This window comes from Alcanivorax sp. (genome assembly GCF_051117345.1).
Taxonomy (GTDB): domain Bacteria; phylum Pseudomonadota; class Gammaproteobacteria; order Pseudomonadales; family Alcanivoracaceae; genus Alcanivorax.
Map to the genome: position 1 here is coordinate 1 of NZ_JBNPEC010000082.1, position 50,616 is coordinate 50,616.

General features: G+C 58.0%; 52 protein-coding genes and 1 pseudogene. 35 read left to right on the forward strand and 18 right to left on the reverse strand.

The window, feature by feature from the left end:
- From ACFE0K_RS05310 to ACFE0K_RS05340, 7 genes are all read left to right on the forward strand, one after another.
- The coding region (locus tag ACFE0K_RS05310) for an esterase/lipase family protein (RefSeq protein WP_434535070.1) at window positions 1-792 on the forward strand (792 nt) is incomplete at its 5' end.
- An 87-nt stretch (window positions 793-879) separates the two neighbouring features.
- Complete coding sequence (locus ACFE0K_RS05315) at window positions 880-1,332, forward strand: OsmC family protein (protein ID WP_434535071.1); 453 nt, start codon at window positions 880-882, stop codon at window positions 1,330-1,332.
- A 322-nt stretch (window positions 1,333-1,654) separates the two neighbouring features.
- A complete protein-coding gene (locus tag ACFE0K_RS05320; RefSeq protein WP_434535072.1) occupies window positions 1,655-2,794 on the forward strand; it encodes an acyl-CoA dehydrogenase family protein in 1,140 nt (379 codons plus the stop codon).
- Window positions 2,795-3,613: 819 nt separating this feature from the next.
- A complete protein-coding gene (locus ACFE0K_RS05325) occupies window positions 3,614-3,997 on the forward strand; it encodes a WapI family immunity protein (protein ID WP_434535073.1) in 384 nt (127 codons plus the stop codon).
- 93 nt (window positions 3,998-4,090) lie between these two features.
- Window positions 4,091-4,639 carry a hypothetical protein gene (locus ACFE0K_RS05330; protein ID WP_434535074.1) on the forward strand — a complete coding sequence of 183 codons (549 nt, stop codon included), beginning with the start codon at window positions 4,091-4,093 and terminating at the stop codon, window positions 4,637-4,639.
- Between the two features lie 63 nt (window positions 4,640-4,702).
- Window positions 4,703-5,197 (forward strand): hypothetical protein, encoded by a 495-nt coding sequence (locus ACFE0K_RS05335; RefSeq protein ID WP_434535075.1) that lies wholly within the window; start codon window positions 4,703-4,705, stop codon window positions 5,195-5,197.
- Window positions 5,198-5,400: 203 nt separating this feature from the next.
- Window positions 5,401-5,826, forward strand: coding sequence for a hypothetical protein (locus ACFE0K_RS05340; RefSeq protein ID WP_434535076.1), 426 nt, complete (start codon window positions 5,401-5,403; stop codon window positions 5,824-5,826).
- 172 nt (window positions 5,827-5,998) lie between these two features.
- Here ACFE0K_RS05340 and ACFE0K_RS05345 read toward each other — a convergent pair whose 3' ends face one another.
- The 4 genes from ACFE0K_RS05345 to ACFE0K_RS05360 form a co-directional block, all read right to left on the reverse strand.
- A complete protein-coding gene (locus tag ACFE0K_RS05345) occupies window positions 5,999-6,517 on the reverse strand; it encodes a metal-dependent hydrolase (RefSeq protein ID WP_434535077.1) in 519 nt (172 codons plus the stop codon).
- A 12-nt stretch (window positions 6,518-6,529) separates the two neighbouring features.
- Window positions 6,530-7,120: a class GN sortase gene (locus ACFE0K_RS05350; RefSeq protein WP_434535078.1), complete on the reverse strand. Its 591-nt coding sequence runs from the start codon at window positions 7,118-7,120 to the stop codon at window positions 6,530-6,532.
- Window positions 7,107-9,071, reverse strand: a complete 1,965-nt coding sequence (locus ACFE0K_RS05355; protein ID WP_434535079.1) for a marine proteobacterial sortase target protein — start codon at window positions 9,069-9,071, stop codon at window positions 7,107-7,109. The genes ACFE0K_RS05350 and ACFE0K_RS05355 overlap by 14 nt, the downstream gene beginning before the upstream one ends.
- Before the next feature lie 235 nt (window positions 9,072-9,306).
- Window positions 9,307-9,975 (reverse strand): GntR family transcriptional regulator, encoded by a 669-nt coding sequence (locus ACFE0K_RS05360; protein WP_434535080.1) that lies wholly within the window; start codon window positions 9,973-9,975, stop codon window positions 9,307-9,309.
- 152 nt (window positions 9,976-10,127) lie between these two features.
- Between ACFE0K_RS05360 and ACFE0K_RS05365 the strand changes: the two genes are divergently transcribed.
- Window positions 10,128-11,276: an alkane 1-monooxygenase gene (locus ACFE0K_RS05365; RefSeq protein ID WP_434535081.1), complete on the forward strand. Its 1,149-nt coding sequence runs from the start codon at window positions 10,128-10,130 to the stop codon at window positions 11,274-11,276.
- Window positions 11,277-11,380: 104 nt separating this feature from the next.
- On the opposite strand, the gene ACFE0K_RS05370 is transcribed toward ACFE0K_RS05365, so the two are convergent.
- Window positions 11,381-11,764 (reverse strand): hypothetical protein, encoded by a 384-nt coding sequence (locus ACFE0K_RS05370; protein WP_434535082.1) that lies wholly within the window; start codon window positions 11,762-11,764, stop codon window positions 11,381-11,383.
- A gap of 139 nt (window positions 11,765-11,903) precedes the next feature.
- Here ACFE0K_RS05370 and ACFE0K_RS05375 point away from each other — a divergent pair, with 139 nt between their 5' ends.
- Window positions 11,904-12,251 (forward strand): helix-turn-helix domain-containing protein, encoded by a 348-nt coding sequence (locus tag ACFE0K_RS05375; RefSeq protein WP_434535083.1) that lies wholly within the window; start codon window positions 11,904-11,906, stop codon window positions 12,249-12,251.
- A gap of 350 nt (window positions 12,252-12,601) precedes the next feature.
- On the opposite strand, the gene ACFE0K_RS05380 is transcribed toward ACFE0K_RS05375, so the two are convergent.
- The 5 genes from ACFE0K_RS05380 to def all read right to left on the reverse strand — a co-directional run bounded on the left by ACFE0K_RS05380 (window position 12,602) and on the right by def (window position 18,431).
- Window positions 12,602-14,053, reverse strand: a complete 1,452-nt coding sequence (locus ACFE0K_RS05380; RefSeq protein WP_434535084.1) for a TrkH family potassium uptake protein — start codon at window positions 14,051-14,053, stop codon at window positions 12,602-12,604.
- A 21-nt stretch (window positions 14,054-14,074) separates the two neighbouring features.
- Window positions 14,075-15,451, reverse strand: a complete 1,377-nt coding sequence (gene trkA / locus ACFE0K_RS05385) for a Trk system potassium transporter TrkA (RefSeq protein WP_434535085.1) — start codon at window positions 15,449-15,451, stop codon at window positions 14,075-14,077.
- Between the two features lie 3 nt (window positions 15,452-15,454).
- Window positions 15,455-16,771, reverse strand: coding sequence for a 16S rRNA (cytosine(967)-C(5))-methyltransferase RsmB (rsmB, locus tag ACFE0K_RS05390; RefSeq protein ID WP_434535086.1), 1,317 nt, complete (start codon window positions 16,769-16,771; stop codon window positions 15,455-15,457).
- Complete coding sequence (gene fmt / locus ACFE0K_RS05395) at window positions 16,749-17,717, reverse strand: methionyl-tRNA formyltransferase (protein ID WP_434535087.1); 969 nt, start codon at window positions 17,715-17,717, stop codon at window positions 16,749-16,751. Before fmt ends, rsmB begins: the two co-directional genes overlap by 23 nt.
- A gap of 207 nt (window positions 17,718-17,924) precedes the next feature.
- Window positions 17,925-18,431 carry a peptide deformylase gene (def, locus tag ACFE0K_RS05400; RefSeq protein WP_035249793.1) on the reverse strand — a complete coding sequence of 169 codons (507 nt, stop codon included), beginning with the start codon at window positions 18,429-18,431 and terminating at the stop codon, window positions 17,925-17,927.
- A 145-nt stretch (window positions 18,432-18,576) separates the two neighbouring features.
- On the opposite strand from def, the gene ACFE0K_RS05405 reads away from it, so the two are divergent.
- From ACFE0K_RS05405 to ACFE0K_RS05440, 8 genes are all read left to right on the forward strand, one after another.
- Window positions 18,577-19,650 (forward strand): LysM peptidoglycan-binding domain-containing protein, encoded by a 1,074-nt coding sequence (locus tag ACFE0K_RS05405; RefSeq protein WP_434535088.1) that lies wholly within the window; start codon window positions 18,577-18,579, stop codon window positions 19,648-19,650.
- 78 nt (window positions 19,651-19,728) lie between these two features.
- Entirely contained in the window at window positions 19,729-20,790 is a 1,062-nt protein-coding gene (gene dprA / locus ACFE0K_RS05410) for a DNA-processing protein DprA (protein WP_434535089.1), read from the forward strand.
- 123 nt (window positions 20,791-20,913) lie between these two features.
- Window positions 20,914-21,132 carry a hypothetical protein gene (locus ACFE0K_RS05415; RefSeq protein WP_434535090.1) on the forward strand — a complete coding sequence of 73 codons (219 nt, stop codon included), beginning with the start codon at window positions 20,914-20,916 and terminating at the stop codon, window positions 21,130-21,132.
- Between the two features lie 23 nt (window positions 21,133-21,155).
- The gene (locus ACFE0K_RS05420; protein ID WP_434535091.1) at window positions 21,156-21,761 is read left to right on the forward strand and encodes an L-threonylcarbamoyladenylate synthase; all 606 of its coding nucleotides are present in this window, start codon (window positions 21,156-21,158) and stop codon (window positions 21,759-21,761) included.
- A gap of 38 nt (window positions 21,762-21,799) precedes the next feature.
- A complete protein-coding gene (gene hemF / locus ACFE0K_RS05425) occupies window positions 21,800-22,708 on the forward strand; it encodes an oxygen-dependent coproporphyrinogen oxidase (RefSeq protein WP_434535092.1) in 909 nt (302 codons plus the stop codon).
- Window positions 22,705-23,517: a shikimate dehydrogenase gene (gene aroE, locus ACFE0K_RS05430; protein ID WP_434535093.1), complete on the forward strand. Its 813-nt coding sequence runs from the start codon at window positions 22,705-22,707 to the stop codon at window positions 23,515-23,517. Before hemF ends, aroE begins: the two co-directional genes overlap by 4 nt.
- A 22-nt stretch (window positions 23,518-23,539) precedes the next feature.
- Window positions 23,540-23,968: an ion channel gene (locus ACFE0K_RS05435; RefSeq protein WP_434535094.1), complete on the forward strand. Its 429-nt coding sequence runs from the start codon at window positions 23,540-23,542 to the stop codon at window positions 23,966-23,968.
- Between the two features lie 43 nt (window positions 23,969-24,011).
- On the forward strand, window positions 24,012-24,989 hold the full coding sequence (locus ACFE0K_RS05440) for a lipid A deacylase LpxR family protein (RefSeq protein WP_434535095.1): 978 nt from the start codon (window positions 24,012-24,014) through the stop codon (window positions 24,987-24,989).
- Window positions 24,990-25,065: 76 nt separating this feature from the next.
- Here ACFE0K_RS05440 and ACFE0K_RS05445 read toward each other — a convergent pair whose 3' ends face one another.
- Window positions 25,066-25,614: a gamma carbonic anhydrase family protein gene (locus tag ACFE0K_RS05445; protein ID WP_434535117.1), complete on the reverse strand. Its 549-nt coding sequence runs from the start codon at window positions 25,612-25,614 to the stop codon at window positions 25,066-25,068.
- A 43-nt stretch (window positions 25,615-25,657) separates the two neighbouring features.
- Between ACFE0K_RS05445 and ACFE0K_RS05450 the strand changes: the two genes are divergently transcribed.
- The 7 genes from ACFE0K_RS05450 to ACFE0K_RS05480 all read left to right on the forward strand — a co-directional run bounded on the left by ACFE0K_RS05450 (window position 25,658) and on the right by ACFE0K_RS05480 (window position 33,629).
- Entirely contained in the window at window positions 25,658-25,837 is a 180-nt protein-coding gene (locus ACFE0K_RS05450) for a hypothetical protein (RefSeq protein WP_434535096.1), read from the forward strand.
- Entirely contained in the window at window positions 25,815-27,848 is a 2,034-nt protein-coding gene (gene prlC / locus ACFE0K_RS05455; RefSeq protein ID WP_434535097.1) for an oligopeptidase A, read from the forward strand. The genes ACFE0K_RS05450 and prlC overlap by 23 nt, the downstream gene beginning before the upstream one ends.
- A 70-nt stretch (window positions 27,849-27,918) precedes the next feature.
- Window positions 27,919-28,113 (forward strand): YheV family putative metal-binding protein, encoded by a 195-nt coding sequence (locus ACFE0K_RS05460; protein WP_434535098.1) that lies wholly within the window; start codon window positions 27,919-27,921, stop codon window positions 28,111-28,113.
- Window positions 28,114-28,733: 620 nt separating this feature from the next.
- A complete protein-coding gene (locus tag ACFE0K_RS05465; RefSeq protein ID WP_434535099.1) occupies window positions 28,734-29,279 on the forward strand; it encodes a fimbrial protein in 546 nt (181 codons plus the stop codon).
- 7 nt (window positions 29,280-29,286) lie between these two features.
- The gene (locus ACFE0K_RS05470; RefSeq protein ID WP_434535100.1) at window positions 29,287-30,066 is read left to right on the forward strand and encodes a fimbrial biogenesis chaperone; all 780 of its coding nucleotides are present in this window, start codon (window positions 29,287-29,289) and stop codon (window positions 30,064-30,066) included.
- A 34-nt stretch (window positions 30,067-30,100) separates the two neighbouring features.
- The gene (locus tag ACFE0K_RS05475; protein ID WP_434535101.1) at window positions 30,101-32,611 is read left to right on the forward strand and encodes a fimbria/pilus outer membrane usher protein; all 2,511 of its coding nucleotides are present in this window, start codon (window positions 30,101-30,103) and stop codon (window positions 32,609-32,611) included.
- A gap of 115 nt (window positions 32,612-32,726) precedes the next feature.
- Window positions 32,727-33,629, forward strand: a complete 903-nt coding sequence (locus ACFE0K_RS05480) for a fimbrial protein (protein WP_434535102.1) — start codon at window positions 32,727-32,729, stop codon at window positions 33,627-33,629.
- Here ACFE0K_RS05480 and ACFE0K_RS05485 read toward each other — a convergent pair.
- The 3 genes from ACFE0K_RS05485 to ACFE0K_RS05495 form a co-directional block, all read right to left on the reverse strand.
- Window positions 33,626-33,967: a hypothetical protein gene (locus ACFE0K_RS05485; RefSeq protein ID WP_434535103.1), complete on the reverse strand. Its 342-nt coding sequence runs from the start codon at window positions 33,965-33,967 to the stop codon at window positions 33,626-33,628. The two genes, ACFE0K_RS05480 and ACFE0K_RS05485, sit on opposite strands and share 4 nt — an antisense overlap.
- Window positions 33,968-34,122: 155 nt before the next feature.
- Window positions 34,123-35,322, reverse strand: coding sequence for an FAD-dependent oxidoreductase (locus ACFE0K_RS05490; RefSeq protein ID WP_434535104.1), 1,200 nt, complete (start codon window positions 35,320-35,322; stop codon window positions 34,123-34,125).
- Window positions 35,323-35,455: 133 nt separating this feature from the next.
- Window positions 35,456-36,232: a ferredoxin--NADP reductase gene (locus ACFE0K_RS05495; protein WP_272962814.1), complete on the reverse strand. Its 777-nt coding sequence runs from the start codon at window positions 36,230-36,232 to the stop codon at window positions 35,456-35,458.
- A gap of 145 nt (window positions 36,233-36,377) precedes the next feature.
- Here ACFE0K_RS05495 and ACFE0K_RS05500 point away from each other — a divergent pair, with 145 nt between their 5' ends.
- Genes ACFE0K_RS05500 through cobS form a run of 3 tightly spaced genes read left to right on the forward strand, consistent with a single transcriptional unit; the run spans window position 36,378 to window position 38,531 of the window.
- The gene (locus ACFE0K_RS05500; protein ID WP_434535105.1) at window positions 36,378-37,262 is read left to right on the forward strand and encodes a LysR family transcriptional regulator; all 885 of its coding nucleotides are present in this window, start codon (window positions 36,378-36,380) and stop codon (window positions 37,260-37,262) included.
- A complete protein-coding gene (locus ACFE0K_RS05505) occupies window positions 37,241-37,765 on the forward strand; it encodes a M23 family metallopeptidase (protein ID WP_434535106.1) in 525 nt (174 codons plus the stop codon). Before ACFE0K_RS05500 ends, ACFE0K_RS05505 begins: the two co-directional genes overlap by 22 nt.
- Window positions 37,766-37,796: 31 nt before the next feature.
- A complete protein-coding gene (gene cobS / locus ACFE0K_RS05510) occupies window positions 37,797-38,531 on the forward strand; it encodes an adenosylcobinamide-GDP ribazoletransferase (protein ID WP_434535107.1) in 735 nt (244 codons plus the stop codon).
- Window positions 38,532-38,639: 108 nt separating this feature from the next.
- On the opposite strand, the gene ACFE0K_RS05515 is transcribed toward cobS, so the two are convergent.
- The gene (locus ACFE0K_RS05515) at window positions 38,640-39,449 is read right to left on the reverse strand and encodes a DUF3298 domain-containing protein (protein WP_434535108.1); all 810 of its coding nucleotides are present in this window, start codon (window positions 39,447-39,449) and stop codon (window positions 38,640-38,642) included.
- 118 nt (window positions 39,450-39,567) lie between these two features.
- Between ACFE0K_RS05515 and ACFE0K_RS05520 the strand changes: the two genes are divergently transcribed.
- The 4 genes from ACFE0K_RS05520 to ACFE0K_RS05535 all read left to right on the forward strand — a co-directional run bounded on the left by ACFE0K_RS05520 (window position 39,568) and on the right by ACFE0K_RS05535 (window position 42,714).
- A complete protein-coding gene (locus ACFE0K_RS05520) occupies window positions 39,568-40,014 on the forward strand; it encodes a YtoQ family protein (protein ID WP_434535109.1) in 447 nt (148 codons plus the stop codon).
- Window positions 40,015-40,156: 142 nt separating this feature from the next.
- A complete protein-coding gene (locus tag ACFE0K_RS05525) occupies window positions 40,157-40,639 on the forward strand; it encodes a hypothetical protein (RefSeq protein WP_434535110.1) in 483 nt (160 codons plus the stop codon).
- Window positions 40,640-40,668: 29 nt separating this feature from the next.
- Window positions 40,669-41,031 (forward strand): STAS/SEC14 domain-containing protein, encoded by a 363-nt coding sequence (locus ACFE0K_RS05530; RefSeq protein ID WP_434535111.1) that lies wholly within the window; start codon window positions 40,669-40,671, stop codon window positions 41,029-41,031.
- A gap of 570 nt (window positions 41,032-41,601) precedes the next feature.
- Window positions 41,602-42,714, forward strand: coding sequence for a hypothetical protein (locus ACFE0K_RS05535; RefSeq protein WP_434535112.1), 1,113 nt, complete (start codon window positions 41,602-41,604; stop codon window positions 42,712-42,714).
- 41 nt (window positions 42,715-42,755) lie between these two features.
- On the opposite strand, the gene ACFE0K_RS05540 is transcribed toward ACFE0K_RS05535, so the two are convergent.
- Complete coding sequence (locus ACFE0K_RS05540; RefSeq protein WP_434535113.1) at window positions 42,756-43,745, reverse strand: helix-turn-helix domain-containing protein; 990 nt, start codon at window positions 43,743-43,745, stop codon at window positions 42,756-42,758.
- Window positions 43,746-43,767: 22 nt separating this feature from the next.
- On the opposite strand from ACFE0K_RS05540, the gene ACFE0K_RS05545 reads away from it, so the two are divergent.
- Window positions 43,768-45,447 carry a cellulase family glycosylhydrolase gene (locus ACFE0K_RS05545; RefSeq protein ID WP_434535114.1) on the forward strand — a complete coding sequence of 560 codons (1,680 nt, stop codon included), beginning with the start codon at window positions 43,768-43,770 and terminating at the stop codon, window positions 45,445-45,447.
- A gap of 15 nt (window positions 45,448-45,462) precedes the next feature.
- Here ACFE0K_RS05545 and recG read toward each other — a convergent pair whose 3' ends face one another.
- A complete protein-coding gene (gene recG, locus ACFE0K_RS05550) occupies window positions 45,463-47,550 on the reverse strand; it encodes an ATP-dependent DNA helicase RecG (RefSeq protein ID WP_434535118.1) in 2,088 nt (695 codons plus the stop codon).
- A 161-nt stretch (window positions 47,551-47,711) separates the two neighbouring features.
- Window positions 47,712-48,614: a hydrogen peroxide-inducible genes activator gene (locus ACFE0K_RS05555; protein WP_434535115.1), complete on the reverse strand. Its 903-nt coding sequence runs from the start codon at window positions 48,612-48,614 to the stop codon at window positions 47,712-47,714.
- A 183-nt stretch (window positions 48,615-48,797) separates the two neighbouring features.
- Between ACFE0K_RS05555 and ACFE0K_RS05560 the strand changes: the two genes are divergently transcribed.
- From ACFE0K_RS05560 to ACFE0K_RS05570, 3 genes and pseudogenes are all read left to right on the forward strand, one after another.
- Window positions 48,798-49,634, forward strand: a complete 837-nt coding sequence (locus ACFE0K_RS05560; RefSeq protein WP_434535116.1) for an NAD-dependent epimerase/dehydratase family protein — start codon at window positions 48,798-48,800, stop codon at window positions 49,632-49,634.
- Between the two features lie 241 nt (window positions 49,635-49,875).
- A complete protein-coding gene (gene purE, locus ACFE0K_RS05565; RefSeq protein ID WP_035249853.1) occupies window positions 49,876-50,367 on the forward strand; it encodes a 5-(carboxyamino)imidazole ribonucleotide mutase in 492 nt (163 codons plus the stop codon).
- Window positions 50,367-50,616, forward strand: a pseudogene (locus ACFE0K_RS05570) (phosphoribosylaminoimidazole carboxylase); the annotation flags it as partial. The gene purE and the pseudogene ACFE0K_RS05570, both read left to right, overlap by 1 nt.

Here is a 50,616-nt window from a genome sequence, read left to right on the forward strand (position 1 = left end):
GTCTACCTGTGCTGGGTCTACAGCCGTCTCAGTTTCCCCGTGCAGGCGCAGCTGCCCGGTGAGCAACCGTTGCGTCTGTTGTCCTCCGTGGCAGGGATCATCAAGGAAGCCGCCAGCCTTACCGTGCTGGTGTTCAGCTACCCGTTGCGGCTGATCCACGATGCCTCCCCGGTGCGCAGCCGCCACCACGGGGAAACCCCGGTGATCCTGGTGCACGGTTACGGCGGCAACAGTGCCAACTTCCTGTTCATGCAGTGGCGGCTGAAATGGCGTGGCTGGGGTAATGTGTACTCAGTGAGTTACACCCCGCCGCACATCAACGCCCGCAAACTGGCCCAGCAGGTCAACGACCACGTGGAGCGCATCCTCGCCACCACCGGTGCGGAGAAAGCCCATATCGTCTGCCACTCCATGGGTGGTCCGCTGACCCGCTACGCCCTGAAAAACCTGGGCCTGGCCGGCAAGATCGACCGGGTGATCACCCTGGGCAGCCCCCATTACGGCTCGCGCATCGCCGGGCTGTTCCCGGCCCAGGGCTCTGCGGCGCAAATGCGCTACCAGAGCCCCTTCCTGCAGGAGCTGGCAGAAGGCGGCGGTTGCCCCGGCGGGGCCCGCTTCTTCTCCATCTACTCCAATCTGGACAACTTTGTACTGCCGGTATCCACCGCGGTGCTGGACGGTGCGGAAGCCAACATCAACGTCCCCTATCTGGGGCACTGTGCCCTGCTGTACAGCAACCGCGTGCTGGATCAGGTGGAGCGCTGCCTGCTGGCACCGCTACCGGAACATTGATCTGAAACAGTGTTGCGATTCCCTGTGACGTGGATCATGGTTAATACAGGAGAACAGAAAATCGTGATGCAACAGAGGGAGCGAATCATGAGTGAATACGGTGCAACGGTTGCCTGGCATCTCAAGCCGGGCGCGTCGTTCGATTACGAACACTTCAACCGGGAACACGAGTGGACCTTCGCTGGTGGCGAAGTCGTGCAGGCCTCGGCCGCATCGGAATACTTCGGCAGCGGCAACCGGGTCAACCCGGACGAGGCGGTGATCGCCGCCACCTCCAGTTGCCACATGTTGGCCTTCCTGTCGATCGCCGCCAAGCAGGGCCACAAGGTGCTCAGCTACATCGACCAGCCTGCGGGCACCGTGGAAAAGGCCGGTGACGGCCACATGGCCATCACCCGCATCGTGCTGCGCCCGCGGGTGGTGTTCGATGATGGCCAGGAACCGGATGCCACTGCGATGGACGAGCTTCACGCCAGTGCCCACCGCAACTGTTTTGTGGCCAATTCCCTCAAGGCCGAGATCAGCATCGAGCCGATCTGACCTGGTCCATCGTTCCTGCGGCGGAAACCCCGCCGTAGGAGCGAAGCGAATAACGCTTTTTCCAAGTGAACACCATTAGAAGCGAGTCACGAGAAGCGAGTTTCGAAACCCCGTAGGCAAGCCCGGGGTTTGCCTTTCGTTACTCGCGTCTCGTGGCTCGCTCCTTATCACGCCAGTTGGTGCTCCGGGATTGCGGTATACAGCGGACCGGACAGTCACTCGCGGATGATGTTGCCTTCACACCGTGCCGCTAGAATGTTGGCCATAGTTTCGCTGGCTCCCTGCCCGGGGGCGGCGCCGTTGACCAACAGGATTGTCTGAAATGCTTGATCAAAACGAAATCGAACTGTTCCGCGACAACGTCAAAAAATTCCTCGAAAACGAAGTGGCCCCTCACTACGATCAGTGGGAAAAAGCCGAAATGTTCCCCCGTGAGCTGTGGAACAAGCTGGGCGAGAATGGCCTGCTGTGCGTGGACGTACCGGAAGAGTACGGCGGCTTCGGCGCCAACTTCCGCTTGTCTGCGGTGATCGTGGAAGAAGCCTCCCGCGCCGGTTACGGTGCTCTGGCCTCCAACATCTCCGTGCACTCCGATATCGTTGCCCCCTACATCCTGCACCTGGGCAGTGAAGAGCAGAAACAGACCTGGTTGCCGAAAATGGTCAGCGGTGAAGCCGTGGGCGCCATCGGCATGACCGAGCCCGGCGCCGGTTCCGATCTGCAGGGCATGAAAACCCGTGCCGACAAGGATGGCGACGTCTACAAGATCAGCGGCCAGAAAACCTTCATCACCAATGGCCAGCACTGCGACGTCATCGTGCTCGCCACCAAGACCGACCCCAACGCCGGCTCCAAAGGCATGACCCTGTTTACCGTGGACTGTGCGCTGCCGGGCTTCGCCCGTGGTCGTAACCTGGAAAAAATGGGCCACCACGCCGCCGACACCTCCGAGCTGTTCTTCGAAGATGTGAAAGTGGGCGCCGACCAGATTCTCGGCGGTGAAGGCAAAGGCTTCGCCAACCTGATGAACGAACTGCCCCGCGAACGCCTGATCCTGGCCCTGGGTGCCATCGCCGCCTGCGAAGGCATGATCGAGCGCACCATCGAATACACCAAAGAGCGCATGGCGTTCGGTAAGCCCATCTCCAGCCTGCAGAACACCCGCTTTGTGCTGGCGGACCTGCATGCCCAGGTCGTGGTTAACCGCGCCTACGGTGAGCAGTGCATCGAGCAATACGACCGCAATGAGCTCACCGCCACCAACGCCTCCATCGCCAAGCTCACCACCACCGAGCTGCAAGGCGTGGTCGCCGACAAATGTCTGCAACTGTTCGGTGGTTACGGCTACATGCAGGAGTACCCCATCTCCCGCGACTACGTGGATGCCCGCATCCAGCGCATCTACGGCGGCACCAGCGAAATCATGAAGGAAATCATCTCCCGGGAAATTATCGGGCGATAAATCCTCAGGATTTCAGCACCAAAAAACGCGGCTCCGGCCGCGTTTTTTTATGCCTCCCCTTTTCTGTAGGAGCACCTCTTGAGGTGCGAACCTAATGCAGCCAAACCCTGACTGCCCCCGTGCTCAACAGATGGGCCTTTCTGGCTTGTAGGATATGGCTTACAGAAAATGCTAACTGGTTGATATAAAGTGAATTTGTAGAGGGGGAGTACTTTGTCAAAAAGCACGCTCGTACTGGCATTATGTCGAACGTTCGTGATTTGTCAGTTGGGCTAGGTTCTCAACTTGGCTGTAAGTTGCTGCCCAATATCAAATTATTCGTGGCTGATCTTGTAAGCCAAAAATAATTATGTCGAATTGGGTTAAGTCGATTCGTTCGTCTTAATATGCTGTTAGGGTCAAGAGATGTTTGAGCTCATTATCCAGCTTTGAGCGGTGGTTTTCTCCTGCATAGTTCTGTTGCATATATATTCGGCAGTCCGATTTTGCCGCATTGTTGAGAAGGAGAAGCCTGAGTGGCTGGAAGCTCAATCGTCACTAAGTTTTTTCTATACGGGTTTGCCGCGATATGGAGATCCTAATGTCCAAATTAAGCTCATAAAGATTATTTATAGCTCCAAGATTGAAGAGTTGAGCTCGCCAATGGCTGTCACATATGCGAAAAGGGTAAGGGTGCTTCTGCCTGTGGGGGCGTTATTGTTCGTCATGTATCTTTTGGTGGTCTTAATAACTGCTCCCTAACAAGAAGCTGCAGCGGATCAAATTTCGCTGCACTCAATTAGTCCGCTGAGTTTGGCGTTAGATGGCATTGAAATGGTTGTGATTACTGATCGTAAGAGTGTTCTTGGTATCGACTTAATCTCTTGGGATGGAGATGCTTACTTGGGTGTAACGCTAGAGTCGCATGGGTTTTCCGGTCGCAATGACTTACATGTCGAGGGTAGGGATTTCCGGAATTTCTGTAGAGATCTAGTAAAACTGCAAAGTACGTTGAGCGGAAAAGCGGTTCTAAGATCTGTTGATCCCGGAGAGCTTGAGATAACCTTTGAACCATATGGTTCGTTTGGCCACATCTCTGTTAAAGGGCGTCTTGGATACCATGTGGATACAGGTCGCGCCCTAAATTGGCATGCGGTTGAATTTGGTTTTGAAGTGGATCCGCAGATTATCGATGAGGCGGTTCGCAGTGAATGGTTGAGTTAGCATGCAATCTAACAAGCGGCGCCAGGCAGACCAAATTTCCGCTCCTGCGTCGCTCCAATTTGCCTGCTGCGCCGGGCGTTATGCGGGGAAAAAATGAATCATATTATACTGACGCTGATCATGGCCGTGATGCTGTCTGGTTGTGTGAATTTGTCAAAAAGAAGCCACATGATGATTCCTGATGGAGGAACTGATTATTCTGATTCCTTTTGCGGATATTCCTCTGTTGAATGGGCTCGGTTTGGTGACGAAAACAAAGCTTCATTTAAAGATGAAAATATTCATATCTCTATCTGCGCAAAAAACTTTCATACGAAGAGTGTTGCTTTCGGTTTTGTTGTTCCATTATTTCCTGTTAATGGTGGCAAGCATGATGCAGATGAAAAAAGGTGGATAAAGATTTCTAATTTGAATGAAGAGGGTGGGGTGTTGATTGAGTCAAAACTTCAGGTTTGTGAAAGTAAATACCCCTCTGAAAACTGTGGGATGAATGGCAGTGTCTGGATTGAACAAGGAGGTTATCGGTGGGTGGCGCTTCCTGATTTGGATGAATACGAGTTGAAAGTGAAGAGTTCGGACAAGCTCTATTTGCTGAGATTTGTAAGGCAGTCAGCATATTCGTGGTGGATGGTGACTGTATAGTTCCGCATAACAAGGCGCTTCTACCGACAAGCGGCAGAGCGCGGCGTTATGACTGAGAGAGACATGCCAATTCCTCATGTACTTAAAGAGGCTCTTTCTTTGGATCGGGGATCGCTGCCTGGGTTTTATTTTGAAGGCCTAAGTTCATCCGAGATTATGAGTATCTACGATTACATTTGTGCGCATAGCGGGAAGGTTTCGGATGAGAAAACAGTGTGGAGTAATATTGAGAACAAAGATGTTCCTCTGAGTCGCATTGATGAGGTTGCTAAAAAGGTTATCTCAGGTGAAATTACCCCTGTATGCCATTCCATAGCTAACTTTAGGGACGGGAAGGCCGTTACTAATTGTGCAGCGGTGTATGTGTTCCCGGATTCAGTTGAGGTTTTTTATGATCCTAGAGAATTAGTAAATGAATCCGAAATGGTTGGGTTTCTTGAGCTTGTGAAGCAGGTGATGCGTCATGGCAGGGTTCATTGCCCATTTCTAGGTGATGAGACTGGCAACCCAAGAGAGTCGGAATATCAGAATGCTTTACAGAGCTATGTTGGGTCATAGCAAGCGGCGGCAGTCGGGCGTGATTCTCACCCTTTTTAACGGACGCCAATATCTAAAAGAAGATGAGGTGTCCCATGCCTCCATACATCACCTCAAGAAAGACCTAGCAGTATTCAGATGAATTCAATGCCTGGTATCAAAATTGAACCGCGGCGGTAGCCTCTCTGGCCAAGTCCGTGGTGAAAAAGAGAGTATGCCCTGAAATGATGAAGCCTGTTTTCCTCATCCTTATCCTCTTTGTTTTCGTCGGCTGCACAAATGTGACGGGTGATGCCCCCAGGGCTATTTCTTCGTTTCCAGATGAGCGCCTAAGCACAGCGCATCTGTTTGCTACAGCGGATACATTTTTCTCTGAAGCGGGCTATGCCTGCAGCACTGATTCAGAAGCTGGCCAGTTTCGTTGTTCCAGAGCGCTTCGGGATCTTTATATTCATCAGACAACCGCTGAGGTGAACATTTACCCCGGTGATGAGGGTGACAAGGCCTACAGGATCATCGCGACCCGCTGGGATGAGGGGTTGATTCCCAGTGAGCTAATTTCCAATACCTATGCCAACGATGACGTTGAGGCATTCTGTGCGTATCTTGCTAGCGAGACGATTGCGCTATGCAGTGATTATAAAGGCTAAGGCCCAACAGGCACTTACGTCATTTTGGCCTTGCTGTCTCATTGCCTGATGGAGCCTGCTGCAAATGCCGTTCGAGTCATGATCTCATGACCCGCTCTTCTTCTTGGATTCAATTAGTTCATCTTCTCAAACCGCCCCATCGCTTCTTTCCTTTCCGCAGATAGTCTGTAACTCAGAGGCTCAATAGGCGTTGCCGCCGGTGTGATGCCTGCCAGTGAATTCTTGCTGCCCAGACGATGATCAGTAGCTCAATCACAAACGACCAGTGCAGCACAAAGTTGAGCCACCAGGGCTGGAAGCGGGCGGGGACGGTGAACAGGGCGTAGGGCTGGTCAACGATTGGGGCCAGCCACCAGATGTCGCCCACCACGCTATCCAGCAGCATGTGTAGCAGGCCGCCCAGGGAAAAGATCATGGCGAGAACGGGGAGCGGCTGCCTTTTTATCAGACCCATTGCCAGTGCAGAGGCACACAGCAGGCCGATCCACAGGATGGGCCAGTGGCTGAAGTATTTGTGATGGTGGGTCTGGCCGTTGTCGATGACATAAAAGTAGAGCATGTCCAGATCCGGGGCGATGGCGCCGGCCATGGCGGTGAGAGTGAGCGCTTTGGGGGAGACCGGGAGGGTGCTGATTTTTTTCACAAGGTGGTGGGCCAGGAGATAGCCGGCGGGGAGGTGGGCGATGAACATGATGGCTTCCTTTTATCCTTCAGAGGTTATTTCTTGAGGTGCTAAGGCGTTGGCTTGGGCGGTGACCACGTAGCGAAGGGGGCCGCCGGGGGTGATGGCGTCGAAGGGGTAGCAGGTAATCAGCAGTAGTTCTTGAGTGTCCCCGGGGATATGAAGGGGCTGTTTCTGGCTGTCGATGACTTGTTGGGCTGTGACTTGAAAGTGCTGTTGCGAGCCGTCGGTAAATTCCACGATGAGTGGGTCGCCGCTGTTCAGGGTTTCCAGAAAGGCGAAGTGGGTGTCGCGGTGGCCGGCCAGGGTGAGGGCCTGGTCGCTGCCGATGCCGCCGGCCAGTCGGCCGGGGCCGAAGGCCAGGGCTTCGCCGCTGGTGCTTTCCAGTACATAGAGGGTTTGCCCGTCGGGTGTCGTGAGCTGTGCCACGGGCCAGGTGTCGGCCCAGGGCCAGGGGCGCTGGGGGGCGCCCTGGTCCAGGGTGGTGTGCCAGGCGTGTGCGATCAGGTGCTGGGCCAGCCAGGCCTTACCATCCAGCCAGCTGGCCCAGCCTGCCAGCCCCAGCAGGGTTGCCAGACTCAAGGCCAGCAGGCCACGCTCATACCGTGCCATGGGCCTGTCTCCGCTGACGCAGCCAGAGCAGGAGGGTGACGATCAGCAGCACGCCGGCCAGTCGCCACAACAGGGGCGCCGGTGTGGCGGTGCCGGGCCAGGCGGTATTGTGTTGAGTGCCGTGGGGTGCCTGGTTGCGGATGGTGTCGTGCAGCAGCGGTTGATGGGCCGGGCGGGAGACGGTTTCTTCCACGGCGATAAAGCTGGTGTAGCGGCTGACCAGTTGATGGCGCAGGGCTACCTGGGTGATCTGCGGGGCGATGTCGGTTTCCGGGGCGCCCAGGGTGATGCGGTCCATCAGGTCGGCGATCTTGCGCCGGGCCCAGAGGCTGGCGGTGCCCGGGTGGTTGCTGTTGGTGGGCAGGGTGACCGGTTGTTGCCAGTGCCGCTCACGGTAGCCGCTGACGGTGATCTGGTCCGTTGGGGCGGATAGTTTCATGGCCACCAGCAGGGGCTCACCGGCGTACAGGTCCGGCAGTTTTTGCGGCCAGCGTTCGGCGACAATGCCGTCCGGGAGTTTCACCTGCAGGTTGCGCATCAGCGGCGATTCCAGGCGGCGGAACAGGGTGTCCATGCCCTGCTGTACCTGGCTCTGGTCGTTGATGTAGGTGAAGCTGCCGCGCCCGAACTGGGCGGCGCGGGTCATGAAGTGGCTGTTGGGGGCGGAGCCGATGCCCACGGTGAACAGGCGCGCTTCGCCGAGCTGTTCGTGCAGGGCACGGAAGATGCCGTTCTCGTTGCCCACAGCGCCGTCGGTGATAAAGATCACCTGGCGCAGGAAGCCGTCGTTGGTGGGTTGGCTCAGGGTGGCGCTGAGGGCGGGCAGCATGTGGGTGCCGCCGCTGGCTTGCAGGCTGTTAACGAAGCCTTGCGCCTGTTGGCGGCTGGCGTCGGTGACCGTGGCCGGCGCTTCAAACAGCAGGGTGTGCTGGTTGTCGAAGTCGGTGATGTTGAAGCGATCGCCGGGCTTCAGGCGTTGCAGGGCCAGTTGCAGGCTGGCCTTGGCCTGGCGCATGGGGGCACCGCCCATGGAGCCGGAGCTGTCGATGATGAACAGGGTTTCCCGTGGCAGCGCTGCCTCCTGTCCGGTTTCCGGCGGGACCACCATCAGCAGGGCATAGTGCTCGCCATCAATCTCTTGGTGGAAGCTGGTGACCAGTGGTTCGCCGTTGTCTTCCAGTTCCCAGTTGAGCAGCAGGTCCCGGTCCATGGCGATGGGGCCGGCTTTCGGGGTGATGGTGTAGCGCCGCCCGTGGCGTTGTGAGTGGATAGCGTGGCTGGGGCTGCCAAGCGTTGCCAGGCGGTTGCCGGCGTCCAGATCGATGAGGATCGACGCGGTGCCGGCCTCGGCCGGGCCGCCGGGGTTCGCCACGGTATTGCGCAGCAGGGAATCCAGCGGATGCGGCGCTTCCGTGGCTGGGGTGAAGCGGGGTGTCAGGGTCAGCGGCAGGCGTAATTGAAAGCGACGCCCGTCCATGTTCAGGGTCTGCTGGTAATGCAGCTCTACCTGCACGGTTTCGCCGGGGGCGATATTGGCGACGGCGGTGGTGAACAGGTTGGGGCGCTGCTGGCTGACCAGGCTGGCTTTCTTGCCGCTGGCGCGGGCCTGACGATAGCCCTCTTCCGCCTCGGCCTTTTTGTCGATGCGGCCGACGATGCGTCTGTCGCCAATGGTCAGCACCATGCCGTCCACGGCTGCGTTCTCTAGCAGAGGAAACAGGTAGCGGCCCTCACGAAACTGCTGGCTGGGGTTGTGAAAGCGTTGCGTCAAGGTGACCCGCGCCAGCGGACCGCTGACGGTGATGTGAGCGTCAGTATCGAGCAGGGTGGCGGCGGTGATTTCCCCTTGGTCATCCGTCAGCAGCAAGGCGCCGGTGGCGGCCTCGTCCTGCCAGTCCGCTCGGGCGGTGAGTGTCAGTAGCAGTAGCGAGAAGAAAAGCGTCAGTTTCATGGTGGCCTCCTTGTGATGGGGGCCAGCATGGCAAGGGAACAAGGAGGCTTTGTGGGGATTGCGTGGGGAGAAGCAGTGAACAGTTAATAGTGAAAAGCTAACAGCGCGCGACAGGTGTTGTGTCTGGTTTTAAAGGTGGAAAGCCGCGCTCAGGGGCTTGGGCGCGGCTTTCTATGCAGGCAGTTGGCGGTGAAGTCAGTTCGCGAACTATTAACTTTTCACTATTAACTGCCTTTTACGCTGCATTGCGGCGTTTGGCGATGGCGCGGAGGACGATCTGGCACTGGTTTTCACCGTATTCGCGAATATCCGCTTCGGCGTCGGCCTGGTTGCGACCTACGACATTGATCAGCAGGCGCTTGAACAGCTGCAGGGAAACGTCGAACTCGGAGGTGTCTTCCTGCAGGGCGATAAAGGTGTAGCGCTTGAGCAGGGGGATCAGGTCGATAATGTCATCGGCCAGGTAGCGGTTGTTGGCAAAACGTTCCGTGGCCAGTTCCACAAAGCGGAAGGCCAGCTGGTGGGCGGCGGGCAGGTCGTTGCCCTGATAGTGCTGCTCCAGTTGCGGCAGCATTTCCACCATGTCCTCGATCTGGCCGGGCATCCAGTTGCTGGCGGCCTGGCCGGCCAGCCGCGACAGCAGCATGAAAAGGAAGTCGTAAAGGTCGTGAACCTGCTCATCAGTGACGTCGCACACCCGTGCGCCCTTGCGCGGCTGTAGCTCAATCAGATGCTGTTTCTCCAGCACGCGAAAGGCTTCACGAAGTGAGTTGGTGCTTACATCAAGCTGCTTGGCCAGATCATTTTCCGGCAGGCGTGCCCCGGGTGCCAGGGTGCCGGTGATGATCTGCTCGGCCAGGTGCTGGGCAATCTGTTCGCTCAGGCTGACGGCTTTCAACGACATGACAAAGGTCCTTTTCTGCTTCGGCGGGAATTATCCTCCGAGGTCGATACTATGGCAGTAAATGAGTTGTTTGACAATTCAAGAAATCAGGGATAGCCTAACCGTCACATTGAAGACTGTTACTTTTGGCTTGAACTAGCGAGGTATGAGCCATGTTCGAGAGCATGAATGCTGATCTAATGCTAAAAATGAAAAAATACGGCTACCTGACGTTTTGGGCGCTGATGGTCCCGCTAGTGCCCTTTTCGGCCTACGTGGGTGTGGATAGCGGTACCCAGGACTACTGGGCGTGGTTCCTTTACGTCTTTATCTTCGGGATTATTCCGGTACTCGATTATCTGGTAGGTAAAGATCCGAGCAACCCCAGTGAAGATGTGCAAGTCCCTACCATGAGTGAAGAAATCTTCTATCGGGTTTCTGCCATCGCCATGGGTTGTGTTTGGATCGCCGTGCTTTTCTACGCCGGCCACATTTTCATGACCAATGATTATGGCCTGCTCGGCAAGATTGGCTGGATCGTTTCGATCGGTACTGTGGGTGGCATCATCGCCATTAACCTGGGCCACGAACTGATCCACAAGGATCCCAAGGTAGAAAACTGGATGGGTGGGCTGCTGTTGTCTACGGTGACCTATGCCGGTTTTAAGGTGGAGCACGTTCGTGGTCACCATGTGCATGTGTCTACCCCGGACGATGCGTCGTCCAGCCGCTACAACCAGAGCCTGTATGACTTCCTGCCCAAGGCGTTTGTGCGCAACTTCAAGAATGCCTGGAGCCTGGAAAAGAAATACCTGGAGCGTAAGGGCAAGAAGAACATCAGTATCTATAACGAACTGATCTGGTGGTACAGCATTTCTGCCTTGTTTGCGGTGACCTTCGGGCTGCTGTGGGGCTGGCAGGGTGTGGTGTTCTTCCTGGGCCAGAGTTTCTTCGCCGCACTGGCACTGGAGATCATCAACTATATCGAGCACTACGGTCTGCACCGTCGTGTGAACGATAAAGGTCGCTTCGAGCGGGTAACGCCGGCCCACAGCTGGAACTCCAATTTCCTGCTGACCAACCTGGCCCTGTTCCAGCTGCAGCGTCACAGTGATCACCACGCCTACGCCAAGCGTCGTTATCAGGTGCTGCGCCACTACGAGGAAAGCCCGCAGCTGCCTGCCGGCTATGCCACCATGTATGTGCTGGCCCTGATCCCGCCGCTGTGGAAGAAAGTGATGAACCCGCGGGTGGAAGCTTACTATGAAGGCGAGCTGGACCAGTTGTTCCGCGAATCCAAGCGGGTGAACAATATCGCGTAAGAGCAGTTAACAGTTAACAGTTAACAGCTAGAACAAAAAGCCCCGGCTCTGCCGGGGCTTTTTGTTTGGTCGGTATGATGCGCACCTTGCACACTAGAGGCCCCTTAGTAACCACAGGTCTTGTTGCGTAATTCCAGCCAGCGTTGGTGAAGGGTTTTCAGGGGTGTGATTTTCAGAGGGACACACAGCCGTTGTTCGCCCAGTGGGTCGAGAGTGGCAAGTTGCCGCAGCAGTGGCTGCAGGCTGCTTTCGTGGAGGTTCGGCACCACGATGAATAATTCCCCCTCCTGGGGAGTGAACGGGCTGGCGTTCAATATGCGGGAATGGCAAAGCTCATGGCTGCGCCAGATCAGCATGGATATCTCTGAGGAGCAACTATAGGCATAGATCACCTTGTAACGTTCCAGGTCCAGGGCGTTGAGTTCCTGCCTGTGGACGGACTGGGGCGTTGATAATGTACTTTTTCTGCCAAGCCATTTTTTAAGCATCCTGCCTGCCTTGCCGCCATCTTGATTCGTGACGTGCTTTCCTTAGCTGAGTGGCGGCTATTGGAGAATTTGCGTAATACGCAAACGATAAGTGCGTATTTGCATGGTGTCAATGCCGGCAGCTTTGGAAAATCCAGCCATGACAATCGGCGAGATACTCAAGCGTTACCGTCTTAAGATGGGAGAAACACTGGAAGAAGTGGCTTATCGAGCCGGTACTGATCCCAGCAATCTGTCACGGGTAGAGCGTGGCATGCAGCAACCTTCCGTTGCCCTTCTGGATGCGCTGGCCAATTCTCTGGGTACACGCGTGTCGGATTTATACCGGGAGTATGAGGATGCGGCATTGGCCAATCAGGTGGGTGAGCCTGCGCCTGCAGGCTGGGAAACCGATATGGGAAAGTTACAGCGTCACTTCCGCGCACTCGATGACAAGAACCGGCAATTGCTGATCGATTTCTGCAGGCTGCTAGAGAAGAACCAGTAGCGAGACGACGGAAAGTATCGGATAGCGCAACCAAAGCCCCGGCAATGCCGGGGCTTTTTCGTTTCTGCGAAGTGATTGTGGGAGGCGATGCTTGTCGCTTCCCACAGGAAAACAGGATCGTTGGGAGTTTTCAGTGGCTCTTAGAGGGATCTATGCGTGTCTGAACTATCTGATCGCCCTTTGGCCGATTTCCTCGCAAAGCGAGGTTCGCGCCTCGAGAGGCGCTCCTACAGCGGCGATGTAGAAAGGTTGGGTGGGCTTTTCCTGGTGGGCGCGGGCACGGCCTTTCCGTTGGCAGGGCTCCCCCCGCGCAACTATTAACTATTCACTGTTAACTATTAACTGCCCTTTCATTGTCGCCAGAACATGGGCGTAAACAACACCAGAAGGGTAAACACTTCCAGGCGTCCGGCCACCATCAGCACGGTCATCATCCACTTGGCGCTGTCGGTAATGTTGGCAAAACCGCCGCCGACCTGACCGATGCCCACACCCAGGTTATTGAGGCTGGCGGCCACGGCGCTGACGGCGGTGGTCAGGTCCATGCCGGTCATGGTGAACAGCAGGGTGAAGATGACCGACAGGGTGATATAGACCCCGACAAAGCCCCAGACCGCCTGTAATACCCGATCCGGCACCGAGTGGCGGCCAAAGCGCAGAGCAAACATACCGTTGGGGTAAATCAGCCGCCGCAGTTCGCGCACGCTGTGGTGAAACACCAGGGCGGCTCGCACTGCTTTCATGCCGCCGCCGGTGGAACCGGCGCAGCCGCCGATAAAGCTGGTGAAGATCAGCAGGTAGGGAATAAAGCCCGGCCAGGCGGCGGCGTTGGTGCTGGTAAGCCCGGTACCCGTGCTGAACGAGGCCACCTGGAAAGCGGAGTGACGCAGGGCATCATCAGCGGTTACATCCACCTCGAAGGCGAGCAGACCTACGGTAATCAATCCTGTGTAAAGCAGGAACAGGGTCATGAAAAAGCGGAATTCCGGGTCGAGGACATAGGCCATCAATGAGCGCCCCCGCCAGACCGCAAAGTGCAACGCAAAGTTGAGGCCACCGATAAGAATAAACAGGGTGGCAGTCCAGTCTATCCAGGGGTTGTCCCAGTAGGCCATGGAGGCATCGTGGGTGGAGAAGCCGGCGGTGGCCACGGTGCTGAAGCTGTGACAGATGGCATCGAATACGGTCATCCCTGCTGCCCAGTAGAGTACTGCGCAGGCTGTGGTGATAAACAGATAGAGTAGCCACAGGGCCTTGGCGGTTTCGGCAATGCGCGGGGTGAGCTTGGCATCCTTCATGGTGCCGGGGATTTCCGCCGTGTAAAGCTGCATGCCGCCGACGCCAAGCATGGGCAGAATCGCCACGGCCAGGACCACCACGCCCATGCCGCCCAGCCACTGCAGTTGCTGGCGGTCGCAGAGAATGGGTTTGGGCAGAAAATCGATGCCGGAAAGGATGGTGGCGCCGGTGGTGGTCAGCCCGGACATGGACTCAAACACTGCGTCGGTAAAGCCCACCGGCACGTCATCGCTGATATACAGCGGCAAGGCCCCGATCAGCCCCAGTACCGACCAGAACAGGGTCACCACCAGAAAGCCGTCGCGGGTCTGCAGTTCTTCCTTGTGCTTAAAGAAGGGTAGCCACAGGGCCAGGCCCAACAGCAGGGTGATGACGAATGACACCAGGAAGGGGCCTTCGCTGCCCTCCTGGTACCAGTAGGACACAGCCACCGGCGGCATCATGGTGAAACTGAACACCACCAGTAGCAGGCCGAGAATTTTCGAGATCAGTGCAAAGTGCATGCGCTGGCGTGGCCTCGGCCGTCAGAAGAAGGTAAACCCGACCTGGAACAGTTTTTCCACGTCCCGGGTGCGGCGTTTGTCGATCAGGAACAGGATCACATGATCGTCCGGTTCGATAACCACATCATCGTGGGCAATCAGCACCTTTTCGCCGCGTACGATGGCACCGATGGTGGTGCCTTCCGGCAGGTCGATGTCTTCAACGGCGCGGCCCACTACTTTGGACGATTTGCTGTCACCGTGAGCGATGGCCTCGATGGCTTCCGCCGCACCCCGGCGCAGGGAATAGACGTTGACCACATCGCCGCGGCGCACATGGCTGAGCAGGCTGCCGATGGTGGACTGCTGGGGCGAGATGGCGATATCGATATCGTGGCCCTGCACCAGATCCACGTAGGCCGGGTTGGAGATCAGCGTCATCACCTTGCGCGCGCCCAGACGCTTGGCCAGCAAAGAGGCCATGATGTTGGCTTCGTCATCGTTGGTGAGGGCGCAGAACACGTCGGTGTTTTCGATGTTGGCCTTGAGCAGTTCGTCCCGGTCTGTGGCGAGCCCTTGTAATACCACGGTCTGGTGCAGTTTTTCGCCCAGCCATTCCGCGCGCCCGGGGCTGCGTTCCAGAATCTTCACGTTATAGCGGTGCTGGATGCTCTTGGCGAGTCGGTAGCCGATGTTGCCGCCGCCGGCGATCAAAATGCGCTTGTAGTTATGTTCCAGCCGGCGCAGTTCGCTCATGACTGCACGGATATCGTTCTTGGCGGCGATGAAGAAAACCTCGTCATCCGCTTCGATCACCGTGTTGCCTTCCGGAATGATGGGGCGACCCCGGCGGAAGATGGCCGCCACCCGGGTATCCACATTGGGCATGTGCTTGCGCAGTTCGCGCAGTTCGTTGCCCACCAGTGGCCCGCCGTAATAGGCGCGTACAGCCACCAGCTGTACCCGGCCACCGGCAAAGTTGACTACCTGCAGGGCGCCCGGGTGCTCAATAAGCCGTTTGATATAGTCGGTGACCACCTGCTCGGGGCTGATGATCACATCAATGGGCAGGGCGTTTTCGTTGAATAGCTTGTCGGCGCGGCTGGTGTAGTGGGCGGTACGGATACGGGCGATCTTCGAGGGGGTACGGAACAGGGAGTAGGCCACCTGACAGGCGATCATGTTCACCTCGTCAGAGTTGGTGACCGCGATCAGCATGTCCGCGTCTTCGGCACCAGCATCCTTGAGCACCGCCGGGTAGCAGCCCATGCCGCGCACGGTGCCGATATCCAGGCGGTCGCCCAGTTCGCGCAGCCGTTCCGCATCGGTGTCGATGACGGTAATGTCGTTGCGCTCGTTGGCCAGGTTCTCGGCCAGGGTGCCGCCCACTTGGCCGGCACCGAGAATAATGATCTTCATGGACTACGCTAGCGCCCCCGATTCCTTGCGCAAACACGCCAGATAGAAACCGTCTGGCCCATGATGTTGCGGGAACAGCTGCCATCCCGCGTTCACCATTGTGGCCCCTTCCGGCCGTGGCGTCACATCCCGGGCCTGTGGCTGGCGTTGCAGAAAGGCGCTGACCTGATGGTCGTTCTCGTCCCGCAATACCGAACAGGTGGCATACACCAGCATGCCGCCGGGTTTGAGCAGCGGCCATAGTGCATCCAGCATGCGCGCTTGTAAATCAACCAGTGCAGGAATGTCCGACCCCTTGCGGTGCCATTTTACATCCGGCTGACGACGCAGGATGCCAGTGGCGGAGCAGGGGGCATCCAGCAGGATGGCATCGAAGGGGGTGCCATCCCACCAGCTTTGCGGGTTGCTGGCATCGCCTTGCAGCAGGGTGATATCGGCACCGAGGCGGGCCAGGTTCTCCTTGATGCGGGCCAGGCGTTTGCCTTCCAGTTCCAGGGCGACCACGTCGGCATCGGGAAATTTCTCACAGAGCTGACCGGTCTTGCCGCCGGGGGCTGCACAGGCATCCAGAATGCGGCCGGTGGGCGGGCACTGCAGCATTTCAGCGGGTAACTGGGCGGCTTCGTCCTGTACCGACAGGGCGCCCTGTTCAAAGCCGGGCAGCTGGAATACCGGTCGCGCCGGGCTCAGGTAGATGCTCCAGGGGGACAGCTCGCCGGGGCGGGCGCCGTCGCCGAGGGCGGCGATGGCGCCTGCGCGCTGTTGCTGGCGGCGGTTGACCCGCAGGGTAAAGGGTGGTGTTTGCAGGTTGGCCTTGGCCATGGCTTCCGCGTCGCTGGGCCAGTCTTGCTGCCAGCGCTTGAATAGCCAGTCCGGCAGGCTGAGCCGGATGTTGGGGCTGGCGTCGGCGACGGCATCATCGATGGTCAGCTTGCTGGCCTTGCGCAGGATGGCGTTGCTGAGCCCGGCGGCCCAGGGGGCTTTCAGTTTGCGGCACAGTTGCGGGTAAGCGTTGACGATGGCGTGAGCGGGGCGCTCGCTGAACCACAGTTCGTAGAGCCCGGCGAGTAACGCCAGCCGCACGGGTTGGGCGCTGGCCTTGAGGGGTTTGCCCAGTTGCTGGTTGAGCCAGTGGTTGAGGGGGCGCAGGTGCCGGCAGACGCCGAAGCAGATATCGCGCATCAGGCCGCCGTCGGCGCCCTGCAGGGGAAAGTCGCGCAGCACTTCGCGCAGGCTTTCCCCGTCGCCTTTACCGGGCAGCACCCTGTTGAGGACGCGTACCGCGGTCAGGCGCGGGTCAGACGTTGTCAATGGAGTCACCCAGCGGTTCGCCTATCTTGAACAGATCCGGGTTGCCGCGTAGCAAGTCGGATACGGCCATGCGCCGTTTCCCGGGCAACTGCAGTTCTTCCAGAATCAGGGTGCCATCGCCGGTGGCCACATGGATGCCGCTGTCATCCACGGCCAGGATGTGGCCGGGTTCATCGCTATCCTGCCCGGGCTGCGGGCTTTCGCTGGCCTTCCAGATTCGCATGGGCTGACCGTTCAGCGGCACCCAGCTCACCGGAAAGGGGTTGAAAGCGCGAATGCGGTTGTAGAGGGCGCGGGTGGGCAGGCGGAAATCCAGTCGCGCTTCCGCTTTGCTCAGTTTGTGGGCGTAGGTGACGCCATCGTCCGGCTGCGCGGTGGCGTTGGCCAGGTAGTGCTCGAGATCGTCCAGTACCGTCACCAGCAGGCGGGCGCCCTGGGCGGCGAGCCGGTCATGCAGCTCGCCCCCGGTTTCGCTGTCGCCAATGGGCAGGGCTTCGCTGAGCAGCATGGGCCCGGTGTCCAGGCCCGCTTCCATCTGCATGATGGTGTTGCCGGTTTCGGTGTCGCCCATGGTGATGGCGCGCTGGATAGGGGCCGCACCGCGCCAGCGGGGTAGCAGGGAGCCATGCACGTTGAGGCAGCCCAGGCGTGGCATATCCAGCACCGCCTGGGGGATAATCAGGCCGTAGGCCACCACGACCAGCGCATCCAGATTCAGGTCGCGCAGCTGCTGGCGAATATCGTCGCCCTTCAGATTTTCCGGCTGCAGCACCGGAATGTGGTGGCTTGCGGCCAGCACCTTGACCGGGCTTTGCTGCACTTTCTTGCCGCGCCCGGCGGCCCGGTCCGGCTGGGTGAGTACCGCAACCACCTCATGGTCGCTGTCCAGCACCGCCTGCAGGCTGGCGGCGGCGAAATCCGGGGTGCCGGCGAAGGCAAGGCGTAAGGGTTTCAAGGCAAACCTCTAATGAGTTGTGAGCGGCAAGCCCCAAGCTACAAGGTGCAAGGCGCGGATCAGGACAGTGCTAGCTGATATGCGCCCTGCCTGCGTTTAAAAGGACGATTCGCGATGCGAGCATCGCTTCCCACAACGGTGGAAGGTGCTGGGGCGCGAAGATTTTGCCTTTCCTTGTGGCTTGTACCTTGTAGCTTGCAGCTGATTTTAAGCCTGCTGGCGGTGGATCTTTTCCAGTTTCTTCTTGATGCGATCCCGCTTCAGCCGGGAGACATAGTCCACAAACAGCTTGCCATCCAGGTGGTCGATCTCGTGCTGGATGCAGGTGGCCAGCAGTTCGTCGGCCTCTTCTTCGAAGGTATTGCCGTCCCGGTCCAGGGCCTTGATATGCACCCGGGCCGGACGTTGCACCTTCTCGTAAAAGCCGGGCACGGACAGGCAGCCTTCTTCATAGGGGGCCACCTCATCGGTGAGCGGGGTGATCTCCGGGTTGATGAACACGCGAGGCTGGGTCTGGTCCTCGGACAGGTCCATCACGATCAGCCGCTGATGCACATCCACCTGGGTGGCGGCCAGGCCGATGCCCGGGCAGGCGTACATGGTTTCGAACATGTCGTCGATCAGTTTGCGAAGCTCGTCATCTACCTTTTCCACAGGCTTTGCTACCGTGCGTAGCCGGGGGTCAGGGAATTCCAGTATTTCCAGTTTGGCCATGTACCTTCTCGGAAGTTGCGATAGCACTCGAATTTCGGTTGCTAAATATATGATCGCATTGCTAATATCCAAAAGAAACCGTGTCCGTGAAAACCGGTCCACGGCCGCTCTCGGGGATGAGTCCAATAATGATAAAAGGAATCCGATGATGATGAAATCGGTCCAGCGCGCCCTGGCCTTCGGGCTGTTAGTGTCTTTATCCGGCCTGGCGGCTGCCCAGGTCATGCTCAAAGAGGGGCATCCCGGCAAGTATTTCGTCAAGAATGGCGATACCCTCTGGGATATCAGCGCCCGTTTTCTGGAAGAACCCTGGCAATGGCCGGAGATCTGGCAGATCAATGAAGAAATCAGCAACCCCCACCTGATTTATCCCGGCGATGAAATCCGCCTGACCTATGTGGATGGTGAGCCCCGCCTGTCGGTCAAACGCGGTGTGGAAGAGAAAACTCTGCCCAACGGCACCGTCAAACTCACTCCTAAAGTGCGCGAGATCGCCAATGATGAGGCTATCCCTGCCATTCCTGCCGGTGCCATTGCCGCTTATTTGAAGGAAGGCCTGGTGGTCAGTCGTCAGGAAATTGCCGAGGCTCCCTATATCGTTGGGGGTCGTGATCGTCGGGTGATCTTTGGCGAAGGTGACACCGTTTATGCGCGGGATGCCCAGACCCAATGGGAAAATCTTGAACAGAGCTACGGTTTCTACCGGACCGGTGAGCAATACGTGGACCCGGATACCAACGAAGTACTGGGCTATGAGGCCCGTCAAATCGGCCTGGGACGTGTGACCGGTCACGAAGACGATATGCTGACCCTGCGGGTGACCAAGTCCAGCGAAGATCTCCGTATTGATGATCGCCTGTTCTCCACCGAAGATCGTCGGGTTCGCTCAGTGCTATACCCATCGGCCCCGGATACCAAGATCGAAGCCAAGGTGATCCGTTTCTTTGATCGCATCAACAGCGTGGCACGCAACGATGTGGTGGTGATCAACAAGGGTCTGCGTGACGGCTTGAAAGAAGGCAATGTACTGGATGTCTTCGGCCAGGGCGAAGCGGTCCGTGATCGCCAGCGTGGCGATATGGTGCGTCTGCCCAGGGAAAGGACGGGTTCCATGGTGATCTTCCGAGCCTTCGACAAGGTCAGCTATGGCTTGATCATGGAGTCCAAGCGGCCTATTTATTTGCATGACATCGCCGAAAGCCCGGCGGGCAGCTACTGATTGAGTAAATCGCGGTAGCGCTCACCGCCGGAGCTGTGGCTCCCTACAACCCGTCAAACGCACACAAGGAGGTGGGCGATGGACGGACAATACAAGCGCCTGCTATTGCAGGCGTTGTTTTCCCCGTCTTCCGCGGCTCTGGGCCGCGCTCTCAAACAGCAATCCATCGACCGCACTGCGCTGGCCGATTACCTCCCCCTGTTGCCGGATGGCCTGAAAGAGCGTCGTAAGCTGCTGGATAACACCGGTTCCCTGACCGCGCATTACGAGCATCTGCGTGAGCAAGGTTGGCGCTGGCTGGCCCTGGGAGATGCGGATTATCCCTCCTTGTTGGCCCAGCTTGGGGATGCCCCCGGGGTGCTGGCGGTGCGCGGCTGCGTGGAGGCACTCAATGCGCCTGGTCTTGCCATCGTCGGTGCGCGCAATGCGTCAGCGGACGGGCTGGACAACAGTCGCCGTTTTGCCCGGGATCTGGCTGGCAGTGGTTTTGTTATCGTCAGCGGTCTGGCTCTGGGTGTGGATGCTGCTGCACATCGGGGAGCGATCAGCAGCGGACGTACGGTGGCCGTGCTTGGCAGTGGTCCGGATCGCATTTACCCGCCCCGCAATGCGGTGTTGGCCGGCCAGATCGTGGAGACCGGCGGTGCCTTGGTCACGGAGTTTGCCCCCGGTGCGCCGCCACTGCCGGCCCAGTTCCCCCAGCGCAATCGGGTGATCAGCGGACTGAGTCTGGGCACCATCGTGGTGGAGGCCGCCATCAAGAGCGGTTCCCTGATCACTGCTCGCACGGCTCTGGCCCAGGGTCGCGAGGTATTCGCCATTCCCGGCAGTATTCACAACCCCTTGAGCAAGGGCTGCCATCAGCTATTGCGTGATGGCGCCAGCTGGCTGGAGTCTCGGGAGGATATTTTTCATGCCTTCGGTGACTTCCGGCGTAGTGTCGAAGCGGCCGGCGTCAATGAGTCGGATCTGCCCGCCTTGCTTCAGCACCTGACCGGGGGCCTAAATTCCCTTGATGCTCTGCAGGAGCGCACCGGAATGCCGATCACTGACCTGGCAGGGCAGCTTTCCGAACTGGAACTGGAAGGCTGGGTAGAGCGAGTGGCCGGCGGCTATCTGAAACGCAGCGGTGCGGCCTAGCCGGCTGTCGAACTTGATGATCCCTCTATGACACACCTGCACTGGCTCTTGTCTGGTATTTGACCTTTTCTCGCCAGGGGCGGAATGTTGAAGATGTCAGGGAGTCTGTATTCGAGGTGTGCCATGTTTGAGATCTATGTGCCCCTGCTGCGAGGACAAGAAGAGTGGCGTGCGGTAGACGCGGTCCATGTGGGCGGTATGCGCTACCGGATTATTGGCACCATGCCGGAAGGGGAGGAGTGGGCGTTCACCCCGGGCGAGGAGGTGGAGTGTGAAACCACCGAGATGAAGAAAGGCAAAAAGGCACTCACAGCAAAACGTCTGACACCGGTGCCGCTTTAAGCGGTGCAATCAGGGGCTCTCTCTTGAGCCGGCATCCCATGCAGGGTATTTTCCCGTCTTTCTTTCAGGGCGAGTTCGTCATGTACCAGCATCTGCATAGTGCGGCACAGATCATTCAGGCCGGTGGCGTAGTGGCTTATCCCACCGAGTCGGTCTACGGGCTGGGCTGTGACCCTTTCAATGAAGAGGCAGTATTGCGGCTGTTGGCTATCAAGGAGCGTCCGGTTAGCAAGGGCCTGATTCTGATCGGCGCAGACCTGGCACAACTGGAGCCCTATATCCGCCTCACCGACAGTCAGCGTGAACAGGTGGCCGGGCAATGGCCGGCACCGCTGACCTATCTGGTTGACGCCCGCGATAGCGTGCCCGCCTGGGTACGTGGCGCCTTTACCAAGGTGGCGGTGCGGGTGCCGGATCACCCCCTTACCCGTTCGCTTTGCCGGGCGGTGGGCCAGCCGATCATTTCCACCAGTGCCAATATCAGTGGTCGCCCGGCGGCCCGCAATCAGTTTCAGGTGGCCCGTCAGCTTGGTGAGCGGTTGGACTTTATTGTCAGCGGCGCCTGTGACCGGGCCGCTAAACCCTCTACCATTATTGATCTGGAAAGTGGCCGCACCTTGCGCGCCTGAAACAGGCTCCACGCCAAGAATTCAAACCGGGAGACGGCATGTCAGAGGTATCACTGCAGGCGGTGAAGGACTACCTGCTGGGCCTTCAGGACCGCATTTGCGAGGAACTGGCCGAGGAGGATGGCAGCGCCACCTTCCGTGAAGACAGTTGGGACCGGGAGCAGGGCGGCGGTGGCCGTAGCCGTGTGCTGGAAAACGGGGCAGTGATTGAAAAGGGCGGGGTGAATTTTTCCCATGTGTTCGGCAATCAGTTGCCGCCCTCTGCCACCGCTGCCCGCCCGGAACTGGCGGGCCGCAGTTTTCAGGCTATGGGGGTGTCGCTGGTTATTCACCCGAAGAACCCCTACGTGCCTACCAGTCATGCCAACGTTCGTTTTTTTGTCGCCGAAAAAGAAGGCGAAGACCCGGTGTGGTGGTTCGGTGGCGGCTTTGATCTTACCCCCTTTTACGGTTTCGAAGAGGATGTGGTGCACTGGCACCAAACCGCCAAGGAGGCCTGTGATCCTTTCGGCGAAGGTATCTACCAGGAATTCAAAAGCTGGTGCGATGACTACTTTTATATCAAGCATCGCGACGAGCCCCGTGGTGTGGGCGGGCTGTTTTTCGATGACCTGAATCGCTTCGATTTCGATACCAGTTTTGCGCTGATGCGCAGCGTCGGTGATGCCTATATCCAGGCCTATCGGCCCATCGTGGCACGCCGTAAAGACCATGATTACGGCGACCGGGAGCGCCAGTTTCAGCTTTATCGTCGTGGTCGCTATGTGGAGTTCAACCTGGTCTACGATCGCGGCACCATCTTCGGATTGCAGTCCGGCGGGCGTACCGAATCCATCCTCATGTCCCTGCCGCCACTGGTGCGCTGGGACTACGACTATCATCCGCAGCCGGACAGTGCGGAAATCGAGCTCTACCAGAAATTTCTGATTCACCGGGAGTGGTTATGACAGCCCTGTATTGTGTGTTCGGCAATCCGGTGGCCCATTCCCGGTCGCCGGATATTCATCATGCCTTTGCCGCCCAGCGCGACGAGGATTTGCGTTATGAAAAGCGCGAAGCGCCGCTGGATGATTTTACCGGTACGGTAAAAGCCTTCCGTGAAGACGGTGGTCTGGGCGCCAATGTGACCGTGCCCTTCAAGGAGCAGGCCTTCGATCTCTGCGATGCGGTGACCGAGCGTGCCGGCCAGGCGGGGGCAGTGAACACCTTGTGGTGGGATGGCGACCAGCTCCACGGCGACAACACTGATGGTGCCGGTATGGTGAAAGATATTCGCGATAATCTGGGTTGGAGCATTCAGGGCAAGCGGGTGCTGGTGCTGGGTGCCGGCGGTGCGGTGCGCGGTGTCATGGGTCCGTTGCTGGCGGAAAATCCGACTCTGGTGCGAGTGGCCAATCGTACCGCCGAAAAAGCGGAAATCCTGGCCCGCCGTTTTATGAGTGGCGACAATTCGCCGGTATTGGGCAGCGGCCTGGATAACCTGACCGGCCAGTTCGATCTAATCATCAATGCGATTTCTGCCGGCCTGCATGGCGAGATGCCGGACCTGCCGGAGGGGCTGTTGGCGGAAGGGGCGGCAGCCTACGACATGGTTTATGGCAGCGAGCCGACGCCCTTTATGGTTTGGGCGCAACAGCAGGGCGCGGCAGTCACCGCGGATGGTCTGGGTATGCTGGTGGAGCAGGCCGCAGAAGCCTTTGAAATATGGCGTGGTTGGCGCCCGGACAGTGCCCCGGTAATCGCCGGGTTGCGCTAGCGTCATGACGGAAAGTGCGGTCATGAATGAAGTGTTGTTTGCCTCCATAGTCAGTCTGGCTATGGTGCTGAGCACCGTGACTTTGCACTACTGGACCCTGGCGGGTTTGTCTGCCGTGCTCAAGAGCCGGTCGGGTTTCCGCGGCGAGATCCTGCTGGTGGTACTGGTCATGTTCGTTGCCCATATGGTGGAGGTAACGCTTTATGCCTGGGTCTATCTGATTCTGGACAGGGGCGATACCGCCATGAACCTGGCCGGGTCGGTAGATGGCAGTTTCCTGGACCACCTGTATTTTTCCACCGCCTGCTATACCTCGTTGGGCCTGGGTGATCTCTATCCCATAGGTACCTTGCGTTTGATTGCCGGGGTAGAAGCCCTGAACGGGCTGATACTCATAACCTGGTCTGCGTCGTTCGCTTTTCTGGTCATGCAGCGGCGGTGGCGTTTTTGATGTTGATGGCGGGGAGCGTCTTCTTGCCGAAGGAGGTATGGTTATGTCCCCGCGTGTTCTGTTAGTCCTTTCCTGCCTGCTCCCCTTGCCTGCTGCGGCGTCCACCTTCGGTTTTTCCTGGGACAACGATCTGTTTGTCGGTTCTGACGGCCAATATACCAATGGCGTACGCATCAGCTGGGTGGGTAATGCCCATGAGCGCTGTGATCGCAATGGGACGTTCACTTGCGGTCTGGCCGCCGCGCTGGACCCGCTACCCGGCATCAGTCTGGTAGATGAAAAGCACGCGGTGACCCTGAGCCTGGAACAGATCATGATTACCCCGTCCGACATTAGCCGGGAGACGCCGGACTTCAATGATCTGCCCTACGTGGGCTACAGCAATCTGGAGCTGGGCTTGTTCAGCTGGAACGGCAACAGCCTGTTCGGCTATGGCGTGAGGGTTGGCATCGTGGGTCCGGATTCCGGCGCCGAACAGTCACAGAAAGTGGTGCACAAGATCACCGGTTCCGAGCAACCTCAAGGCTGGGACAATCAGCTTGGCCATGATGCAATTGGTGGCGCCTATTTTCTCCATGCCCACCGTCTGTTCCGGTATGTTCAGGGTCCGCTGGAAAGTGAAGTGGGTTACGCCTGGGGGGTGGATGCCAATAATTTTAATGGTACAGCCAGGGCCGGTGGGTTCTGGCGCATTGGTCAGAATTTACCGCGCAACTTTATTCCCGATTACGCGGGTATTGGCACCGCCGGTTCATTGGTAGGTTTGTTCGATGGCGAGGGGTTCGGCTGGGAAGTCTTTTTTGCCAGCTTTGGCGAGTACATCGGCTATTCCTACCTGGAAGAAAACAGCGGGCCCTATGATGTTGAATCCCGTGACGGCATTCTCGGGCTGGTGCTCGGCGGAGGTATTACGCTGGATGATTTTTCCTTCACGCTGACCTTGCAGGGGTCTTCATCCCCGATTCGGAACAGCGACGATATTCTGAGTTTCGGCAATATGTCTTTTATGTGGAGGATCTGAGGCTCAGTTGCGAGTCTCGAGTGACGAGTCGCGAAAGGGACATTAACTACCCCGGGGTTTGGGTTTTAGAAACGCGTTACTCGCTTCTTTGGACCCCATCCGCCATATACCGGTCCTTCAACCGCACATAATTCCCCGCCACGTAGGGCAGAAATTCCTTTTCTTCTGCGGTAAGTGCGCGTACCTGGCGGGCCGGTTGGCCGCGGTAGAGGTAACCGCTTTCCAGCCGCTTGCCGGGTCCCACCAGTGAGCCGGCGGCGATGATCACGTCGTCTTCCACTACGGCGCCATCCATGATGATGGCCTGCATGCCCACCATTACCCGGTTGCCCAGGGTGCAGCCGTGCAGCATGACCTGGTGGGCGAGGGTTACATCGTCACCGATCTTCAGGGCATAGCCGCCCGGGTTGAAACCGGAGTCGTGGGTGATATGCAGTACCGCGTTGTCCTGGATACTTACCCGGGCACCGATGCGGATGGCATGCATATCCCCGCGAATGACTGCCCGTGGCCATACGGAGCTGTCATCTCCCAGTGTTACGTCACCGATCACGGTGGCATCCGGGTCGACAAATACCCGTTCGCCCAACTGCGGGGCCTTGTCTTCAAAGCGGCGAATCCCCATCACTGATAAACTCGATAGCTGAATGTGATCGTCAGGGAGGCCCATGAACAAGCCGCCCACCCGTATACTGATTGCCATACTGATCTTGCTTGGCGTTTTCCTGCTGAGCAAGTGGCTGATTTTCCAGACGCTGCTGCAGCCGGACGAGAGTACTCGTCAGCGCTTGCCGGCAGCGCAGACAGAACCAGGACAGGACACCCATGAGCAACAACCCGCTGATTGACTACCCGGAACTGCCGCCGTTTTCCAAAATCCAGCCGGAGCACGTATTGCCCGCCGTGGAGCAACTGGTGGCGGATGGCCGCGCCCGCATCCAGCAGGTGCTGGCGGAGGGCAAGTTCGATTACGCCCATCTGGTGCAGGCACTGGATGAGGAAGACGACCGTCTCAGCAAGGCCTTTGGCCCCGCCGGGCATCTCAATGCGGTGGCTCAAAATGAAGCCCTGCGCAATGCCTACAACAGCTGCCTGCCGCTGCTCAGTGAGTACGGCACCGAAGTGGGTCAGAACGCGCAGCTGTGTGCTGCCTATCAGACCCTACGGGACAGCGATGAGTGGGACTCTCTCAGCGAAGCCCAACAGAAAGACATTGAAAACACCCTGCGCGATTTCCGCCTTTCCGGGGTGGATCTGCCGGATGACAAGAAAGCCCAGTATATGGCCAATTCCAAGCGGTTGTCTGAGCTGACCAGCCAATTTTCCGACAATACGCTTGATGCTTCTCAGGCCTGGACCAAGCACATTAGCGACGAGGCGGAACTGGATGGTCTGCCGGACAGTGCCAAGGCTGGCGCCGCCGATCGGGCAAAGGCTGACGGCAAGGACGGCTGGGTGCTGACCCTGGATGCGCCGGTATTTATCGCCGTTATGAGCCACTGCAAGAACGCCGGCCTGCGCAAGGAAATGTACGTGGCCTGGACCACCCGGGCCTCCGATCAGGGCCCCCAGGCTGGCCAGTTCGACAACACCGCCATCATGGATGAAATCCTCAAATTGCGGCACGAACAGTCGCAACTGCTGGGCTTTGCCAACTTTGGCGAAGAGTCCCTGGCCACCAAGATGGCCCGTGATGTAAACGAGGTGATCCAGTTTCTCGAAGACCTGGCCGAACGGGCCAAGCCTCAGGCGGAACAGGAGCTGGCAGCACTGAGAGCCTTTGCGGCTGAGCAGGGTGCCGACGATCTGAATCCCTGGGATATCGGTTTCTGGAGCGAGCGTCTGCGTGAAGAGCGCTACAGCATTTCCGAAGAAGAGCTGCGCCCCTGGTTCCCGGCGGATACCGTGATTAACGGCATGTTTGCCGTGGTCGGCAAGCTGTTCGGCATTCAATTCCGACAGCGAGACGATGTGGATTTGTGGCACAACGATGCACGTTTCTACGAATTGGTGGACGACGATGGCAGTGTGCGCGCGGCCTTCTATCTGGATATGTATGCCCGCACTGGCAAGCGGGGTGGCGCCTGGATGGATGATGCCCGCATTCGCCGCCGCCGCCCGGACGGCAGTCTGCAAACGCCGGTGGCCTACCTGACCTGCAACTTCGCGCCGCCTGCCGGCGGCAAGCCGGGCCTGCTGACCCACGATGAAGTGGTCACCCTGTTCCACGAGTTCGGTCATGGCCTGCACCACATGCTTACTGAACAGGATGTGTCCGGTATCTCCGGTATCAACGGTGTGGCCTGGGATGCGGTGGAGTTGCCTAGCCAGTTTCTGGAAAACTGGTGCTGGACCGAAGAAGGCATCGCCCTGATCTCCGGCCATTATGAAACCGGTGAACCCCTGCCCAAGGAAAAGCTGGACAAGATGCTGGCGGCGAAAAATTTCCAGGGCGCCATGCAGATGGTGCGGCAACTGGAATTCTCCCTGTTCGACATGCGCATCCATGCCGAATACCGGGAAGGCCTGGACATCTATCAGGTCCTGAACGAAGTGCGTGAGCAGGTAGCGGTAATGCAACCGCCCGCATTCAACCGTTTCCCCAACAGCTTCGGACACATTTTTGCCGGTGGCTATGCGGCGGGGTATTACAGCTATAAATGGGCGGAAGTGCTCTCCGCCGATGCCTATTCCCGTTTCGAGGAAGAGGGCGAGTTCAACGAAGACACCGGCCGTGCCTTCCGCAGCGAAATTCTCGCCAAGGGTGGCAGCCGTGAACCCATGGAGCTGTTCAAGGCCTTCCGCGGCCGCGAGCCCAGCGTGGAACCCTTGCTGCGCCATTGCGGTATCAACGGCTAGAACGTCCTGGGTTGGTCCCTGATGCCTGGCGTAAGGGTGTCAGGCGTCCAGCGTCAGGCGAGGAGGATGCATGAAACGCCAATTTATTGCCGGTGCCACCTGCCCGGAATGTGGGCAGATGGACAAGATTCAGCGCGTCATCGACGGCGATGCACAGTGGATGGAATGTGTTTCCTGCGGGGCGACAAAAGATCTGGATGCCAAGCCACCAGAAGCTAGGGATGCCTTGGCGAAGCCAGTCACTTTGCAGCCGGCAAAAAAATAAGGTCTTCGTTTAAGGGCCGGAGCAACGATGGGTCGTTCGGCCCGCAGGAAAACCACCAGGAACCAAAAGACTTCCAGCGCAGGGCTGTGGGGCACGGGAGTCAATCGTCCTCCTGCTGATGCTGAGAGCGCCGGAGGCCCGGAGACAGCCGGCAGTCTGCTTCTATTTCTTCCCCTTGATAGCGGGTGCCAGTGACTGTTGCATCATCACACCCCTCCCCCTCCATCGGCACGCTTATCCTGGCCGCAGTCCCGGCCCGAGACAGGCATTTCAATGCCCCTGTACCTATCAACTGTTGTCAGTTTTTCCCGGCAAGTGCGAGGGGATTGCTTATTTCTCGTTGTTGGAGGCATCAAAATATCGAATTAGATTCATATTTTTACGGAATTTAATAATAAAAGCGTAGCCTAGATAAAAATAAGTAAGCGTTAATAACGATAAAAGTGACGATGGGGTGATTAATCGTTATTAGAATGTGTAAAAAAGTAACCTTACGTATCCATTTTTACAAATAACTTTCTTCCGCTCGTGCTAAGTTCCTCTCCGTTGTTTGTTATGTGATCTATTTCACTAAAACAAATAGCAAATTCGGTAATGACCACCCAAAGAGGGAACTTTTCATGCGCGTGAACAAGCTTATTCTGGCATCTGCCATCGCGGCATTGTCTGCACCGGCCCTGGCGGTCGACGGAACTATTACATTCAACGGCCTGGTAACTGACCAGACCTGTGAAATTACAACGCCTGCTGGCAAAGACTTCACTGTCACTCTGCCGACAGTGTCTGCCACTACCCTGAATGCGGCCGCTCAAACAGCGGGTCGTACGCCTTTTTCCATCAATCTGTCCAACTGCAGCAGCGATGGCAAAGTGGCAACCTACTTCGAGCCGGGCCCCACTGTTGATTTCGACTCTGGCCGTTTGGTTAACCAGGCAAACGCTGCCGATGCCTCCACCAACGTACAGATCCAGTTGCTGGGCGAGAACAGCTTGTTCATTCCTGTTCAAGCTGCCGGTGCTGGCGGTGCGCAGGATAACTCCCAGTGGGTCGACGTAACCGCGGGCGGAGCTGCTGATCTGAACTACTACGCTGAATACTACGCTACCGGTGCAGCGACTGCCGGGACGGTGAATACCTCTATTCAGTACACCATCATCTATCAGTGATGACGTGATGGCAGCTCCCGTTGCCGGGGGCTGCCAACTATTTGTGCCGGGTAATTCAATGTTATTACGAATGAAACTGTTCTTTCTGAGCGGCTTTGTGCTGTTGGCTGAGTGGGCGAGCGCCAGTGTGATTATTGATGGCACCCGTGTGGTTTATCCGCAAAAAGCCCGTGAAGTGACGGTACAGCTTCACAACACAGGTGAGTCACCCTCACTGGTTCAGTCGTGGGTAGACGAAGGCAACAAGGACGCAACACCGGACACCAGTTCGGCGCCGTTCATTATTACACCGCCCATTTCCCGCATAGAGGCGGGCTCTGGACAGGCATTGCGATTGACATTTACCGGTCGGGATTTGCCCTCAGACCGGGAATCCTTGTTCTGGTTGAACGTTCTCGAGGTGCCGCCGGCACCGGAAAGTGCTGAGGACAAGAACCTAATGCAATTGGCATTTCGTTCCAGGCTGAAGATTTTTTATCGACCTGACGGTCTTTCAGGCAGAGCCAACTTATCAAGCCACTCTCTTGAATGTGACTTTGAAACAGAAAATAGAATCATGAATTGTACCAATCCAACGCCCTACTACATAAGCGTTGTCAAATTGGAGCTCGCCCACGAAAGCGGCGAAAAGGATCAGGTTGAAAAAGGAGTCATGTTTTTGCCTTTTTCAACACAGAATTTCGAGATTGGTTTTAAAAAAGATGTAAGGCCGGGAACAAAAGCCATCTTTACATCCATTAACGATTTTGGTGGGGCGGTAGAAGCCAGTATCGATATATCCCAATGATAACGGAATAAAGCGGCCTAGAGGTCAGGTAAGGATGCCAATGCTGTCGGCGAGATCACACAAAAAAAGCGTCGCTATCGGTATAGCCGTTTTGGTTGTCGGCTTTTGTTGTGAAAATTCTTACGCACAGGAAAAGTCAGAATCTTTCAACTCATCTTTTCTGATGGGTTCAGCCAGAGATATGGACACTTCCCTGTACAGCCATGGAAACCCGGTATCGCCTGGCGAATACCGCCTTGATATGTATGTAAACGGGCAATGGTTTGGTAAGCAGGACATTGTTTTCACGTCGGTGCAGGGAAAAAAGAGCGCAGAAACCTGTTTTACCGCCGAAAAGCTGGAGTTCTATGGCGTCGACTTTGAGTCAATTGGCGCGCCAGATAGTGAAGTCGAAAAGTGTAAGCCTGTTTCCGAATGGATCGGGCAAGCGCAATCCCGCCTTGAGCTTTCCTCGCTACGGATGGACATTACCATTCCTCAGGAAAACATGCGCCGCGAAGCCAGAGGGTATGTGAACCCTGAGCTATGGGATCGCGGCATTGATGCCGGTTTTATTGGCTACGATCTGAATGCGACAACAATTCGCGCTGACGAGTCTGGATCAGGCATCTCTAACAGTGACAACCTCTATCTTGGCCTGAATTCCGGTGTCAATGTTGCAGGTTGGCAGCTCAGGCATAACTCCAGCGTATCAAGGCGATCCGGTGAGGGTTATGACTGGCAAAAAACCTCTACATTCGCGCGGCGTGCGTTCTCGGAAATTCGCAGCAATCTGACCATTGGTGACAGCTTTACCAGTGGTGAGCTATTTGATTCCGTCGCCTATCGGGGCATCAATCTTGCCAGCGAGGATCGTATGCTGCCCGATTCCATGCGTGGTTATGCGCCGGTAATTCGGGGAGTGGCTTCTACCAATGCTCGTGTTGAAGTCCGCCAGAACGGCAATCTTCTTTATAGCACCACAGTATCCCCCGGCAATTTTGTCATTGATGACCTTTACCCCACAGGTTTTGGGGGCGATCTGGATGTTCTTGTCACCGAAGCGGACGGCCAGCAGCGCACCTTTAGTGTGCCCTATTCGTCCATTTCGCAATTGCTGCGAGAAGGCATTGGCCGGCATAGCGTTACCGTAGCGCAGCTACGTAATGACGAACTGGAAGATGAGCCTCTTTTCATGCAGGCCACATATCAGCGTGGCCTGTACCATGACATCACCGGTTACCTGGGCAGTACTGTCAGCGAGGGTTATCGTTCCGTTTTGGTTGGCGCTGGCCTGGCGACAAGTCTGGGCGCCTTTTCGTTTGATGTTACCCGCTCGCAAACAGAGTTCAGAAACAATGACGATAAGTTCGGCAACAGTGTCCGAATCAATTATTCCAAAATGCTGAACCAGACCAACACCAACTTTACGCTTGCGGCATATCGCTATTCCACGAAGGGTTTTTATGGTTTGTCGGATGCCATGTTTGCCAGGGAGTTTGATGAGCAACAGCTGAGTCTGGGGGCTCTGAGAAATCAAAAAAGTCAGTTCCAGCTGACATTGAATCAGGCGCTTGGCCGGCGCTATGGCTCTTTATACTTTACCGGTTCTGTGCGTGATTTCTGGGATACCGACGGGGAAACCAAGCAATACCAGATGGGGTATAACAACCGTTTCAGATCTGTCAGCTATGGCATTTCTGCAATTCGCACCACGACTCAGGAAGGCGAGGCGGATAATCAGTTTGATCTTTCCTTTACGATGCCAATTGGTGGTGGCTACAACGGTCAATATATCGATGGTGGTGTCTCACTGGATGATGATGGTTACACATCCAGCCGTGCCGGTATCAATGGCTATGGCGGTGACCGGAACCAGTACAACTACGGCATGCGGGTAACGGACAATGAGCAGAATGGCTCCACCGTTGGCGTAAACGGTGAATACCGTAGCCGCTTTGCGTCTGTTAATGGCTCTTACAGTTACAGCGATGATTATCAGCAGGCGTCTGCCGGTGCGCGCGGTGCCTTTGTGGCGCATAAGGATGGCATCACCATGACGCCGCAACATGGCGACACCATGGTGCTTATTGAAGCCAAAGACGCCAAGGGCGCGGGGGTGGTCAGTGCCTCCGGTGTGGAAGTCGATGATTTTGGCTATGCGGTATTGCCCTATGTGACCCCTTACCGGATGAATCGAATCACGCTGGATCCCAACGGCATTGACAGAAATGTTGAGTTGAAAGGCACCAGTCGCAAGCTGGCGCCTTACGCCGGTTCCATCACCAAGGTGACATTCGAGACAGAAAAAGGACTGCCGATACTGATAAAAGCGCACCGCCGTGACGGTATCAGTTTGCCTTTCGCTGCCAGAGTTTTTGACATGTCTGGTAGCGAAGTAGGTGTGGTCGGCCAGAGCAGTGTCATTTTTGTTCGCAGCGAACAACGACAAGGGATGCTGACGGTGAAGTGGGGTGGGGAGCAATGCAGGCTGACTTACCAGCTTGGTGAAGTGTCCCCGGAACAGGAGTTCGGTTTTGAAAAAACCAATGCGATTTGTCACTGATCGGCTTTACAGGCTGGCCGGATACCTTTTATCGGTAAGCATGCTGTCTTTGCTGAGTATGGCAGGGCATGCCGCTTGCTATGTGTCATCCGGGTTTAGCGCTCAGGATGTGCGGATGGAATTGGGCCGTGTACTGATTCAGCCGGATTTACCGGTTGGGGCGATTATCCAGACACTGCAAGTGCCAATTACCGCAAAAAATAATGCCGGGTCCTGTGATTTTTTTGGGGGCTCTTCCATAGGCGAGTTGGTGCGTAATCCTGCTGCCGTCCCCGGGTTTTCGAATGTGTATCAAACGGATGTCCCGGGTGTCGGGATTCGGCTTTACCGGGAAGCGGGTGATATCTCGACGTACTATCCCCACCAGATAAATTTCAGCGGCAACCGACAGCTAAACCTGATCGGGGGTTTCTTCAAGGTGGACCTGGTAAAGACGGCGGCGGTTACCGGGTCCGGGCCCGTGGGACCCCCTGGGTTGTTTTCAACCTATTATCTTGATGGTTCTGGCCGCAATCGGCCGGTTCTTACATCCACGTTGACGGGACAGGGTATCACCATTGTGACGTCGTCCTGCCAAGTTGATGCAGGATCAAAAAATATCGCCGTTAATTTTGGCACGGTTTCCAACCGTGATTTTAGCGGGGTAGGGTCGAGGGTGAATCCGAGAGATTTCGAGATTCGTATGCAGTGTCAGGGTGGCAATGTGGCCGGCCTGGACCAGGGGCTCATCAAGGTAAGGTTTGATGGCACCCAGGACGCCTCGAACATGCCGGGTGTACTCGCTATTGATGGGGGGGCGGCATCAGCGAGCGGGATTGGTATTCAGCTTAATCAGACGCTGGGAGGCACCGAGCAGACGGTTGCTCTAGGCGAGGGCGTTGCTCTTGGCCGCACCCCTATTAACGATGCGGCGGAGTTTATTCTGCCCATGCGCGCCTACTATATCCAGACTCAGCCAGGCACAGTGGGCGCAGGGACCGGCAACGGCAGGGCCACGTTCACCATTGAGTACCATTAATGGTATTCGATGACATAGCGCATGCTGGTGGGCTTTGCACCGGAAGACGCAATACGCTCATGAAGGTGTCCTGACCGGGTCTTAACGATCACTGATTGGGCGTCACTGGCGCCGGCAACAGGCTCAAGGTAGGTCCTGGCAATGTGCTGGCCGGCAGACAGTGCCTGATTGCCGCAGGATTCCACGATCACGTCTGTATAACCGGCCTGGCTCTGTGCGCCCGGTTGGCAAGACGCATAAACAACCGCTCCCTGGAATGAGATGGTATTGCTGGCCATGCCTGCTGAGGCAGACAGTGCGAGTAACGCGGCGATCCCTGTTCGGCTTGCAGTGTTCATAATGCCCCCTTCGATCACTGATTAGTTATTTTGTCTAAGCTCGAAGGTGTACTTCTAGTACTTTTTCATTGGTTTTATGTAGTAATTGGCGTGCTCTTTTACATTTTCAGCACTCAAAGGTGGAAAATAGAGGATGACCGGTTACGGCAAAACAATCAGTCGAACAAGGAATGCTTCAGTCCCGCCACCGTTTTTGCCATCTGCATACGCAGCCATGGCACTCTCTCCATGATAGGAAAAAACAGGTCCCGCCCGCTGGATACCGTGCGGCTGTGGGATTGAAACGCCGGTGTCAGCCAGCGGCTCATGCGCTGGTAGAAGCGGATCTGAGGCTCGCGCTGACGATGATAGTGCGCCCAGACCTGGGGCCAGGTGTCCGCGTCGGCTATTGCCTGGCCGAGCGCCCGGGCATCCAGCAGGGCCATGTTGGCGCCCTGTCCCAGTTGTGGGCTCATGGCGTGGGCGGCATCGCCAATCACACCCAGCCGGTTTTCACCCCAGTGATGCATGATCACATCGCGATAGGTGGCGGGTAGCAGTTGTTTCTGGTGTGTCAGTGGCGCCAACAGCGTTTCCAGCTGGGGCCAGAGCATGAGTGCTTCCTGACGCCAGGCGGAAAAATCAAAATTCGGCTGCTGCCATTCGTTCATCTGCGCCACCGGCAGACTCCAGAAAAAACTGGCCAGAGCTTGGTCCGGCTGATCCGGGCGGCAGCCGGTGGGCAGGATGCCGGCCAGCTGTCCGGCCTGGTGGTAGCGCTGTTGCAGCAGCGGTGCCGCAAACGACTCCACAATGGGCTGCATGGCCCACATGGCTCCCCAGGGGTACAGCCGGTCGTAGTGAGTCCAGGCGGCCGGGCGCAGGCGGCTGTGGCTGCCGTTGGCAATCAATACGGCATCAAAGGACAGCCGGCAGGGCTCCCCTGCCTGCTCGGCGATCACGATGGCGTGATCCGCCATGGTTTTCACGGCACTGACCGTGCAGCCCATCCGTCGTTGGTGTGGCAGTGTCTCCAGGTGCTGGTCCAATACATGACAGAGGCTGGCGCGGTGCACGCCCAGGCCGTGGCTGTGGGTGTCTAGGCTGCGGTAGGCGGTGCTCATGATGCGCCGACCTTCGCGGGTGTGGCCGACCAGAGCATCGATGCGGGCGCCGTATCCGAGCATCGCGTGATACAGGCCCATCTCCTCAAGCACTGCCAGCCCGCTGGGCTGTAATAGCAGCCCGGCACCCACTGGCGCCAGCGCCTCGGCCCGCTCAATCAGGGTAATGCGGTGGCCTTGCGCGGCGAGCAGGGCAGCCGTGGCCAGGCCGGCGGTACCGGCGCCGATAATGGCGATGGTTTGTGGTTGCACAGATGCGTACCCCTTCCCCGAACAAGCCCACCATGCTAACAGGCCGGGTGTTGGTGGTTCGGGCAGGGGTCAAAAAAACGGGCCGCGAAAGCGGCCCGTAGCGTGTTGCATGCAGCGTTAAGGTGCGAGGGGTTTATTTCTCCACAAACGCCCGCTCGATCACATACTCACCCAGCTCGCCGCCGCGGGTTTCCTTGAAGCCCCAGCCATCGAGAATCGCCTGGGTATCCTTGAGCATGGCCGGGCTGCCGCACAGCATGAAGCGGTCGTTCTCCAAGCTCGGCGTGGGCAGGCCCAGGTCCGCGAAGATCTTGCCGCTGGTCATCAGGTCGGTGAGCCGGCCCTGGTTGCGGAACGGTTCGCGGGTCACGGTCGGGTAGTAGAGCAGTTTGCCTTTGACGAATTCACCGAAGAATTCGTTATTGGGCAGCTCGCTCTGAATGGTGTCCTGATAGGCCAGCTCGGAAACGTGGCGCACACCGTGGGTGAGAATCACCCGGTCGTACTGGTCGTAGACCTCCGGGTCCTTGATGATGCTCATGAACGGCGCCAGACCAGTGCCGGTGGACAGCAGCCACAGATTCTTGCCCGGCAGCAGGTGATCGGCGACCAGAGTACCGGTGGGCTTGCGGCTCACATAGATCTTGTCACCCGGCTGGATGTTCTGCAGCTGGGAAGTGAGCGGACCGTCCGGCACCTTGATGCTGAAGAACTCCAGCTCTTCCTCATAGTTGGCGCTGGCGATGGAGTAGGCACGCAACAGCGGACGGCCGTTGTCCTGTTCCAGGCCGATCATGGTGAAGTGGCCATTCTTGAAACGGAAACCCGGGTCCCGGCTGGTGGTGAAGCTGAACAGGGTGTCGTTCCAGTGGCGCACGCTGGTGACGGTTTCAGTATTCAAATTAGACATAATTAATTCAGCGCTTATTCCAAAACTCCAGTTGGTGGAAATTTAATCGAAGAAGGTTTATCGGTAAAATGGGTAATTCCGATAGAATATATCGGTAAATACGATATACGGCATGTCCACCTGTGCCGACAGCCCGGAGGGAGCCATGAAATTCACTCTGCGACAGCTCCAGGTCTTCCTGGCCACCGCGCACCACGAAAACATCAGCAAGGCAGCGGACAGCCTCAGCATGAGTCAGTCCGCTGCTTCCGGGGCGCTCAAGGAGTTGGAGGCCTTGTACGACCTGAAGTTTTTCGAACGGGCCGGCAAGCGACTCAAGCTCAATGAGCTGGGCCGCCAGTTCTGGCCGCGGGCAGAGGCGCTACTGGCCCAGGCCCGGGAGCTGGAGGCTGATCTGCTCAGTCACCGGGATCTGGGGCGCCTGAATGTGGGCGCCACGCTGACCATCGGCAATTATCTGGCGGTGGGCATTATGGCCGATTACATGGCCGAACAGCCCGGCGCCCGGGTGCACCTGGAGGTGGCCAACACGCGGACTATCGTGGAGCGGGTTCGGGCGTTCGAGCTGGATCTGGGCCTGATTGAGGGCGAGCTGAATCACCCGGACCTGGAACTGTTGCCCTGGCGAGAGGATGAGTTGGTGGTTTTTTGCAGCCCGGACCATGCACTTGCGGGTAAGGAAGCACTTACAGACGAAGACTTGCGGGCGGCCCACTGGATTGTCCGCGAGTCCGGTTCCGGCACCCGGCAAACGTTTGAGCGCGGCCTGCATGGCCTGGTGCCGGAGCTGGATCTGGCGCTGGAACTGGAGCATACCGAGGCCATAAAGCGGGCGGTGGAAGCCGGGTTGGGTATCAGTTGTCTGTCCCGGGTGTGTCTGCGCGAAGCCTTCAAGCGCGGCTCATTGGTGGAATTGCCGGTACCCCACCGGGATTTCAGCCGCGATTTCTACTTTGTGCTGCATCGTCAGAAATATCGCAGCCCGGGCATTGAGAGGTGGCTGGAATTATGTCGCGCTTCCGCCGGATAATCGGTTACAACCTGATCGGGCTGACACTGCTGCTGGCTCTCGGGTTGCTGCTGCCGGAGGGACGGCAGGTTCCCGTGCAGGGCGCCGAGAGCAACGACTGGCATCCGCAGACGTTCTGGTATTACCCCTGGGGCCAGTCCGGAGTGCATAAGGGCGTGGATATTTTTGCCGCCAGCGGCACGCCGGTATTGGCCAGTAGTGGTGGCCTGGTGCTATTTCGCGGCGAACTGACTCGAGGCGGCAAGGTCGCTCTGGTGCTGGGCCCCCGTTGGCGGCTCCACTATTATGCGCATCTGGCGGACATTGCCGATACCGGACCCTGGCTATGGGCCGGGGAAGCGGTGGGCACCGTGGGCAGTAGCGGCAATGCGGTGGGTAAGCCGCCCCATCTGCATTATTCGCTGGTCAGCCTGTTGCCGTTGGTGTGGCAGGTAGATGGCGAACCGCAGGGCTGGAAGAAGATGTTTTACCTCAATCCACTGACGCATTTTGATGTGCGCTAACCCGTCGCTGTTGAAGGAGACCCCCGTCATCGTGAAACAGGAATGGCAGGCGTTCTGGCTGGCAGTGGGCTTTCTGACCCGGATTCCCATGCCGGTGAAAATCGATTATTCCCAGAGCTTGATGAACCGTTCCAGCCTCTACTTTCCGTTGGTGGGGCTGCTGCTGGGTGGGCTCTATGCGGCGCTCTTTACGGGCCTGGCCGCGTTCTGGAGCCTGCCGGTGTGTATCGGTCTGGTACTGGCCTTCCATCTCTGGATTACCGGCGCTTTTCACGAGGATGGTCTGGCGGACAGCATGGATGCCCTGGGCGGCGGCTACACGGTGGCACGGCGGCTGGAGATCATGAAGGACAGCCGTATCGGCACCTACGGCGCCGTGGCGTTGATACTGGCGTTGGGCCTGAAGGTCGTGCTGCTGATGGATGCCGAGCCGGTCTGGCTGGCCCTGCTGGTGACCCCCGCCATCGGCCGTCTGACGCCCCTGCTACTGATGCGCTTTCTGCCCTACATGACCGACCCGGATACCAGTAAAAGCAAACCGGTGGCGGAAGCCTTCAATGGACAGCGATTGCTACTGGCCACACTCTTCACCGTGGTGGTGGCGTTGCTGTTTTCGGTGTGGCTGCCGGCCTTGCTGGCGGTGGGGGTGGTCACTCTGCTGTGGGCCACCAGCCTGAAACGTCAGCTTGGTGGCTATACCGGGGATGCATTGGGGGCCAGCGTGGTGTTTACCGAGCTGGTGTTTTTGTTGGGCCTGACTTTGTAAGGTGGGTTAGCCGTAGGCGTAATCCACCTTTTTCATCGTAGGCGTTCTGGTTGAGAGAGGAGTATGTATGGTGGATTACGCCTGTGGCTAATCCACCCTACGTTTCCATCAGGGGTTGAGGTATTTCCCCCGCACAATCCCGCCCAGTTTTTCATACGGAATCGTCAACTCCGGCTGCCCCATGGCGTAGGGGGCAATGTGGTAGACATTGTAGTGCAGCACCAGGCCGCCCTTGCCGAAGTAGACATTGTCGGTGCGATAGAAGGGCCAGCTGTCGCGAAAGGTCTGATCCAGCTCTTCCTTGTCCAGCCATTGCTGGTGCTGGTGACGGGCCAGCTCCCAGAAAGCCTGTTTTTTACCAGGCTCCAGCAGGTCAGCAAGGGTCAGTTTTTGCTTGCGCGCCAGGTCCCAATGAAAGTACTGCACGCCGGGCTGGCCATGGGCGCCACCGGTGTACTCGTAGCTGTCCATGCGCAGGGTGAGCAGCTCGCCCCGACGGGTCTGGCGCTTGATGGTGGCATTCAGCTCCCAGCCTTGTTTGGACGCCATGGCCATGTCTGACGCATCGGCGAGGAAGGCATCCACCAGGCTTTCGATGGTGCCGTCATGGGGGGTGCTGCCCTGATTCTGAACCAGCATGCCGGCCAGTTGAGTGGTGATTGCCTCGTTCAGGGTCGGCTGGTTTTCAAAGGTGACCCATGCCAGGTCCACTTTCGGGCAGCCGTCGCCCTGGCATTGTTCATCCGTTTTTTCCAGGGTGTGAAGAATGCGCACCAGCTCACCGGTATGCCCTTGGGCGTCGCCAGCCTGCGGGTCGGCGGCGCCCTGTTTTGCGCCAGACGGGTCGGTGTCCTGATTATTGTTATCACAACCTGCCAGCAGTGCTGCTGCGAGCAGGAACACAAATGTCATGCGCATGGGATAGCCTTTTCGGAAAATTCGGATGCAGGCATTTAACGGCAGGCGCCTTGCCTTTTGCAACCACGGACCTATGCTGGCCGGGCTGACTGACACTGTTATTGATGGGAGAAATGCAATGAGCTTCTGGACGGTTTACCTCTCCGGGGAAATTCACACCGATTGGCGCGAGCGGATCATTCAGGGGTGTGCCGAGAAAGAACTGGATATCGAATTTAGCGGCCCGGTGACCGATCATGAAGCCAGCGACAAGGTGGGGGTAAACATTCTCGGTGCGGAAGAAAAGCGCTTCTGGGAAGACCGCCTGGGAGCCGGCATTAACGGTATCCGTACTCGCAAGCTGGTCGACGAGGCAGACCTGGTGATCGTCCGTTTCGGGCCCAAATACAAGCAGTGGAATGCGGCCTTCGATGCGGGTTACACCGCCGCCCTGGGCACCCCCATGATCATTCTTCACGACGAAGAACACGACCATCCCCTCAAGGAGGTGGATGCCGCCGCTGATGCCGTGGCACGCACTCCCGAGCAGGTGGTGGAGATGCTGGCCTATATTCTCAACGCCTGACAGTGCCCGGGGTCAAAGCTTGCCGGCAATGGTCAGTTGGGGCCCCGTTTTACCCCATTTTTCATCTCCTCAGGAGCATTTCCTGCGTTCTGCTTGTCCTACCGGGTGACAGGCATTAACAGGCAATACAAGGAGTGCTCCGATGACACACCGTTTACTCGCCGCCGCCGCATTCATGCTGGTAACCACTGCTACCTCCTGGGCAGACACCCAAGGGGTGCCCAATGTGAAGACCCCGGACCCGGATAAAGTCGCCGTGCAGATGGAAGACACCCTGGAAGATATTCAGGAATTCACGGTGGAACAGAAAAACGATGCCATGCGCACTGCTCGTCATGCGCTGGATGATCTGGATCAGCAGATCACGCTGCTGCAGAGCGAAATTGACAGCGGCTGGAAAGAGCTTTCGCAGCAGGCCCGGCTGGACAAACAGTCCGCCATGGCAACGCTGAAAGAACAGCGCGCGGAACTGGAAACCCGTTATCAGGCATTGCAGCAGGCCGGCGCGGACAACTGGGAGACCGCCAAGGATAAATTTTCCCAAGGCTGGGAAGCGGTCAAACAGAGCTGGCAGGCGCTGAATGCGTCCGAGGCTGAAGGTGCGGATAAGCCTGAGGAAAACTGAAGGCCGTACAAGGCACAAGGAGGGCAGGCATGCTGACGTTGATTCCGTTCGAGGATGACCGGGTGGTTGGGGCAAGAATTTCCGGCAAGATCACCCGCCCGGAATTCGATGCCGTGGCAGAAGCTCTGGAAGCGGCGCTGGCCAAGCACGACAAGGTGCGCTTCTATGCGGAAATGGAGACCTTTGGTGGCGTTGCCATGGATGCCCTGTTCCAGGACCTGAAGTTCGGTTTGCGCCATTGGCAACAGTTCGAGCGCGAGGCTGTGGTCACCGATCGAGACTGGATGCGGCGCCTGGCGCTGCTGGCGGACAAGCTGCTGCCTTCCATTGAGGTAAAGGTCTTTGCCGGGGATGACGTGGATAGTGCCAAGGCATGGATCTGCGCCGACTGATCGTATCCTCGTGTTGTTTCTCTCGCAGATAAAAAAGAAGGGCCATTCGGCCCTTCGTTGATTTCCCCATCTTGTGTGTCCGGCAGGCTCACCTGCAGCTCCTCGAATTCGTCCAGCGCCTGGCGCCAGTCCATCCGGGGCCGGGTCTGTTCCCTGGCGGATTGATGAGCACCGCCCTTACGCATCAGCGGATCCATTGCCGCCCAGTTGTGCAGCGGTTTGGGGCCTTTGGCCATTGTCGTTCTCCCTGTTAAATCAGATAGTTGCTGTCTGGAAGTGTGAATCCCCCGCACGGGTCTGGCTGCATGTGGAAGGCGGCGGCGATACTACGCCGCGGCTCAATGATTCACTAGCGTCAGCAGAGAAAAAAGATGATTTTCAGCAATGGCTGACAAGCTTGTCAGGGGCTTGTCGACAGAAGCCGCCATGCCGTGCAATTTTGGCAGGGGACTTTTGGCCTATGCGGGTGGTGGTGCCGGTCTTCGGTTATGGCGATACTGAATGTTCCCGGCCGACAAGCCACGCCTGGCCACTATCTCCCGCCGGGCCGAACAAGGAAGAGGAAAGCCAATGACAGGGGTGTCACCGGCAGAGCGGCGCAGGATCAGTCTGACGGCAATCGGCGAGTTTCTGCTTGTCGTCTTGTTTGTTGTCAGCCTGCCGGTGCTGTTTATCTGGACCTTGTGGTTGTTCTGGGCAGTGCTGGCTACTGCACTGGTTCTGGGTTTGCTGGTACGCGGTCTGGCATTGCTGTTGATGGGGTCGGAGCGTCGTGGCCATACCCTGGCGACCCTGATTCTCACCTTCAGTCTTCTCACCATCGCCGTTGCGTTGCCCATTTACTACCTGATCTACAAGGTAGAGGCGGACCCGCCTCTGTTGCCCAATGTGGTGCTCACCAATGGGGAAAAGACGGTAGTTTTCCAGGGGATGGTGCATGTGGGCATGGAAAGTTTCTTTAAATCCGTGGTCTATGACCTGGAATCCGCCTTGCAGTCCGGCTACCGGCTTTACTACGAAGGAATTCGACCTTCGCCGGGGGAGGGGGACGACTGGTACATCGCCAATCAGGCAGGCGGTCGTGACCTGACGGAGCATTTCAAGACGCTGTCCGATGCGTGCGGGGTGACCTTTCAGATGGACTATTTCACGCTGATGGAGGAGTCTGCCCGGCGCAATCCCGGCCGCCATGTGGTGGCAGACGTGACGACCCTGGAAATGAAGCAGGAATACCAGCGTCTGATCATGAACGATCCGGAATTCGATGAACGCATGCGCCGCCGCGGCAAACTCCCCGAGCCTCGCCCGCCGAACCTGGTTGACCGTCTGCTGGACTGGCACGGTCGGGCCAACGATTCCCAGCGGGAACTGATCGGTGTGCTGTGCCGGGGTTTTATTTCCATTGCGCTTGATGAAGATAATATCCGTGACCGAGACCTGGATAAGGTGGTACTGGATTTCCGCAACCGCAAGCTGGTGGAGCGGTTACTGGCAGATCCGGCAAACAAAATCTATATCACCTATGGGGCAGCGCACCTTCCCGGTGTTGTTGCCTTGCTTCGCGAACAGGACCCGGATTGGCAGATTCTCTCGGTAAAATGGGTGCGGGGACTGGCGACGCCGGAAAATTGGGAGGGGTCCCTGGATATTCCGCTGATTCCAGTGAAGACAGAGTTACCCTGAACCAGAACGATGGCTGGCGAGGCTGATAAGTTTTATCTGTTTTAATCCTTATCTTCTGCATGGTGTTGTCGGCGATATCTGCCCGGTGACACCCCTTCCCATCGGGCAAACGCCCGCGAAAAGGAACTTTGTTCGGTGTAGCCAACCATGCCGGCAATATCTGATAGGCCTAGCCGTGATTCCCGCAGGTAATTCGTTGCCAGCGTGTGGCGGGTTTGATCAAGGAGACTCTGAAAAGATATGCGATGTGCCCGTAGCCGTCTTTGCATCGAACGGGCAGAAATCCCGTTTTCCGCAGCGAGGTTTTCCAGCGAAGGTGGGGTTCTGGTAATGATCTGCAATAACTGTTTCCGATAACGCCCTATTTCCTCATCCTCCAGTGCTAGCTTCGTGAGCTGTTGTTGCGCTTGATTGTCCAGAATGTCATGGAGGTACGGGTCTGTTTTGGGGATGGGGGAGAACAGGTTCTTAACAGGGAAAACCAGTTTCGGCATTGTCTGATTAAATGCAACGTCACAGCCAAAAAACTGTTCATAGAGGCCTCGGTTTGAGGGAGGGGGGCCAACAAATTCAACGGAGGACGGAAATACAGGCTTCTGGTTAATGGCCTGAATCAGCTTGAGGGTGGTGCCAAGCCCCAGCTCATCCCATAGCTGGCCACACCAGCCATGCTCGAGAGGCCATCTTAAAACAAGGTGATCCTCTTGAATATGGGCTTTTACCGGGTTCATTTCTGAAATCAGCACGTGATAGCGCTGCCCTTTGGCCAGGGCATCCATGACATTGTGGCTGCTCAGAAGAAGGTAGCCAACAGCCCCCAGATACCGTAACGAGAACTGACTGGCGACAGAGAGACCAAAGGTGGAATCCCGGGCAGCGGAGGCTCCTTTTTCCAGCATGTCCTTCCAGCGATCTTCACCTATTCGGCTTCCTGCTTTTGGCATCTTGCCCAATAGTTTCTCGGCCGCAATCCCCCGGCTTGCCAGGTGGTCGAAAAGCAGATGTGAGTAAGTGGCATCAATGCAGCGCATGGGTGTCGTGATTTGCTAAAAGATGTCCGATTCTGGCAAGACGGCAACCCCGCATCAAAGTCATATTTGTATACGTCATGTAGTGGATTTGTCGGAGTGGGCTATGCAAATAAAAAGACGTTGCCGATTGGCACTCAAGGATATTTTCTGGATTCCGTTTGCCTTTCTGGTCGGGTGCGGCGGTGGCAGTGGCGGGAGTAGCACGCCCCCTGCGAGCCAGAATAATGTTGCCCAGGAGCAGGAGCGACCCGATACCCCGCCGCCCGAGGATGCCCGATCCCGCTGTGATGACAAGGTTTCCGAAGGAAGGCTGGGTCAGGTTGGACGGTGGGTGATCGATGCGGACTGCCGGGTGGTGATTCTTCAGGGGGTGAACCAGATCAGTAAGTTGCCGCCCTACACGCCCGAAGCGATCGGGTTTGGAGAGGATGACCTGAACTATATTGCCAGTCAGGGTTTCAACACTATTCGGTTGGGATTCATCTGGAAGGCGTTTGAGCCGGAGCCGGGCCAGTACGATACCGATTATCTGGAATCATTATACCGTACAGCCCAAGCGGCATCCGATGCCGGTCTGTGGGTATTGTTCGATTTTCATCAGGATATGTATAACGAGAAATACAGTGGGGAGGGCTTTCCCGACTGGACGGTGTTTGATGACGGCTTGCCGAACCAGCCTGATTTCGGCTTTCCAGGTAATTATTTCCTGATGCCCGCATTGTGGCGAGCCTATGATCATTTTCTGGATAACGACCAGGATCTGGCAGGCCGGCCTATGCATGATGCCTTCGCCGAAGCCTGGCGCCGGGTGGCTTCCCGAATCAAGGATGTGGACAAGTTGCTGGGTTATGACTTGTGGAACGAGCCTTTTCCGGGTTCTGCATTGGCCCTCTGTGCCAACCCGCTGGGTTGCCTGCTGACAGATCAGGACAGAAAACTCACCGCTGTCAGCCGCCTGGCTGCTGATGCGGTGCGGGAAGAGGATGATACGGCAATTATTTTTTATGAGCCCTTCGTCACCTTTAACAATGGTGCAGACACGGCACACGGTGGCGTGGGTGACGATATCAGGGCAGGCATGTCTTTTCATAATTACTGTTTGGCGAAAACGCCGGGATTGCCGGGCCTCCCTCTTAGTGATGCAGGGTGTGGGCTCGAAGAGCAACTGGTGTTCAGCAATGCAGAAAGACAGGCCAGAGAGAAGAGCGATACGTTGATGCTCAGCGAGTTTGGCGCTTCCAATGATCTAGTAACGATTGAACGGCTGATTAACCTGGCGGCGAAAAACCGTGTTTCCTGGCAGTACTGGGCATGGTGGAATCGTGATGTCTGCTGTGAGCGCCCGGAAGAGGGCATTATTTCTCACCCCTCCGCCCCGCCGCTGGCCGACAACCTGAATCAGGAAAAGCTGGATGTACTGGTGCGGGCTTATCCGCGGCGTGTAGCGGGGATTCCCGAGAGTTACGGATTTGATCGCAAGAGCAAAACCTTTCAACTGACATATTTTACGCAGCGAGCAGATGGCAATGGTACTTTCCCGCCGGGCTCCATCACCGAGATTTTTGTACCGGAAAGGCATTACCCCGATGGCTATCAGGTGTCTGTAGAGGGAGGTCAGGCTCTGCCCGGATCAGCTGATCAGATTTTGCAGATAGTCAGCTATGCGGAGGTGGAGACTGTGACGGTGAAAGTCGCCCCGTGAATTTGCAGGGGGGAATTAAATGTCTGCATAGCTTTCCCCTCCCTTCAGCCATCGCCGCAATAGTGATTCAACATTTTCTGGGTGGCCACGGAGCAGATTGTCGGCTACCTCGCGGGCGGGCTCCATCAGCGCTTCATCGCGCACCAGGTCGGCAATGCGGAATGCCATGTCGCCGGTCTGGCGGGTGCCCAGCCACTCGCCGGGACCGCGCAGTTTCAGATCTTCCTCGGCAATCACAAAGCCGTCGGTGGTGTCGCGCATGACTGCCAGGCGCCGTTTGGCGGTGAGCGACAGGGGCGTCTGGTACAGCAACAGACAGTAGCTTTGCTCGCCGCCCCGGCCCACCCGGCCGCGTAGCTGGTGGAGCTGCGCCAGGCCCAGCCGTTCGGCATTTTCCATCACCATCAGGGTGGCGTTGGGCACATCCACGCCCACCTCGATGACGGTGGTGGCCACCAGTAGCTGGGCCTCGCCACTGGCAAAACGGGCCATGCGTTCGGCCTTTTCCTTTGCCTTCATGCGGCCGTGCACCAGCTCCACGGTGAGGTCGGGGAGGGCGCTCTGCAGCTCTGTAAAAGAGGCTTCCGCGGCCCTGGCCTGAATCTCCTCGGACTCCTCAATCAGCGGGCATACCCAATAGGCTTGCGTGCCTTGCTGGCAGGCATCGTTGATGCGCTCGATTACCTGGGGGCGGCGTCCTTCCGGTAGCACCAGGGTGTCGATGGGCTTGCGCCCGGGCGGCATTTCATCAATGACTGATGTATCCAGATCGCCGTAGACGCTCATGGCCAGGGTGCGGGGAATCGGCGTGGCGGTTAGCACCAACTGGTGGGGTACCTGGATGCCATGGCGGGTATCGAAACGGCCTTTTTCGCGCAGGGCCAGGCGCTGTTGCACGCCGAAGCGGTGCTGTTCGTCGATGATAGTCAGGCCCAGGCGATGGAACTGCACTGCTTCCTGGAACAGGGCATGGGTGCCCACCACAATGTGGGCGCTGCCGTCCGCCAGCGCCGCCTGAGTGTCCCGGCGGGCCTTGGCCCCCAGGCTGCCAGCCAGCCAGTGCACCTCGATGCCCAGCGGCGCCAACCAGTGTTGGAAGTTGTCCCGGTGCTGCTCGGCGAGCAGTTCCGTGGGCGCCATCAGCGCCACCTGGTAGCCGGATTCAATAGCGGCCAGTGCTGCTGCGGCGGCGACCAGGGTCTTGCCCGAGCCCACATCCCCCTGGACCAGCCGCAGCATGGGATGGGGCTGGCCCATATCGCCAAGCAATTCTCCAATCACCCGCTGCTGGGCCCCGGTGAGGGTGAAGGGCAGGCTGGCCTGTAGTTGTTCGAATAAATCATCCGCGTGCAGGCGCGGGGCATGGAAAGCTTTCTGACCCGCCCGTTTCTGCAGCATGCCCAGCTGGTGGGCGACCATCTCTTCCATGACCAGTCGCTTTACCGCCGGGTGCTTGCCGTCCAGCAACAGGTTGACCGGATCATCCGGGCGCGGGTTGTGCAACTTGGTCAGTGCGTCGGTGAGTGACGGCAGGCCGCGTTGATCCAGCAGTTCGCCGGGAATCAGTTCCGTTGGCGGGTGACCCTGCAGGTACTGCAGGGCCTGACCGGCCAGATTGCGCAGCAGTTTCTGGCTGACGCCTTCGGTAGTGGGATAGACCGGCGTCAGCGCTTTTTCCAGAGGGGGCAAGATGTCGCCGACTTGATATTCGGGATGATAAAACTCCAGCCCGGCAGCACCGGGGCGAGGTTCGCCATACACCCGAATGGTGCGGCCCCGCTCCAGATTGTTCTTCTGCGCGGCGCTGAAATGGTAGAAGCGCAGGGTCACCATGCCGGTGCCATCGGCCACCTTGCACAGCAACGAGCGGCGGCGCCCGAATACCACATCGGCGGCCATTACCTGGCCTTCGATCACCACGCCGGTTTCCGGTCGTAGACTGCCAATGGGGGTGATGCGGGTGCGGTCTTCGTAACGGAACGGCAGATGGAAGAGCACATCTTCCAGATTATGCAGGCCCAGCTTGGCCAGCCGTTCGGCGGCAGCGGGGCCGACGCCTTTCAGGCGGGTGATGGGCAGGGCGGAGAGGGAATCAGCAGGCATGGGAGGCAAGGTCAGACGTCGGATGTCGGAGGTCGGACGCATTGCGCCAGTGGTGCAATGCGTCCGTCCAGGCCACCAGGGCGTGTTTGGCGTCCGACGTCAGACATCCGACGTCTGACCGGGCCTTTCTTGCCGCCAAGTTCGGATGCATTACACCGTCCTCAACCGGCCAGCCCTTCCTTCGGCACTGCCTGGCGCAGCACTTCAATGGCTTTCGGTCGCGGGAAGCTGTCGCGCCAGATCAGGGCGATGGTCCGTGCCGGGACCGGCGCCTTGAAGGGGCGTACCGCGAAGGTGGCCTTGTCGTAGCCGTGCTGGTGCAGGGCGGAGTTGGGCAGTACGGTGATGCCCAGGCCGCTGGCGACCATGTGGCGCAGGGTTTCGAGGGAGCCGCCTTCGATCTGCACCAGGTTGCGCTGGCGCTGGGAATCGATGGCCGGGCACAGTTCCAGTACCTGATCGCGGAAACAGTGGCCTTCACCCAGCAGCAGCAGGGTTTCGTCCAGCAACTGGTCCGGGGCGATTTCCTTCTGGGCAGTCCAGGGGTGGTCGCCGGGGAGCAGCACCGAAAAGGATTCTTCGTACATGCGTGCCCGCACTAGCCCGCCACCGGAGAAGGGCAGCGCCACGATAATGGCATCCAGATCGCCCTGTTCCAGCTTGCGGCGCAGCACATGGGTGTAGTTCTCTTCGATGAACAGGGGCATTTCCGGGCCTGCAGCGCGTACCTTTGGCACCATGGTGGGGAACAGATAGGGCGCCACAGTAAAAATGGCTCCGACTCGCAGTGGCGACCCCAGTTGATCCTGCTGGCTCATGGCCATCTGTGTAAGCAGGTCCGCCTGTTCCAGCACCCGTTGGGCCTGGGCCACAATGGGCTCCGCCTGGGGCGTCACCACGACTTCCCGGGGGCGCCGTTCGAACAGGGGCATGCCCAGCTGCTCTTCCAGCTTCTTGATTGCCGCGCTGAGAGTGGGCTGGCTCACGTTGCAGACCTGGGCGGCGTGGCCGAAATGGCGCTCCCGGGCCAGGGCGACGAGATAGCGTAGTTCTGTTAATGTCATGGCACTGATTCGCTAATTCAATTACTGATCATTGTGCCTAGAAAAAAAGGCAGTGAATAGTTAACAGTGAATAGTTAATAGCTCGCGAGAAAGGGCAGCTGCGGGGGTGGCTGGCGCCTGCGAACTTAAGGGCGTTTCTCGCTGTTAACTATTCATTGTTCACTATTAACTGGTTTTGCTTTTATGTCCCATATTCTGATTGCCGGCCTGGGTGACCTGGGCACCGGCCTGGCGGAGCAATTTCTGGCCGAGGGTCACCGTGTCAGCGCCATTCGCCGGGGCAGCCGCTGCCCCTCTGGGGTGGAGCTATACAGCCAGGATTTGCTCGCCGGCGCAGCCCTGCTGCCACCGGACCCGGTGGATCTGGTCATTATCATAATGACGCCGTCTGAATACAGCGAAGAAGGTTACCTGAAGGCCTATGTGCGAGCGCCACAGACGCTGCTGGATGCCCTGGCGGCGCAGCAGCCGCTGCCGCCGGTGGTCTTTGTCTCCAGCACGGCGGTCTTTGGTGAGGTTGAGGGAGAGGTAGACGAGGTTACGCCGCCAACGCCGTCTCGCTACAACGGCAAGGTATTGCTGGCGGCGGAAGAGGAGCTCAGCATCCGTTCCCATTGCACGGTGGTGCGCTTCTCCGGCATCTACGGCCCAGGGCGCTATCGCCAGATCGACAAGGCGGCGCGACTGGCCCGGGGCGAGGAAACACTTCCTTCCGCCCAGTGGACCAATCGCATTCATCGTGACGATTGTGTGGGCCTGCTCAAGAGTGTGGCCGATGGCTGGCTGGCCGGGCAGGAAATGCCGCCGCTGGTGATCGGTACCGACAACGTGGGCGGGCGCAATCTGGACGTGCTGCAATGGCTGGCCGAACAGCAGGGGCTGACCTTGGCGGTGCCCGACGATACGCCTGCTGGCAAGCGGATTCGCAGCCAGTACATCCGCCAGGGACACTACGCCCTACGCTATCCGGGTTACCAGGATGGCTATGGCCAGGTGCTGGCAGAAAGAAACAGGGACTAGCTCGGAGCCGCATCCTTGCATGGGCTCCAGCGGGAAGCGCAAAGGTGGGGTAGCAGAAGCGCATTCCCGGCCAAATCGCGCTAAAATCGCCTTCCTGCCGGGAATTGGCGACGCCGTTGGTCATTTTTTCGTCGGTAGACTTGCCTCCCGCGCACGCGCTAGTAAAGTGTGCGCCTCAATTTTTTCTGTGGCGGGCCCAGGGCCCGCAAAAGCCCGTGGTGGGCGCGATGGAGTGAAGCGAATGAGCACACCGGTTGCCGTGGTAATGGGTTCCCAGTCCGATTGGGAAACCATGAAAGAAGCCTGTGACGCCCTGACCCAGTTCGGTGTGGGCTGGAAGGCGGAAGTGGTGTCTGCTCACCGGACCCCCCAGCGCATGTACGACTTCGCCAAAAGCGCCCATGACAATGGCTATCAGGTGATCATTGCTGGCGCCGGTGGCGCCGCTCACCTGCCCGGTATGATCGCGTCCCTGACTCCGCTGCCAGTGCTGGGCGTGCCGGTGAAAAGCCGCACCCTGTCCGGCTGGGACAGCCTGCTGTCCATCGTGCAGATGCCCAAGGGCGTGGCCGTGGGCACCCTGGCCATCGGCGCCGCTGGCGCCTGGAATGCGGGCCTGCTGGCGGCGCAGATGCTGGCCGCCGGCAACCCGGAGCAGTTGCAGAAAATCGCCGACTGGAAAGCGTCCCGTGCCGACGATGTGCTGGCTAATGCCGAGCTGGGTGAAGGCTGATGAATCGTGTGCTCGTTCTCGGTGGTGGCCAGCTTGGCCTGATGATGGCAGAAGCGGCGGCGCGTCTGGGCCTGGTAGTGGATCGTTACGACCCGGAACGGGCCTTGCTGCTGCCAGGCACCTCGGACCTGGCAGTGCCGATCAGCTGGGAAGAGTGCCAGGAGCGCTACCCGGTGATCACCGTGGAGCGCGAAGCCTTCCCGGAAGCCGGCCTGTCCGCCGAGCTGGCAAAGAGCGACCGTTGCGTGG

Bases quoted from the DNA above. Each gene is read 5' to 3' on its own strand.
- ACFE0K_RS05545 (WP_434535114.1), top strand. From the start codon at position 43,768: ATGTCCGATTCTGGCAAGACGGCAACCCCGCATCAAAGTCATATTTGT.
- ACFE0K_RS05360 (WP_434535080.1), bottom strand. From the start codon at position 9,975: ATGTCGTTGAAAGCCGTCAGCCTGAGCGAACAGATTGCCCAGCACCTG.
- hemF (WP_434535092.1), top strand. From the start codon at position 21,800: ATGTCAGAGGTATCACTGCAGGCGGTGAAGGACTACCTGCTGGGCCTT.
- ACFE0K_RS05520 (WP_434535109.1), top strand. From the start codon at position 39,568: ATGAGCTTCTGGACGGTTTACCTCTCCGGGGAAATTCACACCGATTGG.
- ACFE0K_RS05365 (WP_434535081.1), top strand. From the start codon at position 10,128: ATGTTCGAGAGCATGAATGCTGATCTAATGCTAAAAATGAAAAAATAC.
- recG (WP_434535118.1), bottom strand. From the start codon at position 47,550: ATGCCTGCTGATTCCCTCTCCGCCCTGCCCATCACCCGCCTGAAAGGC.
- ACFE0K_RS05355 (WP_434535079.1), bottom strand. From the start codon at position 9,071: ATGAAACTGACGCTTTTCTTCTCGCTACTGCTACTGACACTCACCGCC.
- ACFE0K_RS05330 (WP_434535074.1), top strand. From the start codon at position 4,091: ATGAATCATATTATACTGACGCTGATCATGGCCGTGATGCTGTCTGGT.
- ACFE0K_RS05525 (WP_434535110.1), top strand. From the start codon at position 40,157: ATGACACACCGTTTACTCGCCGCCGCCGCATTCATGCTGGTAACCACT.
- ACFE0K_RS05445 (WP_434535117.1), bottom strand. From the start codon at position 25,614: ATGGGGATTCGCCGCTTTGAAGACAAGGCCCCGCAGTTGGGCGAACGG.
- ACFE0K_RS05340 (WP_434535076.1), top strand. From the start codon at position 5,401: ATGATGAAGCCTGTTTTCCTCATCCTTATCCTCTTTGTTTTCGTCGGC.
- ACFE0K_RS05345 (WP_434535077.1), bottom strand. From the start codon at position 6,517: ATGTTCATCGCCCACCTCCCCGCCGGCTATCTCCTGGCCCACCACCTT.
- ACFE0K_RS05320 (WP_434535072.1), top strand. From the start codon at position 1,655: ATGCTTGATCAAAACGAAATCGAACTGTTCCGCGACAACGTCAAAAAA.
- ACFE0K_RS05415 (WP_434535090.1), top strand. From the start codon at position 20,914: ATGTTTGAGATCTATGTGCCCCTGCTGCGAGGACAAGAAGAGTGGCGT.
- ACFE0K_RS05500 (WP_434535105.1), top strand. From the start codon at position 36,378: ATGAAATTCACTCTGCGACAGCTCCAGGTCTTCCTGGCCACCGCGCAC.
- ACFE0K_RS05475 (WP_434535101.1), top strand. From the start codon at position 30,101: ATGCCAATGCTGTCGGCGAGATCACACAAAAAAAGCGTCGCTATCGGT.
- ACFE0K_RS05460 (WP_434535098.1), top strand. From the start codon at position 27,919: ATGAAACGCCAATTTATTGCCGGTGCCACCTGCCCGGAATGTGGGCAG.
- trkA (WP_434535085.1), bottom strand. From the start codon at position 15,451: ATGAAGATCATTATTCTCGGTGCCGGCCAAGTGGGCGGCACCCTGGCC.
- ACFE0K_RS05540 (WP_434535113.1), bottom strand. From the start codon at position 43,745: ATGCGCTGCATTGATGCCACTTACTCACATCTGCTTTTCGACCACCTG.
- ACFE0K_RS05380 (WP_434535084.1), bottom strand. From the start codon at position 14,053: ATGCACTTTGCACTGATCTCGAAAATTCTCGGCCTGCTACTGGTGGTG.
- dprA (WP_434535089.1), top strand. From the start codon at position 19,729: ATGGACGGACAATACAAGCGCCTGCTATTGCAGGCGTTGTTTTCCCCG.
- ACFE0K_RS05315 (WP_434535071.1), top strand. From the start codon at position 880: ATGAGTGAATACGGTGCAACGGTTGCCTGGCATCTCAAGCCGGGCGCG.
- def (WP_035249793.1), bottom strand. From the start codon at position 18,431: ATGGCCAAACTGGAAATACTGGAATTCCCTGACCCCCGGCTACGCACG.
- ACFE0K_RS05535 (WP_434535112.1), top strand. From the start codon at position 41,602: ATGACAGGGGTGTCACCGGCAGAGCGGCGCAGGATCAGTCTGACGGCA.
- ACFE0K_RS05470 (WP_434535100.1), top strand. From the start codon at position 29,287: ATGGCAGCTCCCGTTGCCGGGGGCTGCCAACTATTTGTGCCGGGTAAT.
- ACFE0K_RS05485 (WP_434535103.1), bottom strand. From the start codon at position 33,967: ATGAACACTGCAAGCCGAACAGGGATCGCCGCGTTACTCGCACTGTCT.
- prlC (WP_434535097.1), top strand. From the start codon at position 25,815: ATGAGCAACAACCCGCTGATTGACTACCCGGAACTGCCGCCGTTTTCC.
- ACFE0K_RS05495 (WP_272962814.1), bottom strand. From the start codon at position 36,232: ATGTCTAATTTGAATACTGAAACCGTCACCAGCGTGCGCCACTGGAAC.
- ACFE0K_RS05350 (WP_434535078.1), bottom strand. From the start codon at position 7,120: ATGGCACGGTATGAGCGTGGCCTGCTGGCCTTGAGTCTGGCAACCCTG.
- ACFE0K_RS05435 (WP_434535094.1), top strand. From the start codon at position 23,540: ATGAATGAAGTGTTGTTTGCCTCCATAGTCAGTCTGGCTATGGTGCTG.
- ACFE0K_RS05560 (WP_434535116.1), top strand. From the start codon at position 48,798: ATGTCCCATATTCTGATTGCCGGCCTGGGTGACCTGGGCACCGGCCTG.
- ACFE0K_RS05555 (WP_434535115.1), bottom strand. From the start codon at position 48,614: ATGACATTAACAGAACTACGCTATCTCGTCGCCCTGGCCCGGGAGCGC.
- ACFE0K_RS05450 (WP_434535096.1), top strand. From the start codon at position 25,658: ATGAACAAGCCGCCCACCCGTATACTGATTGCCATACTGATCTTGCTT.
- ACFE0K_RS05370 (WP_434535082.1), bottom strand. From the start codon at position 11,764: ATGCTTAAAAAATGGCTTGGCAGAAAAAGTACATTATCAACGCCCCAG.
- ACFE0K_RS05515 (WP_434535108.1), bottom strand. From the start codon at position 39,449: ATGCGCATGACATTTGTGTTCCTGCTCGCAGCAGCACTGCTGGCAGGT.
- aroE (WP_434535093.1), top strand. From the start codon at position 22,705: ATGACAGCCCTGTATTGTGTGTTCGGCAATCCGGTGGCCCATTCCCGG.
- ACFE0K_RS05530 (WP_434535111.1), top strand. From the start codon at position 40,669: ATGCTGACGTTGATTCCGTTCGAGGATGACCGGGTGGTTGGGGCAAGA.
- ACFE0K_RS05375 (WP_434535083.1), top strand. From the start codon at position 11,904: ATGACAATCGGCGAGATACTCAAGCGTTACCGTCTTAAGATGGGAGAA.
- purE (WP_035249853.1), top strand. From the start codon at position 49,876: ATGAGCACACCGGTTGCCGTGGTAATGGGTTCCCAGTCCGATTGGGAA.
- ACFE0K_RS05480 (WP_434535102.1), top strand. From the start codon at position 32,727: ATGGAATTGGGCCGTGTACTGATTCAGCCGGATTTACCGGTTGGGGCG.
- ACFE0K_RS05505 (WP_434535106.1), top strand. From the start codon at position 37,241: ATGTCGCGCTTCCGCCGGATAATCGGTTACAACCTGATCGGGCTGACA.
- ACFE0K_RS05465 (WP_434535099.1), top strand. From the start codon at position 28,734: ATGCGCGTGAACAAGCTTATTCTGGCATCTGCCATCGCGGCATTGTCT.
- ACFE0K_RS05405 (WP_434535088.1), top strand. From the start codon at position 18,577: ATGATGATGAAATCGGTCCAGCGCGCCCTGGCCTTCGGGCTGTTAGTG.
- ACFE0K_RS05335 (WP_434535075.1), top strand. From the start codon at position 4,703: ATGCCAATTCCTCATGTACTTAAAGAGGCTCTTTCTTTGGATCGGGGA.
- ACFE0K_RS05440 (WP_434535095.1), top strand. From the start codon at position 24,012: ATGTCCCCGCGTGTTCTGTTAGTCCTTTCCTGCCTGCTCCCCTTGCCT.